The sequence below is a fragment of the Alteribacter aurantiacus DSM 18675 genome, assembly GCF_000429705.1.
In the GTDB taxonomy this organism is placed as follows: Bacteria; Bacillota; Bacilli; order Bacillales; family Salisediminibacteriaceae; genus Alteribacter; species Alteribacter aurantiacus.
This window is the reverse complement of record NZ_KE386943.1, coordinates 1-57671: the sequence shown is the minus strand read 5'-3', so window position 1 is coordinate 57671 and position 57671 is coordinate 1. Positions and strand designations below refer to the sequence as shown.

Genomic DNA, 57671 nt, shown 5'->3' with positions numbered 1-57671 from the left:
TAGGTAGTAGTATTACCAGGAACTGTGAAGCCTACTGTATCCAAGTCAATTTTAAGTTGGACAACATCTCGATGAGACATTCCTATGTATAGAGATTCACTGGCGATTACAGATTGCAATGTGCTAAACGTCTGTGGTCCCGCAACCCCATCAGCTGTAAGGTTATAAGCTGTTTGAAATTCTCTCACACGTTGTTCAGTTTGAAGGCCGAAATACTGAGTTGGACTTGAAGATACTTGAAAGCCAACTGCTTCTAGATCTACTTTTAGTTGAACGACTTCGGGATGGTTCATTCCTAATTTTAGTACGGTATTATGAGCTGTGATGGATTGAGGAATTAATGTTCCAATTAGTAGAATAAAAAACAGGCTGGCACATACCAGTCTTAATTTTTTCAAAGAATCTATCACTCCTTTTATTTAGTAACAAGAAATATTTTATTACAAAAAAACCGAAAATTCTATGATATTTTGTAACTAGTTACATATTTTATCCATAGGAAAGAATACGGAATTTAAGTAAACTGTCTATATATGTAGAATTTTCTCTTAGGATAAATGAGAAAATAATTAGGAAGGCTCATATGTTATAATTTTATATTGTGTTTTGTTTTATTTTTTGAAGATTTACTATAGTAAAAGATAAGGGAAGGCGTTTGTGATGAGGAAAATTAGAATTTTGTTCTTTATATATCAAATGGGAGCTGGAGGAGCAGCCAGAACACTTTTGAATATAATTAATAACCTTGACAGGTCAAGATATGAGCCAATTCTTGTTACACTGGACTTTGAGGGATCATATGAAAGTGAACTGGAAAGTGATGTTACTCTTATAAAGTTAGATACAAAAAGGCTTAGCCGATCTGTTTTAAAGCTTTCTAAAATTATTAGAAGAGAAAAGATAGATATTGTATTTAGTACGATACCTCGTGTAAATACAATCGCAATACTAGCTAACAAACTCTCTTTTACAAAAGCAAAAAATATTGTGAGAGAAGCAGACAATTTAAGTGGCGGTCTTAAGGTGAAACTCCAGCTACGTTTCTTTGGGTTGGTTTATAAACGAGCTCATCAAATTGTTTCTTTGTCTCAAGGAGTTAAAGATAATCTCATTAAACGGTATAACATTAAAAGAGAAGATATCAAAGTAGTCTATAATCCAATTGATGTAAAAGCCATAAATAAGAAGATCTATTCTCAAACGTTGGACAAGCAATACACTGACTTGTTTAAAACAGATGAGAAAGTCATTATAACAGCCGGCCGGCTAGTTGAGCAGAAAGACCAAGCTACTCTGTTCAAAGCGTTCAAAGAGGTAGCAAAAAAAATACCAAGCAAACTAGTGATACTTGGTGAAGGACCTTTGGAAAAGAGTCTTAAAGAACTTGCTCGAGATTTAGGAGTTGAAGGGAACGTACATTTTATCGGTTTTCAAAGTAATCCATATCTATTCTTTAGTAAGGCGGATATTTTTGTCTTGTCCTCAAAACATGAAGGTTTCAGCCATGTCATTGCCGAGGCGTTAGCATGTGGGACACCTGTCGTTTCTACAAATTGCAAGTCTGGACCTGAGGAAGTACTGGACCATGGCGCATACGGTTATTTATGTAACGTAGGTGATGCAACTACAATGGCTTCTCATATTGAAGAAGTTCTAAATAGAAGTATTGAGGAGCAACAGCGATGGAAAGAAAAAGGTTTCGCTCGTACAGTAGACTTCGATGCTACAAAAATAGTAAAACAATACGAAGAAGTAATAGAAGAAACACTTTTAAAATAATGTCGACTAAACAGTAGAGGTGCAGTTTACATGGGAAGAAAAAAACGGGTGGTTCATATGACAAGCGTTCATCATCCACTGGATCCGAGAATTTTTTATAAAGAGTGCCTTTCTTTAAAAAAAGCCGGCTTTGACGTAACGTTGATTGCTCCGTATTCAGAGGATATTAAAGTAGAGGAATCTGCTGTTCATATTGTTCCTTTTAAAAAAAACGGTAATCGTTTCCTCAGTATGCTGCTATCGCCCTTAAAGGTCTATCAAATTGCCAAACAGTTTAATGCGGATGTTTATCACTTTCATGACCCGGAACTTCTTCCGGTTGCTTGGCTCCTTAAAAAGCGGAAAAATGTAGTGATTTATGACATTCACGAAGATTATGAGACTGGCATCGTACAACGGAATTACTTAAATAAGCCTTTAAGAAAAATACTAAGCATGCTGTATAAAACGGTAGAAAAAGTATTTTCTCGATCAATGGAACTTTGTCTCGCAGAAAAGTATTATTTAGAAAAATATCCTGAAGGCCAATGCATCCTTAACTATCCGATCCTTAACGAAGAATTATTACATTTAGAACGGAAGGTTATGGAGGACAAGCTGATATACACGGGCAATGTGAGAGAAGATCGTGGAGCCTTAATTCATTCTTCTTTTCCTGATATTAATAAGCAAGTAAGTGTCTTTTTTTATGGGAAGTGTTCAAATGAATTGGCATCGAGAATGAAAAAGCAGGCCAGCGGTAATGATGATCGAATTCATATTACCGGGGTTGGACGGTATGTCCCCAAAAATGAAATAGACCATGCATATAAAGCCCATAACTGGCTTGCCGGGATCGCAGTTTTCCCTCCTTCAGACCACTTTAAGAAAAAAGAGCTCACAAAGTTCTTCGAGTATATGTCAGCAGGCATTCCTGTTATATGCTCGGATTTTCCTGTTTGGAGGGATTTTATTAGCAAGTACAACTGCGGTGTAGCAGTCAACCCAAACGATAAAGCCGAGATTAAAGCAGCTATCGATTTATTAAAAGGAAACCCTGATAAGGCTAAGGAGATGGGGGAAAATGGTAGGGAAGCTGTGAAGAAAGAGCTTAACTGGGGAATAGAGGAATTAAAGCTGGTTAATTGGTATGATTCTCTCTGGGAAAAACGGAAACATCGGGGGTAAATATACAAATGATGAATATTGACACGAAGCCGCTTGTTTCAGTGATAACCCCAGCTTACAACTCTGAACGTTTTATTGGTGAGACGATAGATTCAGTACTTGCCCAGACCTTGGAAGATTGGGAAATGATTATTGTAGATGATTGTTCTACAGACCGTACTTTTGAAATCATTAAAAGGTATGCTGCAAAAGAACCTAGGATCAAAGCAAGAAGGTTGTCTGAAAATAGTGGAGCTGCTATCGCAAGAAATGAGGCAATCAGGCAATCTCGTGGGAGGTATATCGCTTTTCTTGACAGTGATGATCAGTGGTTTCCGGAAAAATTGGAAGTCCAGCTTGACTTTATGAAGGAAAATAATGCGATATTCACCTTCACAAACTATTGTTACGTCAATGAACAAGGTGAAGGGACCGGAAAAGTATCTTCCACTCCAAGCTCCGTCAACTATACAGATCTATTAAAGCAAAATATGATCGGGTGTCTAACGGTAATGATAGATAAAAATAAAGCAGGCCCGATAGAAATGGTGAATATTAGGACAAGGCAAGATTACGTTCTATGGTTAAGCCTCTGTAAGAAGGGCATTAGAGCTCAGGGATTATCGCAAGTATTATCAAAATACAGGGTTGTCCAAAACTCTGTTTCAAGTGACAAATATAAAATGGCTAAGCAGAATTGGAGAGTATACAGGAAGATAGAAAAACTTAGCTTACTAAAAAGCGTATGGTATTTCGCGAATTACATCTTTTTCAAAGTTAAAAAGTATTCAACCCTCTAATTAAAATATTTTGACTTTTATTGATAGCTATAAGATTGGCGGTGTACGTTTAGTTTTATGAATAAATACATTGAAGAATTAATAAAAAGAAAAGATTTATTATTTTACCTTGTTAAGTCCGGGTTGAAAGCAGAGAATCGTAACAGTTATCTCGGTTACTTCTGGTGGCTTTTAGACCCACTCCTTAACGTTTTGGTTTACTTTTTCCTTATTGCTATTGTTTTAGGACGAGGAGGAGACGACAAGGCTCAGTTTGCGGTTTTTCTTGTTATTGGGCTCGTGGCATGGCGTTGGATGAACACGACAGTAAACACGTCCGCAAAATCAATCATGAAATATTCATCTATTATTAATCAAGTCTACCTGCCTAAGTCGATTTTTCCGCTCTCTATGACTTTTACTCAAGGTTTTAACTTTGTTTTCGGCTTGGTAGTTGTAGCGATTTTCCTAGCTGTATTTGGTGTAATGCCTGGTTGGCAGGTTATTTATCTACCATTGATTATTTTGATCCAGTTACTGTTCTTACTTGCTATCAGTCTGTTTGTTGCATACATCTGTGTGTTTATAAGAGATATCGATAATATCCTGTCTCATGTCTTAAGGGTGTTTTTCTATGCATCTCCAATAATCTGGGAAGGAGGAAGACTTCCTCCGGAGTATTCCTGGATTGTTGCTATTAATCCTGTTGCAATCATTATTGATTCCTACAGGGCAGTTCTTATGTATCAAACAAACCCGCAGTTTCTTGGGCTTACGGTAATTTCACTGGCATCGATTGTTGTGATTGCATTACTTGTCAATCACTATAGTAAAAACGAGCATAAAATAATTAAAGCATTATAAATGAGGAGATACTATGTCTTTAAAAAATAGTATAGAGGGGCACCTTCCTGAAGAAAAAAGAGAAGTTGTTCTTAGTGCCAAAAACCTAGGAGTGTCTTTTAACTCTGGATTTCGCAAGGATGATTATAAGTCCCATGTGATTAACTTCTTCAGTAAAGACAAGGAGAAATTGTCAAATAAGACAGTGTGGCCTTTAAGGAACATTTCTTTCGAAGGGTATAAAGGTGAGATCCTTGGAATCATTGGTTCCAATGGTGCTGGTAAAACAACGCTTTGTAAACTTCTATCTGGTATTCTTGAGGCAGACGAAGGTAATGTAAATGCAGATGGTCGTGTGTCAGCGTTATTTTCTCTTGGGATGGGTTTCAACAAGGAACTGACTGGAAGAGAAAACGTTTATCTGAACGGGATGATGATTGGTATCGAGAAGCAAAAGATCGAGGAATCGATAGAAGACATTCATGAATTCTCAGGACTTGGGGAATTTCTTGACAGACCTATGAAGACGTATTCCAGTGGAATGAAAGCAAGGCTTGGTTTTAGTGTGGCTGCTTTTCTTGAACCTGAAATTTTAATTCTCGATGAGGCGCTTAATACGGGGGACGCTGCATTTGGCAAGAAAGCAGCAGATAAAATGAAAGAGCTTGTTTCTAAAGCGAAGATGGTAATTCTTGTGACTCATAGCCTTCGTTATGCTAGAAGAAACTGCGATCGGCTTATTTGGCTTGATAAAGGGGCCATTCGGGATGTTGGGGAGCCTAAAGATATTCTGAAAAAATATAAAGCAACCATACCTCCGCGTAAAAGAAAACTTAATCAGAAACTTGAACTAAAGAAAACGGAGACTGCATTAAAAGACACTACAGTGATTGATGCGAAAAACATAAGCATCTCTTACCAACTAAAAAAAGAAACGCATTGGGCGTTAAAAGATGTATCCTTTAATATCAAACAAGGTGAGGTTATTGGTATTATCGGACATAATGGTGCAGGGAAGAGTACACTTTGTAAAGTTCTAACGAATATTCTAGAACCAGACAGAGGTGCTATTAAGGTTAATGGGGAAACGTCTGCTCTACTGGGGTATGGAACCGGATTTAATGATCAGCTCACAGGTAGGGACAACATTTACTTAAATGGCATGTTGCTAGGTATACCTAAAGCAAGGGTGGAAGGAGACACCTCGAAAATCATCGAGTTTTCAGAGCTCGAAAAATCTATAGATAAACCGGTAAAAGGTTATTCCAGTGGAATGAAAGCAAGGCTGGGGTTTAGTATCGCAGCTACCTTGCAACCGGATATCTTTATAATTGATGAGGCTCTTTCTACCGGTGATGCAGCATTTAAACAAAAAGCAAGTGAAAAGATTCAGGAAATGATGGAGAATGCGAAAGCTGTCATTATTGTGTCACACAGTATGAAGTTTGTTGAACGTGTATGTACGAGAGCGATATGGATGGAAAAAGGCCAGGTCCGTGGTGATGGGGATGCAGAAGAAATTGTAGCCCAATACAGAGAGGCTGTACAAGCTAAGAAATCGGATAATAAGAAATAACGTTTGGTGGTGTTCGTATGCTTCGTTTGGTGAAAAAAGGGATAGCAGAAACGGTAGATATTTTTCTTTATAAGGTGTTGAGTACGAAACAAAAGCAGTTTCTCACAGGACTATTAACCGACACTCAAAAAAGAAAGCTTAAAAATATCATCAGTCCAGGAAAGAAGCGGACCCAGGTAAAGAAAATTGAACGGTTAAAATTCCGTTTATATAATTTGGGCTTTACAAAAAGAGGCCTTGCAGATCTTGAAAACATTGTAAAGAATGAGCAAGATCCTTATTTAATTCGACTAGCAGCATGGGAACTGGCTACTTGGCATGCTAATAACTATACTGTCGAGAGTGCAAAAGAGTGTTTGTCTTATATTGATATTGCGATTAAGAATGATCCAGACAATGGTAACTTCCGTAGGGCAGCGATAATGAAGGCAGAATGCTATGACCTGCTAGGCCAAAACCAATTGGGAAAGAGTGAACTTGAAAAAGCCCTTAAGAAAGAGGAACACCCTGATTTATACCTTGCAATTGCAAGTCTCGTAGAAGAGCAAGAAGAGAAGAAGCTCTGGATTAATAAAGCGTTAACGAAGCAAGGATTGTTTGAAATTACCTTTGATCAATGGGAAAATAAGCCTCTTTACGATTCCCTAAAAGGTACAGGTGAAGCAAAACTGCCCAGGGAGGAACAAAAGAAAGTTTCTGTTATTGTACCAGCCTATAATGCGGGAGATAGTATAAGAACAGCTATCGATTCATTATTAAGTCAGACGTGGGGGAATTTGGAGATTTTAGTGGTGGATGATTGCAGTACAGACCATACAGCAGAGGTCATTCGGGAATATGAGTCTCGCGACAGTCGTGTATTGTTAATTCAAGGTGAAGTGAATAGTGGTGCATATGTATCAAGAAACCTTGCCTTAACAAAAGCAACGGGTGAATTTATCACCATTAATGATGCCGATGACTGGTCACACCCTCAGAAAATAGAACGTCAGGCGCATCATTTAATGGCAAATCCAAACGTTATCGGAAACTTCTCACAGCAGGCTAGAGCAACGGAACAATTGAAATTCTATCGCCGAGGAAAGCCGGGGATTTACACCTTTAAAAATATGTCCTCCCTTATGTTTAGAAGACAGAAAGTAATGGATGCCATTGGTTACTGGGACTCTGTGCGTTTTGCAGGTGACTCCGAGTTCCTAAAAAGGATGAAGATTGTTTTCGGAGAGAAGGCTGTGACAGAACTTCCTTATTCTCTACTTTCTTTTCAAAGACAGTCTGAATCCTCATTAACAGGACATTCGGCCTTTGGTTTTCCAGGATACTTCATGGGTGTCAGAAAAGAATATGATGAGGCGAACAGACACTTTCATGAAACTGCACCTCAGGAAAAGTTATATTATACCTTTCCTCAGAAAGCCCGTCCTTTCCCTGTACCGGAGCCTATGTGGCCACAGAGGGAAAAAAGGCAAAATGGTAACAGGCATTTTGATGTAATTATAGCATCGGAGTTCAGGCTTCTGGGCGGTACAAATATGTCGAATATTGAAGAAATAAAAGCCCAAAAAGAAAAAGGGCTACGGACAGGGCTCGTACAACTGTCTCGGTACGACTTGAATTCAGTAGAAGAAATGAATCCGAAAGTTCGTAATTGTATTGATGGGGACCTTGTTCAAACCGTCTCCTATGGGGAAAAAGTAAGCTGTGATGTTTTGATTGTTAGGCATCCGCCTGTCCTCCAAGAATGGCAAAAGTATGTCCCACACATAGAAGCAACCCATGTTCATGTTATTGTTAATCAGCCTCCAAAACGGGAGTACAGTAGAGAAGGAGAAACACTTTATCAACTTGAAAACTGTGTTCGACATCTAGAGGAATACTTTGGTACTGCAGGTTTATGGTGGCCTATTGGACCAAGAGTCAGACAAACCCTTGAAAAGAATCATACAGAAGAGCTCCGGAATATTAACCTGTCCTGTAAAGATTGGGTCAATATTATTGATGTAGAGGAATGGCGTCGAAGTCACCCACGAGACAGAAATGGCCCAATAAGAGTAGGTCGTCATTCACGAGATCAATATGTTAAATGGCCAAATACAAAAGAACAATTACTAGCCATTTATCCGGACGATAATAACTATGAAATACACGTCCTTGGTGGCTCTACTGCCCCCAAAAAAGTGTTAGGTTCCCTACCGGAAAATTGGAAGACAAAAGAATTTGGAGAAGTACACCCTAAAGATTTTCTTTCAGAACTTGATGTATTTGTGTATTATACACACCCTGACTGGATTGAAGCTTTTGGAAGAGTCATCTTTGAAGCAATGGCTGCAGGTGTGCCGGTTATCATTCCACCAATATATAAAGAGCTTTTTGGAGAAGCTGCTATTTATGCAGAACCAAAAGATGTACAACATAAGATAAAGGAACTTATGAGGGATAGCTCCAAGTACAATGAGCAAGTTGAAAAAGCGTATTCGTTTGTTAATAATAATTTTGGCTATAAAAAGCATGCTTCAAGATTGGAGAGCATTTTAAATGGCACGTATGACTCAGGAAGAACGTGATCTTCAAAAGGAGCAGGATGCACTTAAGATAAGGTTAATAAGTCTTGAAAAAGAAGTCGCTTTACAAGAAGAAAGAAATCTTCTTGACAACAAAAGGCTGAGGGAATTGGAAGATGAATATGGAGCGATAAAGAAAAGTGGCGTCTGGCATGGTCTCAGGGTTGCAAAAAGAGGAGTAAGAATTGCCGGACAGCTTCTGTTAAGAAAGAAAACGTTCAGACAGGTTTTCAGTCAATCTTCGAAAAGAAAGATTGCGCGGAAGAAAATCAAGAAAGTCAAATATAAGCTTTATGAGTCTGGGTTTACCAGCAAGGCAGTTGAAGAGTTGGAATCCCTTTTCTTGAAGGCGGACTATCCTGTACAAAAAAATGAATATGCGTGGGAACTTGCTTTATGGTATGCAAATCAATACACCCATGATGATGCAAAAAAAGCGTTGTTTTATCTTGATCAGTTAAAAGAAAAGAAAATGGACAAGCCTTTTCGGCTGAAGGCGGCTGTAATGAAAGCAGAGTGCTTTCATTTTACCGGTGACCAAGAGGAAGGGAACCGGGCAATAGTCCCTTTCTTTGAAGATGAGCTTTATCCAAATCCGAATATATGTTTTGCAAAAGCAAACCTTGAAAAAGTGAACGCCCGAAAGATGGATTGGATCAATCAAGCATTGTCTTATTACAAGCTTGCCAATGTAAACACCAATGATGGGCAACGCTCATTCTATGATTCTTTAACAGCTATAGGTACAATACCGGTTGATACGGATCACACTCCATTAGTAACTGTCATTATACCTGCTTTTAATGCAGAGCACACGATTTCAACTTCTATAGAGTCTCTTTTAAAACAATCATGGGATAACCTTGAATTAATAGTAGTCGATGACTGCAGTACAGACCATACAGCAAAAGTGGTTGAGAGATATGAGTTGGCTGATTCAAGGGTGAGATTGATACGGGCTGAGCATAATGGAGGTGCCTATACCGCAAGAAACATAGCATTAAATGTAGCAAATGGTGTGTTTGTTACAATCAATGATGCTGATGACTGGTCACATCCTGACAAAATTGCGACCCAGGCTCTTCACTTAATCAAAAACCCTTCAGTAATGGCAAATACTTCAGAGCAGGCAAGAGTAACAGAAGATATGAAGTTTTACCGTAGAGGTAAACCGGGCGAGTATATTTTTGCGAATATGTCATCGCTCATGTTCAGGAGAGAACCTGTTTTAAATAAGCTAGGTTATTGGGACAGCGTACGTTTTGGTGCTGATGGTGAGTTTAAACGTCGGGTAAAACTCACTTTTGGAAACGATGCTGTAACTGATCTTAAAACAGGACCATTATCTTTTCAGCGGCAATCAAAGGGTTCGTTAACGGGCAGTGGTGTGTTTGGATTTCACGGCTTTTTCATGGGAGCGAGAAAAGAATATTTCCACAGTTATTCTGACTATCACCAATCCGGTAAATCCCTCTATTATGACTTTCCGACCGTTTCAAGGCCGTTTCCAGTTCCAGAGCCAATGAAGATTAATAGAGTTAAACCTGAAACAAGAAGACACTTTGATGTCATCATTGCTTCTGAATTTCGTCTGATGGGCGGTACGAACATGTCCAATGTAGAGGAAATAAAGGCGCAGCAGCGGTATGGTCTTCGTACAGGTTTAATACAGATGAACCGCTACGATTTTTCATCAAGGAAAGAAACAAATCCAGCTGTCCGGGAACTTATTGATGGTGAACAAGTCCAGATGCTTGTATACGGTGAAAGCGTGAGCTGTGATGTGTTAATAATCAGACACCCGCCGGTACTTGAAGAACTCCAGAACTATTTGCCAGATGTTAAGGCAAACGTTATTAACGTTATTGTCAACCAACCACCAAAGAGAGATTACGGTAGTAATGGACGGACGCTCTACCATATTAATCAATGCGCATCCCATTTGAAACACTACTTTGGAAAGTCTGCAACGTGGTTTCCCATTGGGCCCTTAGTTCGGGAAACGTTATATAATTATCATAAAAAAGAGTTGAAAACCATTTCCTTATCCCAGAAAGACTGGGTTAATATTATCGATATAAATGAGTGGCAGCGACCGAAGAGGCCTAAACATAAAGATAAAATCATTATAGGTAGACACTCGAGGGATCAATATGTAAAATGGCCATCAAATAAGGGCGAACTTTTGAGTATCTACCCTGATGCAGAGCCATTTGAAGTCCGTATTTTGGGGGGAGCGGAAGCTCCCAAGAACGTTTTAGGTGAGTTACCTGTTAACTGGAACGTAGCAGAGTTTGGAAGTATTCATCCTAAAGAATTTCTTGCTAGTTTAGACGTGTTTGTTTATTACACTCACCCTGATTGGGTTGAGGCATTTGGAAGGGTTATCTTTGAGGCTATGGCTGCAGGAGTTCCTGTAATTATACCACCTCAATACAAGGAACTTTTTGGTAATGCCGCTATTTATTCAACACCTGATAAAGTGAAAGAAAATATTCAAGAGCTCATGGAAGACGAAAAAAAGTATGCGGAGCAAGTGGAGCGTGCAACGGCATTTGTTGATAGTCAGTTTGGCTATACAAAACATCTATTAAGAATCGGAAAGACCGAGTGAAGGAGGAGGCCGCGTGAAACAAGACAAAGAAGTACAAAGAATGAAAGACGAAAAGCGCAGGCTTACTGAAGCTCTATATAAGAAAGAAGCAGAACTAAACACTTTGCAGGCAGAGTCCAAGGATATTCAAAAAAGAACCAATCAGATAGAACAAAGTCGATTATGGAAAGTTCTTAGACCATTTATGAAAATAAAATGTCTTTTTCGCTCATTTTATTCAAAAGGTAAGGCTGAATTAAAAGACTTACAAAGAATAAATGATGAGTTAGGTATTCGCCTAAAAGAAAAAGAGCGATCAATTCAAGAGCTTCAAGTTACTTTAACTTCCATTCAGTCGGAACTGGACAAACTTACTTGCGCAGAAGTTGAAGAGCGATTAAAAAACGCTAAAATGTCAGGTTTTGTATTTGAGTACATCGATAGTATCGTCAGCTTGAAAGAAAGAAAAGTGGATGAACTTACGTCAGCACTTCATTTCAGCGGTCGTCTGTTCAGAAAAGACTCTTATGACCTTCAGGAAATTGCGTACGGGAAAATAATTTCGGGAATGAGAACAGGTGACGTTCCTGAATTTATCGTTCGTCACGGAGAGGGAAAAAATGGCCTTTCTCTTGAACCACTATCCTCATTTCGAGAAGAAATGACGAAAAGAGCAAGAAAAAGACAGCTCAACAAGCTGCCGGAAAGTATTCTTGATAACAAAAAGCATGCCTATTCTTTTGTTAGCGGGCTTGGGATAAAACATCCTTGGATATCAGAGGCTTATGATTTTTACTCTCTTCCCGATCGTTCGGAAGTGGTCATTAAGCCTGTTGAAGGAGCAGGTTCCAGAGGAGTTTACTTAGTGAAAAAGGATTCTGAGATTCTTGATATAAAGAGGTCACGCACGCTTGTCAGCCGAGAAGAACTTAAAGTCAGTATGGCTGAAGATCTAGGTTTAAACTGGGTTATAGAAGACAAGTGGATGATGGAAGAGCTTATATTTGAAGATAAGCAAAAAGGTATATCCGCAAGAGACCTTAAGTTTTATACTTTTTATGGAGAAATTGCTCTTATTCTAGAAGTGGTAAGGACCCCTAGCGTAAAGTACTGCTGGTGGTACCCTGACGGGAGAAAAGCTGATACGGGCAAGTACAGCTATGAGTTGTTTGAAGGAAATGGAGTTACAGAAGAGGACCTGAGGGTTGCCTCAATGCTCAGCACACATGTACCTGCTCCATTTATAAGAATTGATTTCTTAAAGACAAAAGAGGGACTTGTGTTTGGGGAATTCACCCCTAAACCTGGGAACTACGACGAATTTAACCGGAAAACCGATCAGAAACTAGGAGAAGCTATGCTACGTGCAGAAAACCGACTCCTCCAAGATCTCCTTGAGGGTAAAAAATTCGACTCTTTCCATAAAAACTTGTCATAATGGATTAGGTTATTTAAGATGAGTACGGTAAGCTTAGCTATAGAAGAAAGTTTGAAGATTAATAGATTGTAGGTGGCAATTGTAATGGATGAAAAGCAAGTCTCTTGGTTACCGCACCTAACAGAAGAAATTGTATCTGATGCTAGGGGCCCGGAACTGGATGCATATGCAATAGCATTGGAAGGCTGGAGAAGAGGACTTACATTAAGGTGGCATGCAAAAGGCTCCGAGAAATTTGGCAAGATGGACACTTGGTTTGTGGATCGCCCAGGAAAGTTATTTTCTTTAAGTTCAAACGAAAAAACACATTATTTTTTCAGAACTAGAGGAGATATTATATCAAATGAAGCTGTAAGAGCCGGTGGAAATAAAGTAGAAACAAAAAAGCTACTCACTAAGGCTGGCGTACCGACACCTGAAGGGAAGAGTTTTACAAACTCAGCAGATAAGCATGATGAGATCATTGCATATGCTTCTGAAATCGGCTATCCGGTTACTATAAAACCTGTGGATGGTAGCTTTGGTAGAGGAGTCATGACATATTTAAATAATGAAAGTCAGCTCCTTTCAGCATTAAGCTACGTGACAGAACGTTTAGGATATTCAGACCTCATTGTTGAAAAGCATGTAAATGGTGAAGATTATAGGCTATATGTGGTAGGGGAGCAAGTCGTTGGTGCAATCAAGAGAGTCCCTGCAAATATTGTTGGTGATGGTCTCAATACTATAAAGACCCTGATTGATCGTAAAAATCAAGTAAGAAAAAACAATCCACGTCTGATTAGCTGCCCCATTAAAATAGATGAAGATATGAAAAATTACTTAAATGATTGTGGGATTTCATTTACAACAATTCCTGAAAAAGGACAAATCGTTTATCTAACAAATAAAAGTAATATATCAATAGGCGGAGACCCTTTGGATGCTTTAGACGATATATCAGAGTTGGTTAAAGATACAGCGATACAGGCACTAAAAGCAGTCCCGGGATTGTTTCATGGTGCAGTAGATATAATGGTATGTACGAAAGATAAAGGTGACGTGGCAGAAGTATTGGAACTTAATCCCTCTGCTCAAATCGGGTCATTGCTTTTCCCTATGAAAGGAGAAGGTAGAGATATTCCAGGGGCTATCATTGACTATTATTTTCCTGATACAAAAGGGACAAGCACTGACTATCATAAGGTCTATTTTTCTCTTTCGGATGTTTTGGAGCCTCTTGTTTCGAAAACAGCAACTGTAACCACTGTTTCTCCGGCACCTCTTGGAAAGATATATGCTGTAAAATATCATGTTCAAGGTGATGTACAGAATATTTCCTATCACAGAGGACTTAGAAAACAGGCTTTTGAACGGAACTTAAGTGGCTTTGTGAAAAATTTAAGCAATGGTGATATTGAAGTTGTCATTATGGGAAAATCCTATGAGAGTATTGAAGATTTTAAGAATGCTTTGCTAGAAGATCCAGAACGTGCAGAGGTTACTAATATTACAGTTGAGCCATGGGATAAACCTGTAAAAGTAGGCTTCGAAGTAAAAGCAGATTTAAAAACGCAAGTTGAACAATTCAAGTTCATGAAACAGCAAATGGATTCCCTAAAAAAAGATCTAAAATTAGCTGAAAAACAAAATAAAAAGTTAGAAAAAAGCTTTTCATGGAGAATTACGTATCCACTGCGTAAATCTACTGATCTTGTTAAGTATGTGAAAAGAAAAATGAATGAATAGGGTGGGATGCTCTATAAGTAATGGAGGTTATTAAAATGGAAAATACCTATCCGATTACCCTGCCAAACCTAACAAACGAAATTGTAACAGGTGCTCGAAAAACTAAATTGTGCGCTTATGCTGTTGCATTAGAGGGTTGGAGAAGAGGGTTAAAGTTAAAATGGTATACGGTAGACTCAGGGAAGTTTGACCATATGATCACATTTGGAGTAAACCCACCGGGGAGGCTTTTCTCTTTAAGTTCTGGTGAAAGAACGCATTACTTCTTTCGCACTAGAGGTGACAAAGTAACAAACGAAGCAGTGGAGATTGGATCAGATAAAGACGCTACAAAAGTGTGGCTGTCAAAAGCGGGGGTACCTGTTCCTCGAGGGTTTATGTTTAATGAAGAACACGAAGATATAAATATTGTTGAAGAAATCAAATCAAACCTAAACTTTCCTTTAGTAGTAAAACCTGTTGATGGTAGTTTAGGGAATGGTGTTATCACAAACATTAAGAATGAAGATGAGCTAAAGAAAGCACTTCTCTATGTTCGTAGAGACTTGGAATACACTGATGTTATTGTAGAAAGATATGTACCTGGTGAAGAATACAGGGTATATGTTGTAGAAGACAAAGTGATCGCAGCCTATAACAGGCTTCCTGCTAACGTTATTGGTGATGGAGTTCATACCATAGAAGAACTTATTGAAGAAAAAAATAAACAAAGAAAAAAGAATGCACGTTTGTTTAGCTGCCTAATCGAGATTGATCAGGAAACCCTTGAATTTATACAGAAAGGTGGATTCACCCTTGATAGTATTCCAAACAAAGGTGAAAAAGTCTTGCTTAAAGAAAAAACAAATGTATCGGCAGGCGGGGACCCTATCGATGTAACAGACAATCTTCCAAAAGAATTAAAAGACATTGCAGTTAATGCAGTAAAGGCTATTCCAGGATTATTCCATGGTGGCGTAGATATTATTGTTGACATTGATGCGCCGGTTGAGAAATCAGCTGTTGTTATTGAGTTAAACCCAACAGCGCAAATTGGAGGAATTCTATTTCCTGTAGAAGGAAAAGCGCGTAACATTCCTGGTGCAATTATTGATTATTACTTCCCTGAAACTCAAGGAATGCGTACAGATAGTTCCAAAGTTTACTTTGATTTAAACACTGTATTGGAACCACTACAAAGCCGCTCTGCTGTTGAAGTAGAAGTAGTACCTGCGCCTATAGGCAAATTGTATATGAAAAGGTTCCATGTTAAAGGTACAAGTATCCAATCTATGAGTAAACATAGGAAGATTAAGATATATGCTTTGGATAACCAATTACATGGTCATATCAACAGCCTTATGGATGGAGATATTGAAATTGTAATAGCAGGAACGGATAGATCGATAGTTCAAAACTTCAAAACAATCATTTTAAATGTTTTTGGATCGGAAAAAATAAAGAAGATTATTGAAGACTCATGGAAAAAGCCGGTGAAAGTGGGCTTTGAAATAAATGAGGGTCTAAATACATCAAGCCATAAATCTGTAGAAACCGCTCTTAGAAAAATGGAAAAAGAGTTAAAAAAAGTAGAAAAAGAGAAGAATCGGCTTGAAAAAGAGAATTTAAAAATACAGTTAAGTCGCTCTTGGAATATAACCGATCCATTGAGAAAAGTAACTAGTGCTTTTCGTATCACCAAGTAACCTGATTCAGTGAAATAAACATTATTATAAGGATGATTAAATGAAGAGTTACAGAGACGAATGGTTACCTCAACTAAAAGACTCTGTCCCTGTTGAAGCATTTGGCCATGCTATCAGCTCCTACAGCGTTGCACTGGAAGGATGGAGAAGAGGGCTTAAGTTAACCTATGTTAACAAGTATTATAAAAGCAAAGGTAAGTATCTTATCAGATACATTCTAAGTTCCCCTAAAAGGGAACATCATTTTGGACTTGCAAGAGGGGACTTAGTTCCTGCTGAAGCAATCAAAACTTGCATGAATAAAGATCTGACATATGCTTGCCTTGCCGAACAAGGTGTCCCAATACCTAAAGGTAGAACCTTTGAGGAAGGAACAACCAGTGATGAGATCATTCAATTCGCCGAAACTCTTGGATATCCTCTTGTAATTAAGCCAACAGATGGAAAAGGCGGTGTTGGTGTAATCGCTAATATAAAAACAAAAGAGGATTTCATACACAATTTAAAATATGTAAAGAGTCTTGGGTTTTCAAAACTCATTGTAGAAGAGTTTTCTCATGGTGACGACTACCGTATCTATGTTATTGGGGGAAAAGTAGCAGGAGCATTCAAAAAGATTCCTGCAAATGTGACTGGTGATGGCAAGAAAAGTGTTAAACAGTTAATAATCGATAAAAATAAATTCAGAAACAACATCCCTGCTTTGTATAATCGACCAATTAAAGTTGATGGTGAAACACACACTCTCTTAGAGAGTTATGGCTATAATATGGAAGGCGTGCCTTATGATGGAGAAAGGGTGTTCTTAAAAACTAAAAATAACATTTCCTCTGGAGGAGATGCGATTGATGTTACAGATGATCTTTCTGATGATATAAAAAAAGCTGCTGTTCGCGCATCAGCTGCCATTCCGAACCTCGTTCAATGCGGGGTTGACATGATTGTCGATCCGGAATCAGGAAAAGGAGTGGTAATAGAAGTAAATTCTATGCCCGGAATCACCTCCCACCTATTTCCTATGGAAGGTAAGGCTAGAGATATTCCAAAAGAGATTATAGACTTTTATTTTCCTGAAACAATTGGTAATAAAAGAGCAAATTCAGACCTTATTTATTATGACTACTCCAGTATTTACAATGCCTTCCAAGAGGGAATTGCCAAAGAGATAGCCATCCCTAAACTATCAACTGATGACATTGAATTAAAGAGGTTTATTGTAACTGGAGAGGTAGGTAACAGAATCTATTGTAATAAACTGAGAAAAAAAGCTCTTGTGCTTAAACTAAGTGGCTATGTCAAGGTACTGAATAAGAATAAGATTGCTGTCATTCTATGCGGATCAGCTACTTCTGTTACAGCAATGAGCCAACAGATTAAGTCGGGAATTCATCATAAAAATGATATTACCAGTATTGAAGAGAAAAAGAGAACAACCCCTGTAATGAAAGGCTTTAAAATTGAAGGACTGAATTAAATAGAGGGTGCGGGGGGGAAATCCCCAGTCTAAGAGTAGCATTTCTTACCCAAATGCTACTCTTTTTTTATTAATGGTTGTATGTACGAGAAAAAGCTCATCTGTTTAAAGTCTTACATGCTCCTTTCCCATTTAATCACGTTAAAAAGGTAACGGACTGCAACTGAGATATGGTTATTCGTGATCGGGATAATAGTCGGGACTATTTAACACAAATTCTGATAAAATATTCCTTCATCCTACATATTTAGTATAATTATCAATGTTGAATACCGCATTGTAGTGCAAAACTACCTTTTTTTTTAGGATTTTCGACATCCATCAGGTATTTTGTCAGGCGTAAATAGTAGGGTTGAAGGGAGAGTTAGAATGGTTTCAAAAAACTATGTTTTAGTAGCTATTTTCACCTTAATCTTATTTATTAGCAATAACGGAACAGTAAATGCTAATGAAGATGGTGAGCAAGCAGGAGATTCAGAATCCGTTTCTGGAATAAAAGAATATGAAGATGAAGTGAATGAATTAATCGAAGGTGAAGATTCAGAAAATGATCAGGAAAAAGCCGTCGATGATCCTTCAGCTAGATTGGATGAAGAAGTATCAGAAGATACTCAGGAAGAAAGTGAAGAAATAGAAAGTGATAACACAGAGGACGAGGAAAAAAACTCAGCCATTAATGAAATTGCAAGATTAGAAGACGAATATGAGGTTCAAGAAGATGTAAAAACAGAGCTAGAAACATCAGAGAAAATGGAAGAGATGAGCAGTGAGGTTCAAGAAAACGAAGTTATAAAAGAAGAAAAAGAAGATATTGAAGAAACTAATATCGAGAATGACCTAGATGGAGTAGACGATGTTTTAGTGGATTCGAAAGAGGAACTCGAGGGTACTGCAGAAAGTGCAGAGATGAGTACTTTAACTACTTTAAAAGAAGTGGTAGAAAGTGAAGCAGATGATCAGATAAAAGAAATTCAAGATGCCTTGGTTGCATTAGGATATTTAAATCACGTAACCGGAAAAGCGGATGAGTTGACTTCAAATGCTATTGAAAGGTTCCAAGGTTACTATAACTATAGGGTTACTGGACTTGCTGATGAGGACACTCTGAACAATGTGCGAACTGTTCTTAATCAATCATTCAAAAGTGGTGATTATCACGAAGAAGTTATAAAATTAAAGACAGATTTATCTTACTTGGGATACCACATTTCTAATAACCCGACCACTTTCTATGGGCAACAGACTGCACACATGGTGCAAAACTTCCAACGAGATTTTGACTTGATGGAAAATGGAATAGCGGACAAGATAACTTTGTGGAAGCTTAAAGAGCTATTGGATATGCCGATGCAGAACGGTTTATACCGCAATGATGTTGTTGAACTTAAAGTTCAGTTAGATGAGCTTGGTTTTACAGTCTCAAGTAATCCTACTCCATTATTCGGTTCTGCCACTGAAACAAAAGTTCGTGAGTTTCAGCAGTATTATGGTTTAGATGTCACGGGAGTTGCTGATGATAATACGACTTCTAAAATAAGTGAAATATTATCCAGTCCATTTCAAGTAGGATTTAGACACCAAGATACTATTAAACTAAAAGAAGACCTTTCCTACCTAGGGTATAACATCTCAACGAATCCAACTACACTCTATGGAACAAAGACAGAAGAAGTAATCATGTTATTTCAAAGTGATAACAAATTAGTCGCAAATGGTATTGCTGATTCTGTCACATTAGCTAAACTAAATGAACTCTTAAATCTACCTATGGAGAATGGTTTATATCGAGAAGATGTTATTCAATTAAAAGTGCAACTTGATGATGTCGGCTTTAAAGTCTCAAATAATCCTACACCATTATTCGGGAGTACGACCGAATCGAAAGTAAGGGAATTTCAGCAGTATTACGGACTGAATGTAACCGGTGTTGCGGATGAACCAACACTAACAAAGTTGAATGCCATACTATCCAGTCCATTCAGGGTTGGCATACGTCATGAGGATACAATTACTTTAAAAGAAGACTTGGCTAATCTGGGATATCATATCTCAAGTAACCCGACTGCTTTGTACGGTGCTCAAACAGAAGAAACAGTAAGGGCTTTCCAGTTAGATAACAATTTAAATGTGAACGGTATTGCAGACGGTGTAACAATGGCAAAAATCTTAGAATTAAATTCGATGCCCTTGCAAAATGGTCTTTATAGACAGGATGTAATAGAGCTTAAGAGAAATCTTGAAACAGTAGGGTTCCGTGTTTCTGCCAATGCAACACCACTTTATGGCGACATAACAGAAGCAAGAGTAAGAGAGTTTCAGCAATACTATGGTCTTGAAGTTACAGGAAGTGCAGGCAGCAACACACTGGCAAAACTCAATGAAGTGTTGTCGTCACCTCTTAGAAATGGGCAATCTCACGAGAGTGTAATAAAATTAAAAGAAGATTTAGCTTGGTTGGGCTATCCTATTTCTGCCAATCCAACTGCTTTTTATGGTAATACAACAGAAGCAAGAATAAGAGAGTTTCAATCTAATAATGGTTTGAGAGTGAACGGTATTGGAGATGAAGTGACGCTAAATAAAATAGCCGAACTTTTTGAAACAAATAAATTTATTACCAATACCCTATATAACGTTACTCTGAATGAAGCAATTCAAAAACAATTAACGTTAAATCCACCACCTCAGACAGACTTATACCGTAACCACACAGCTTTTCTACACAGTAGTGTTGTGGACGTGGTAGAGACAGGAGCCACAACTGCCAGTAGTGTTCGATTAAGAACAAGTCCAGATTTAAGTAATTCCGGAAATATTCATTCTACTGTTGGACAGGGAACTACTTTTACAATTTTACGTGAAGTTACAGGTGATGCTGTTTCTAATAGCAGAACATGGTACGAGATTACATATGATAATCTTACACTTTATGTTCATAGCAGTTTAGCCAGGCATACACAGAAAGCGGTTGTAAAGGGAAACAATGTTAATGTTAGGGAATCTTCTTCTACCACGAGTCATATCTATGGGCAAGTAAATAGTGGAGCAGAGTATGTGGTACTTAAAGAAGTATCGGGGCCTTCGGTAAATGGTAGTAACGTCTGGTACGAAGTAAATTATAATGCTGTATGGCGAAATGCCAAGGTTGAAGATTTTTCAAAGTATATTGATCCGGAACAAAACGATATCTTCCAACATTTAATGTTAAATAATAGTGCTGGAGTATCTGCGGCCCAACTTAACAATGTTCTCTCAGATAAAGGAATCCTTGATGGGAAAGGGCAATCGTTTATTGATGCAGGAAAAACACATGGTGTTAATGAAGTCTATTTAATTTCTCACGCTTTGCTAGAGTCTGGTCATGGATCATCTCAATTATCTACCGGTATTGAAGTTGGCAAAAATAGAAATGGTGAACTCGTGCTAGTTACTACTAACAACCGCAGAGACCTTACTGATATAAAACGAACATACAATATGTTTGGTATCGGGGCTCACGATGTTGATCCATATCGTTTAGGAGCTATAGAAGCATATAACCGAGGGTGGTTTACGCCTGAGGCTGCTATTATTGGTGGTGCAGCTTTTATTTCAAATAGTTACTTTGAAAGAGGACAAAATACTCTATATAAAATGCGGTGGAATCATTTCAATTCTCATGCAGTTGGACCTCAGTATGCGACCGACATGGGGTGGGCAGTTAAGCAAGTTAATACTATTAAGAACATTTATGACATGCTTGATCGTCCCATCTACAGATTTGATGTTGTAACATATAAATAAAAAAAAGGAAGCCGAGGTTAGGCTTCCTTTTTTATCTGTAAAACAATCCATATAACTAAAAAGTGATTTATCAGTTTGCTTCTACTTAAATAAGGTATAATCTAATCAAGTCTAGATTTAAGGAGAATATATGAATTATAAAATTGATTTACTAATGGATGAAGACTATAACCTAATGATTAACAAACATCTCGCTCACAAATTAGGTATTCCATACCTTAAACATACAAATATCAGGTTTGGTTTTAATGTGTCGGAAGCAACTGTAATTATAGATGAACAAGTGAAGGAAAATGAAGTATTAATATCTAAAAAACTTTTGAAAAAATTAAGTCTCCCCTTGGATTGTAGCTATCACCTAAAAGTTGAAAATAATGAAATTGAAATTGGACCATTTATTGGAGTTTGCATGGGTCATAAGAGAACAAGTTTGATTAAAAAAATGAAAGAGTTGGGGAGTTATTCCGCAAACTATTCTAAAATTAACGGAGTTATCTTTGCGTTTGTTACTGATGATATAAATAAAGAGGGGCTTAAGGTAAAAGGATTTATGTATAATCCTGAAATAGAAATATGGAACGACGTAACTTTACCCCTACCAGCATCAATCTTCAAAAGAAACCCTTTAACGAAAGGGTGGAGGGAATACCTTGGTGCAATATATGGAAGTAAAGTATTCAATTACAAAGCCATTGACAAATGGGAAATGATAAGTAGGCTGCAACAATTTGCTGAGAGTTCCAAAATCATCCCTGAGACAATTAGGTATGATAATATGCCAGAACTCATCAGTTTTTTAAAGGTCAAAAAAAATGTATATATAAAGCCCTCAGACGGTAAAAAAGGGCTTGGAATATTTAATGTCCAAATAAAATGTAACAACATTATCATAAAAACCAGAAAAGATGGCTTAAATTACGAATGGAAGTTTGATGACTATTCTAAAACTGCAGATTTTTTAGATAGTCACCTTAGCCCAAAGAAATATATTATACAAAAAACAGTAGATATAAAAGTTGGTACGAAAGTAATGGACTTTAGGATAGGTATGGATAAAGACCAAAATGGTGAATGGAAAAATGTAATTTTTGTAACAAGAGTTAGTGATAATGACAGTATAGTTAGTAACCGTGCGGCGGGTGGTGGAGAAATTATGTCCCCTGACAAAGTGTTAAAAGATATTTATGGTATGAATAAAGTGGAAGTTAATGAATACAAAAGCCGATTAGTTAAAATCGCAAAAGTTATGTCTGAGAAACTAGACTTGACAGGACTAGACATAGGAAAATTAGCCTTTGATTTATCAATAGATAATGAAAAGAATATATGGCTGATAGAAGTGAATAATAAATATCCTGATGATTCGCTAGCAAAAGAAATTGGGAACATGGACGCTTATTATAATGTAAGGTTACTAAATATGCTATATTCAAAGAGAAAAGCTGGATTTTATGCAACGGAAGCGGAAAACACGTTTACTATAAGATCTTCTAAACAAGAAAAGTCATCTAGTATCATTGCTTCTATTTATGTTTCAGTCCCTGGGCTTAATGAAAATAAAGAAAAGAAAGAAAACTATTTGAGAATGTGCAGCTCATTTGATGGTGAAAGTTGTGCCGTAAAGAAAGCCATATATAATAATGAATTAAAAAAAGTTGAAATTGTAGTGCAAGGTTCTAAAACCTCAGTGGACAAATATATACATTTCTTAAAATCACATTCAGGACAGTCAAAAAGAGTCGTCATAAGTGTTTCTGAAAGGGTGTTTAGCTCTTAAATACTTTCTAATTTTATATTTACTAGAAGGCTGGTTAAAGGGTATATATCCTAGTTGACCGGTCTTTTTGTTGATTTTGTAACTTTTTCCGCCTAAGAACGACAATTTCTTATAGATGCTAGATATGAACTGGGTTTCGTACTATAATGAGATGATGGAAATAATATGAGTTTAGAAGCCTTCATGGACGAGTTAGAGGGAAGGGGAAATACAACAATGCAAGTAAAAAAAGCAATAATCCCTGCTGCAGGACTAGGGACGAGGTTCCTGCCTGCTACAAAAGCACAGCCTAAAGAAATGCTGCCGATTGTAGACAAACCTACCATACAATATATTATTGAAGAAGCGATTGCTTCTGGAATAGAAGATATTATTGTGGTCACAGGCCGCGGGAAACGAGCGATTGAGGACCATTTTGATAAATCATTTGAATTGGAAGAAACGCTGGAAAAGAAAGATAAGCAAGTTCTTTTAAAACAAATGCAGGAAATCTCAAGCATGACAAATATTCATTATATTCGACAGAAGGAGCCAATGGGACTTGGGCATGCGATCTGGTGTGCTCGTAAGTTTATCGGTAATGAACCATTTGCCGTTTTACTAGGGGATGATATCGTACAGTCTGAAACACCGTGCCTTGAACAGTTGATTGACGTTTATGACCGTTATCATTCTTCAGTTGTAGGGGTTCAGGAAGTGCCGGACAAAGATGTATCCAAATATGGAATCGTAGCGCCTAAAGGACAAGAAATTGAAGCGAATGTCATTCATGCTGAAACCTTGGTTGAGAAGCCGGCGATAGAAGATGCGCCTTCCAATTATGCCATTATGGGGCGTTATGTACTGCGTCCGGAGATCTTTGATATTCTTGAAAACCTACCAACAGGATCCGGTGGGGAAATTCAATTGACAGACGCTATAAACACATTGAATCAGAGCCAGGCAGTTATGGCTTACAACTTTGAAGGCGTTCGATATGATGTTGGAGATAAATTTGGTTTTATAAAAGCAACGATTGATTTTGCACTTCAGCGGGAAGATCTATCTACAGAGGTAGCTGATTATCTGAAAGAAGTCTACGAAACTAAGTTAAGCGTAGTGAAAGGTTAGGAGATTACTAATGAAAAAAATAGCAGTAATGGGTACTGGTTATGTAGGGCTTGTATCAGGAACATGTTTTGCTGAAACAGGAAACCAGGTTGTATGCTGTGATATTGACGAAACAAAAATTCATAATTTAAACAATGGTAAGATTCCGATTTATGAACCTGGACTTGAAGAAGTCGTGAAACGAAATGTAGCAGAAGAGCGTCTTACATTCACAACTGACATTCCTCAAGCCATTCGTGACGCTGAAATTATTTATATCGGTGTTGGGACACCGATGGCAGAGTCTGGTGAGGCTGATCTAACCTTTGTTAAAAACGTCGCGCAGACAATTGGTGAAAACCTTAACGGATATAAAGTCATTGTCAATAAAAGTACTGTACCAGTTGGGACAGGTAGGCTTGTTCATGAAATTGTTTCAAGCAGAAGCAATGGAATTACACCATTTGACGTAGTATCGAATCCTGAATTCTTAAGAGAAGGTTCTGCCTTGTATGACACTATGAACATGGAAAGAGCAGTTGTAGGAGCCACTAGTGAGGTTGCTGCAGATATCATTATAGCGTTACACAAGCCGTTTACAGATACGATTGTAAAGACGAACTTAGAAACGGCAGAAATGATTAAGTATGCTTCTAATGTATTCTTGGCTACTAAAATCTCCTATATTAACGATATTGCAAACATATGTGAGCGTGTAGGAGCGGATGTTACGAAAGTAGCTGAAGGTATGGGGTATGATAGACGCATTGGTTCTCAATTCCTTCAAGCGGGAATTGGTTACGGAGGCTCTTGTTTCCCAAAAGATTCGAAAGCTCTTGTACACATAGCACAACAAGTCGGTTATGATTTTAAGCTGGCTAAAGCAGTCATTGAAACAAATGAAAATCAGAAGCTCAAAGTAATTTCAAAGCTTAAAAGTATTTTTCCGAGTCTCAAAGGGAAGCGTATTGCTGTTCTAGGCCTTGCCTTTAAACCTAACACGGATGATATGAGAGATGCTCCTTCACTTGAGATCATTCCTGAGCTTGTTAAGCATGAAGCTGAGGTGGAAGCATTTGATCCTATTGCAAACGGTGTTGCTAAGCAGTTCTTTGGAGAGAGTATCACTTACAGCACAGACTTATACCAAACGATTAATAACGCAGATGCATGTGTGATACTGACCGACTGGAAAGAAATTGTTGAAATGGATCTACAAAAAGTCAGCAGTCTCTTAAAAGTGCCAATCTTGATTGATGGGAGAAACTGCTTTAGCCTTGAAAATGCAGAGAAGTCTGGGTTAATCTATCACTCGATTGGTCGACCAGTAGTTGAGAATAAGGAAATAGCACTGCAAAAGTAGTTTAAGAGGGTTGCAAAAAAAGTGTAAGTCTTTTATAAAGATATACACAATAGGTTTGATAGTGAGAGAGAGAGGTATTTACAATGCCTAACAGTAATGAATTAACAAATCACAAAGGGTTTATTATTATAGCCGACTTATTGCTTGTTTTAGCAGCTTATGTAGGGGCATTCTATGTGAGGTATAACGGATTCCCGCAAGAAAACTGGAACTCCTTTATTGCACTCTTGCCATGGATTCTGTTAATCGGCTTATTCTTCATCTCTGTGTATGAATTATACGCATTAGATCGTAGAAAGACTCTTTGGGATATTATGATTAAGGTTGTTGTAGCAGTGATTGCCATGGCATTCTTAACAATGGCCGCTTCTTATCTTTTTAGGGAGTTTGCTATGCCGAGGTCGATTATTTTGATCGGAAGCATATTCATGGTGATATTGTTAGCATCCTTTAAATTAGTATATTTGAAGTTTACTAGAGGAAATGTGGTAGGGAACGTCCTATTTATTGGAGATGGCGAAAACACAGATAAAATCTTGTCCAAAATCAAGCAACCGATGATGAAAGGTACAAGAATTACGCAGCTTTCTCCGTCGACTCCAATGGACAAAATTAAGCTCTATATGAAAGAATCCGATTATGTTTTACTTTGTACAAGTGTCAGTAAAGAGGATAAGTCTGAAATTATTTATTATGGAATGAAGCAAAGCAAGCTGGTTTATGTCATCCCTACGCTTTATGAACTGTTGTTACAGCGAGCCAATGTTTCTCCTTTGGATGATACGTTGGTTATGTCAGTTAAACCATTCGGCTTAACGTGGGATCAAGCCCTTGTTAAACGTGTATGTGATATTGTTGCTTCAGCACTGCTGATATTGCTGTTAAGTCCTGTTTTACTATTGGTGGCTCTGATTGTAAAGCTTGAAGATCGAAAAGGTAGCATCATTTACAGTCAAGAAAGATACGGGAAAGACAATAAGCCGTTTACCATTTATAAGTTTCGCTCCATGATTGAAGGAGCGGAGAGCAAGACGGGTCCTGTATTAGCTGTTGAAGATGATGATCGTATTACGAAAGTCGGTAGATTCATGCGTGCCACGCGTTTAGACGAATTACCACAGTTGTTCAACGTACTTAAGGGAGATATGTCTCTTGTAGGTCCGAGACCTGAGAGAGGCTTCTTTATCAAACAACTGTCAAAACAACATTACCACTACGGTTATCGTAACAAAGTAAAGCCTGGTATTACTGGGTATGCGCAGATAATGGGGAAATATAGTACAGATGTAGAAGACAAACTTCGCTTTGATCTTTATTATATTCGTAACTATAGTTTCTGGCTTGACATTGTGATTCTATTAAAAACGTTCCTTGTGTTATTAGATAAGTCCAAAGCAGAAGGTACGGAAAAGAAAGAAGAGCATGTACAAAAAAGAGTCAGCCAGCTTACAAAGTAAGCCTGGCTTTTTCTTTTGAAAAGAGGGTCGTTATGAAAAATGTGTTAGTAACAGGAGGGGCGGGCTTTATCGGTTCTCACGTTGTAGACCTGCTTCTCGAAAAAAAGGCTAAGATTATCGTTATGGATAATTTGAGTTCAGGTAGCTTAAGAAATCTCGAGCATGTGGCAAGTGAAATCGCTTTTTATGAAGGGGATATTACAAATAAGGAAGATGTTGAAGCTGTTTTTCAACAACATTCCAATATCGATAGTGTGGTCCATCTTGCAGCGCAAAGTAAAGTAGGTCCTTCCATAGAGAATCCCGAAGAGGATGCCAATATCAATATTAATGGGACAATAAACGTATTAGAGGTTAGTAGGAAGTTTGCTGTTAAGTCGTTTGTCTTTTCTTCTACTGCGGCGGTTTATGGAGATGTAGGCCATCTGCCGATCTTGGAAGATCAATCAACAGAGCCACTTTCTCCGTATGGGGTATCTAAGTTATCTGCAGAAGAATATGTGAAGGCATATGGAAGACTTTATGGTATGGAGGTTACTAACCTTCGATTTGCAAACGTTTATGGTCCGCGTCAAAGTGCTGCCACAGAATCAGGTGTGATTACCATATTCATTGAAGATTTGCTAAGTAGAAAGACCCCTGTCATCTTTGGAGATGGTGAGCAGACAAGGGACTTTATTTATGTACTAGATATTGCTGGAGCTATTTTGGCAATATTGTATGGACGTAGTAATGAACGTAACAAGCAGGCACTTTATAATGTGAGTAGTTGCTCGGAGACGACGATTCTTACCCTACTTGATGTGATTTGTAAGGATATGGGCGAGGCTTTTTCACCTTCTTATCAGGAGGAGAGAAAAGGGGATATTAAGAGAAGTTGCTTGGATAATGGGAAGTTAGTAAATGCATATGACTGGAAACCTCAAACATCCCTTCAAGAAGGGATCCGAGAAACGGTTCAGTACTATAAGAGAATTGCAGTAAGAGAAAAGTAAAAGCCGGGCTTATGCCCGGCTTTTTAGTATCCATCTGTAGTATCTGTTTCCGTTCCTTCAGTAGGTTCTTCTGCTAGTTCAGTGTCTTGCTCAACTTCCATTCCGAGATGCCTTTGAAGCCTGTTTTTTGTCTCGGAGAGGGCATCCTCACGTAGGCGATAATAGTAGACACCATTTTCTGTGTGATTATCCCCTTCAAGACTAAGAGACTCTATTTGATCCAGTTCATTTGCGTAGGAATGCATTCCAATAACATTATTGAAGCTCATATTTGTGTAAATATTACCTTCAAGAGCATCCAGTAAAGGACCGAAGCGTGTAATAGAACTAAATGTGGCTGCTTCTCTAATTACAGATTCAATAATCTCCTTTTGGCGGTCGCCCCGTCCGAGGTCACCTCTAGGATCGGATTTTCGCATTCTTGCATAAGCAAGCGCCTCTTGTCCGTTCAAGGTTTGGGGACCTTCCTCAATCGTTAGGGTTCCGTAAGTTGCATTATCGGTTTCAGTGAATGTCATTGGTACGTCTACATTTACACCACCTAGCTCATTGATGATTTTCATAAATGCATCGAAGTTGAGGGACACAAAATAATCAACCGGGATATCGAACAAATTCTCTACTGTATCAAGAGTCATGTCAACCCCACCGAAAGCATGAGCGTGGTTAATTTTATCTACACGATTTCGACCTACGATCTCTACTTGAGAGTCTCGAGGAATGTTCAACATCTTAATCGAACCTTCTTTAGGATTAAAGGTAGCCAAGACCATGGCGTCGGAAATTCCTGAAAGATCTCCGTCTCTCGTATCAAGCCCTAGTATTAGAACGGAGAAGGGGTCTTTATTGGGGTTTACAGCAGCATCTCGATATTCGGAATGTTCGCCCCTATTTAGATCTACTTGGGCACTTTGTGATACGTCATTGATTTTCCACATGGCATAGCCACCGGTGGCTATAATAAGTAGTAAAAAAGTAAGCAGGGTAACTTTTACAAACCGTTTAAACGGCGATCGTCTTTTCTTTCGTTTTTTCTCCATCCGTGATTGTGTCAAGATGAGACACTCCTCTTTGTATTCTTTATCTATCTATTAAAATAGTAGTCCTAATATAATAGCCTCATAAAATCTTACCGTATCTTGTCGAATCAGTAAAGATTATTATTTGAACTTTTGGACATATGTCACAACTGTTCTAAGTAACGTAGACGATTTTTTAGTTTTATCGTTACACTTTTACCTAAAGAAAACCAACACCTTTACCTACAGGTGTTGGTTTAAGGATTTGTTTAGTTGAAATAATCCACAATTCCATTCTTTAAGCTATTCACAACTTTATCTTGATCATTCTTAATGATATGCAAGTCACCACTGTTCGTCATAAAACCGATTTCTACTAGTGTACTTGGCATGGTGGTGTACCGAATGACTTCAAAATTCGCATTCTTCACGTTGCGATCTCTTAAACCGAGTTCACTTACGAGACGCTTGTGGATGCTGTTTGCTAAGCTTTGGCTTCCAGCTGGAGCATGCACCGTATTGTAAAAGGCTTCGGTTCCACGCACAGAAGAGTCTGGAAAAGCATTTAAGTGAACACTTACAAAGATGTCTGCGTTCGTGTTGTTGGCCATACGAACTCGTTCACTAAGTGCGACGTATCGGTCGTTTGTACGACTTGCAATGACCGTCGCTCCTGCTTTTTCAAGCTCGGCTTTTAGTTTGTTGGAAATTTGAAGAGCCAATTCGCTTTCTTTTTCACCGTGTGCGACTGCTCCTGGGTCATTTCCCCCGTGACCTGGATCAAGGAAAATTGTTTTTCCGTTTAAAGAGCCGTTTGATGGCGGTGGTGTTGTTCCTGGTTGAACGATACGCACATAATCACTATGGATAAATCCTTTTTGATTGCTATAACTAATCTCGTACCATGTGCCCGACTGTCCTTTCAAGTCGACTACAGTTCCGTTACGTAAAGAACCAATGATCGATCCTGAAGAAGAAGCTTGGGATCGGACGTTCAGATTGGAAGCGGTAATTTGTCCTTTTTTATCGAAACTGCTGTCGGAACCGGAGGACGTCTTCACATAATCACTGTGAATATAGCCCCAACGGTTGTTCAATTTAATTTTGTACCAGCTTCCTGTCTTTTCGTATAAATCAACATTTGTTCCTCGAGATAATGAACCGATGATAGAGGATGATGAAGACGCCTGGGAACGAACATTCAAGCTTGAAGCTGTCACTTCACCTTTTTGCTGAGGCTGAGTGTTGTCATCTGATCCACTACCGAGTACTCTCACGTAATCGCTGTGAACGTATCCCCAGCGATTGTTCACTTTGACTTTATGCCAGTTACCCGTTTTTCCGTAAAGGTCTACTTTCGTTCCACGTGATAAAGAACCGATAATAGAGCCGGAAGTAGAAGCGCTGGAGCGAACATTTAAGCTTGAAGCTGTAATTTCCCCTTGTTGAGTTGATTCTGCTTCTTCGGAGCTACCACTACCAAGTACTTTTACAAAATCGCTATGGATGTAACCCCAACGTGAATTGATTCGAACTTTGTACCAGCTACCAGATTTTTCATATAAATCAATTTTCGTTCCTCTTGATAATGAGCCGATAATTGAACCGGAAGTAGACGCTGTAGCTCTAACGTTTAAATTGGAAGCTGTAATTTCACCTTCGTTTTCTGGAGTAGCGTTGTTTGAGCCGCTGTTCGTTACGTTTACATATTCACTATGTATAAAACCTGAGCGGTTATTATGTTGAATTTTAAACCAGCTACCATGTCTTTCTTGAAGTTCTACCGTTGTTCCACGCGTAACGCTACCGATCACAGTAGACGACGCAGAAGCATCGGATCTGACATTTAAGCGTGAAGCGGTAATCTGACCTGTTTGGCCTGAGAGTGCTTCACCTGGTTGACTGATGACTTTAATAAAGTCCCCATGTACATACCCTCGTTGATTGTTAATTCTTACTTCATACCAATTGCCCGAGCGTTCATATAGAGATATCTTGTTTCCTCTCGATAATGATCCTATCACATTAGAGTTGGTTGATGGCTGCGATCGGACGAACAGGGAAGATGCGGTGACTTCACCGGTCATTACATCATTGTTCGCCAATGTGGGTTGTTCAATATCAATGACTAAAAAGGACATCATAATGATAAACACTAAGGCAAAGATTGTGAGATTCTTCTTCAAAAAAATCAACTCCTCATCTTTTGCCTCTCAACCGAAACTGAGAAAATATTTCCAAATTGTGTCTAGTAACATTGCTAATCCGATTAAAAAGATCCCGAGACAAGCAATGCTTATAGGTGAGCCCCATTCGACGTTTTTCAAGTGCGCTGATTCCCCCTTTCTTTCATTTATATGGTTTCCATAAAAATTACCATACCATTGGAGACATTACTATCCGACTTTTTTAGATAAATTCAGCATGTACCTGTCGAAAAGACAGATAACGTGTATAGTTGAGAGTGATATTTAAGCATGTTTGCAATATTTTGTTAAAGTTAGTAGTGTGTTTGGTAAAACATGAATCTAGTAGCACGTGTCTTTCGTCTAATAATAAGAGGGGGAGATTATCGCATGATACGAAAGTGGGTATACATAGGTTTAGGAGTAGGGATTTTGGCGTTGGCCGGGTGTTCAGGAGAGGAACCGCCTAACCCTGAAGAAACATTGGAGGATTATCTATCTTCATGGCAAGAGCACGCTTATGAAGAGATGGAGCAACAATTAAGTGAAGAGTCCAGAGCGGAAATCGATGGGGAAGCTATGTCTTTTTCACAAAAATACGAAGAATTTTATGAAGAGATTGGTGTGAACGATATAACGGTCAACTATGAATCTCGTAATTTTGAAGAGGAAGAAGTAGACCTAGATGAATTGGAAGAGATCACGTATCCTGTAAGAGTCGAATTTGAAACGGTGATCGGGGATTACGATTATGACACAGACGTTCATCTAATGAAGATAGAGACGGAAGAGGGAGAAGAATGGGTAGTGGATTGGAGTCCGGAGCATTTGTTTGTCGGTGTTCGATCCTTCTCTGATTCTATTGAAGTGACGGTGGAATCTCCAAGCTCAGACCCTTCGGAACGTGGAGAGATGTTTGCAAGAGACGGCGAAGGGTTAGCTGTGGCAGGGAATTACCGTAGCATCGGATTTGTTTATCAACATATAGAAAAATTGGAAGAAGAAGTGGAACAACTATCGGACATTGTCGGACTTGAAGAAGAGCGTATTCTTCAACTGATTGCACCCTATGAAGCAAATCCGGATTGGCATGCCCCCGTGATTAATGTTCCGAACGATCACGAGTTGATTGGGGATGTGGAGGACGCGAATATTCCTGGTGTAAGAATCAATACACCAAACGGACGTGAATACCCTTACGCTCGCATGGCCGCTCATCTGACTGGTAACATCACAGGGATGACTGCGGACTTCTTGGAAGATGAAGACAATGATTGGCCTGGTTATCAGGAATCGAGCTTTTTTGGGCAAAATGGGTTAGAGCGTGTATTTGAAGAACGTTTTCGTGGAGAGATCGGTTCGCAGGTGAACATCGTCGATGAAGATGGTAACCTTCAAGAGGTACTTACTCGCACGGACCCTGAAAAAGGGGAGGACGTGACTGTAACCATTGATGTAGGGATTCAAGAGGCTTTGTATGAAGCTTTTGGTGATGAAATGGGAGCAGCTGTAGCTATGGATCCCGTGTCAGGGGAAGTGCTGGCAATGGTGAGTAGCCCAGCATATGATCCCAATGAGCGCTATTTGAGAACGGCTTCTGTCACCACCGATGAGACGTTCATCCGGTTTAATCGTACGTTTTCTCCAGGGTCAGTGATGAAGCCCCTAACGGCGGCAATCGGGTTGGAAGAAGGAACCCTTGATCCTGATGAGGTTTTTACGATTACAGGAGCTCAGTGGCAGCCTGAAGGATCGGACTGGGGGAATCACCGCATCACCCGGGTGAACGAAGACGTAGATTCGGTTGATTTGGACGCGGCTATGAAACACTCTGATAATATTTACTTTGCTATGCAGGCGTTGGAGATTGGTTCGGAACGAATGGAAGAGTGGAGTGAAACGTTCGATTTCGGTGAAGATATCCCGTTTGAATATCCAATTCATCATTCAAGACTGTCCAATAACGGTCTGGAAAATAGTGCCCTTTTAGCAGATACAGGATATGGACAAGGGGAAGTGCAGATGTCACCTCTTCATTTGGCCACTTTGTATACGATGTTCGTTAACGAGGGTAGCATTGTTAAACCTCTTCTATTGGCAGACGAAGAAGAGGATGTTTGGAAAGAGGGTGTCGTGTCGGCGGAAACGGCGGAAACCGTCCTCGACTCTATGATAAGTGTGGTGCAAGATTCTAACGGAACCGCCTATCGTAGCAATCCTGGTCACAGCCGAAGCCTTGCAGGGAAGACAGGAACGGCTGAAATCAAAGATTCCCAAGACGATGAAGACGGGGACACAATTGGTTGGTACGTGAGTGTCGATGTAGACGATCGTGATCTGCTCGTGGTGATGATGGTCGATGGTGCGAGTAGTGGAGAAGTTGTTGATAAAGTAAACGAATTTTATTCTAGCATGGAGTAGGTCATGAAACACCGGCAGCTGATTAAAAGGCTGTCGGTGTTTTTTGGTTTGGTGGGGCGATTAGCGCTAAACGGTGAAATGGGAAAGGGAAGCCGTGAATGGCGTGAGTGTAGCCGTTAATATGAGGCAGTAAGTAGTTAATCCGAGATTCCACACCGTTAATTCGCATTCCAAACACGTAAATCGACAGGATGTCCCCGTGAATCCATGATTGACCTTAAGAAAATGATCTTTTTTTGAAACTTTAGTAGGAAGAATAATTAACTATGTAGAATATTACGTTTAACCAAAAAAAGAGGAGAGGTGTGCATGGACACTCAAGTAATTTCAAGTGCGATATCATCAGGACTTTCGGGGAGTATGAAATTTGGAGTGTTTGTTGCGGATCGCTTCGGAGTTGTGACGGTTACATTTAATCTAGAGCGATATATGAATACGGCAATTGTGTCAGGAACGAATGTGTTTGTAACGGATTTAGAACCTTTCTTTGATGTTGTTAAAGAGAAGGGGAGTGGCACATTCAGGCTGGGTCACAAAGACAATCATGAGTGTATGCTCTATCTCTCCAAACTGAACGAGCAGTCAGGAGAAGAGGGGTGGATCGCAATCGTTCATGATGCTTCCGATCCTTATGAGAATAGCCATTCTGAGAATCTTGTTCGCCTTCTTTCGATGAGGCGGGCGCACGAAATGCTCAATGTGATGACTCCTGTATATGGGACACTACAAATGCTTAAGCAAAACACGGATAGTCGAAATGACCATCGGTTAATTGAACTTGCGGAAACGGAGTTGCTTAAAGGAAAAGCTCACGTAAATGATTTCCTTAAAATCAATAATTTAGGTGAATTGACAACGAGAGGAATTACGGTAAGTAGCTTCATTCAAATCGTCCAAAAAAAGGTAAATGTACAGCTACCGGAAGCTGTACCTTACATGATGTGGCGATTTCTCGAAGTGGAAGAGGTAGAGCTTGATATTGATGCTGAATCAGTATGTATTGCCGTGTTTTTTCTAGTAAAAAAATCGATTGATTACATTAAGGATTCGGGCAGGTTGGAGCTTGCTTTTGAACAGTGGGACAAAGACGTTGTTCAGTTGAACATTCGTCATGCTTATCAGTCCCTTTCCTTTTCTACGGATGAAGAAATGAGATTCTATACGGACACGGCAAAAAAAGTGTTGCAAAAACAAGGCGGTTACTTGAGTAAAAATCATTGCGAGATTGTGTTGCACTTGCCGGTAATGCAAAAAGAGGTGTGACTCTGTTCATTTGGAGTCACACCTTTGTTATGAAAGCCGGGTATTCAACACACACGTCTTTTCTACGTCACATCCACTTCCAAATAAACCTCATCACCTTTTTCAAGGGTGCACTGACCGCTCGTGAGATTCGTCATTTTTTCTTCAAAACGTTCTTCATTTCCGCTGTCAACGTAGGTTTCAACGGTGACTTTGTCAAGGTAATGAATCTCCTTGATCGGAAAAATGGAACCGCGCAATTCATTTTCGATTTTGCCAAGAAGGGGGTACTCGATTGTTGTTTTATAGATTTGCATCAGCTTTCTTTCGACAATGCCGGTGGCGTTTAACCCTTCGGATGTAGACGAACCGTAAGCTCGGATGAGTCCGCCTGCCCCTAGCTTGATTCCACCGAAATAGCGAGTAACGACCACGACCGTGTCTTTTAGGCCGCGCTTTTTAAGTACCTCAAGCATAGGAACACCGGCGGTTCCGCTCGGTTCGCCGTCATCGTTCGCTTTTTGAATTTGATCTCGCTCGCCGATCATGTATGCCGAACAGTTATGGTTGGCATTCCAATGCTGTTTTTTAATCCGCTCAATGAATGCTTGAGCCTCTTGTTCGGTTGTTACTCTGTTCACGAATGCAATAAAGCGTGACTTTTGTATCGTGATTTCCTGTTCGCCGTATCCTTTTACTGTATAATATGAAGTAAGCATAACGTTCGCTCCTGACGTAAAGTGTGTAAAACGTACACAAAGTGACAAGGTTTTGACACATGTTAAGGGAATGTTACAGAACGTGAAAAAATCTCAAAAAGCACGATATAGCCGTCCTGAAACGATAGTTTTAGGTTAAGATGGAAATGAAAAGGTGTCAAGTTATCCAGCTCTTCTCAAGAATCGTAAGAAGCAGGCAACCTCCATCTGAAAATGCTTTTCCCTTAAACAGGAATTTCCATACCCAGAAATACATGGGTGATGTCGAAATAGTATACTGAAGGGGTTCCAAAGCATTAGGCCGATGGGTGCTAGTGTGAGGGAGGTGTAGCCGGTGCAAAAGCAGGGAAAAGAAAAACCAATGACCGAACGACTGGACGATATCTTGGATGCCATGATGGAAACAGTCGGTCGAAGTAAAGAAGAGATCTTTGACATCGGTGAACATTCAAGAAATGAATATGAGCAGCTAAAAGCAGAGCTCACGGATGTACAAAATAAAGTGATTAATTTAATTGAAAAAACGGAGCGGATGGAACTTCACTCCCGCTTTGCTAGAAACCGCCTCGCTGAAGTGAGCAAGCACTTTGCAAACTACAGCGATACCGAAGTGAAAGAAGCCTACGAATTGGCCAATGATTATCAAGTTCAGCTGGCTGTTCTCAGGCAGGAAGAAAAGCTGTTGCGTGAAAAACGAGACAGCATCGAGAGACGTCTCATGAAACTCAAAGGGACAATCGAGAAGGCAGAGACCCTCGTTGCTCAAATCAACGTGGTGATCCATTATTTGACCGGAGATCTTCAAAACATCAGTGAAATGGTTGCCGACGCGAAGGAAATGCAAAAGTTCGGTCTTAAAATCATTGAGGCACAGGAAGAAGAACGCAAACGTCTCTCAAGAGAGATTCATGACGGTCCTGCTCAAATGATGGCCAATGTGATGCTACGTTCCGAGCTTGTGGAAAGGGTTTACACTGAGCATGGCATTGACGAGGCATTGAAAGAAATTCGCGACCTCAGGAAGATGGTCAAGTCTTCCCTGGCTGAAGTAAGAAGGATTATCTACGATCTTCGTCCAATGGCCCTTGATGACCTCGGTTTAGTACCAACCATTTCGAAGTACTTAAAGAATTTCCGAGAACATAGCGGATTGAACATTTCTTTTCGTAATATTGGAAAAGAAATTAGGCTACCGTCGGAAATGGAAGTGGCCATCTTCAGGTTTATCCAGGAGTCTGTTCAAAATGCGTACAAACATGCAGATCCTAGCCAAGTCATGGTGAAGATTGAGTTGAAGCCTACGAGAGCCCTTGCGCTCATTAAAGATGATGGTAAAGGATTCGATCCAAACGAAAAGAAAGAAGGATCGTTTGGACTCTTAGGAATGAAAGAGCGAGTGAATATGCTCGACGGCCAACTTACGATTGACTCTCAAGCAGGGAATGGGACTTTAATCATGGTGCAAATCCCGATATCAAACAAACGATAAGTCACAACCACGAGTTGACGTGACTTTGGACATGTTCAAGAAATAGAAAATACAGTCGATATTACTATAAGAGACCGGTTCCCGTAACGAATTTTTCGTGTTTTTCAGGGAGAAGGACCTGAAGGAGGAGAAACATAATGAGCGAGAGAGATAACATTAAAATCATTATTATAGACGATCACCAACTATTTAGAGAAGGTGTTAAACGTATTCTTTCCATGGAAAAATCTTTTGATATCGTAGCCGAAGGAAGCGATGGGGACGCCGCTCTGGATCTTGTGCGCGAGAATCAACCGGACGTTGTGCTAATGGATATCAATATGCCAAACGTGAATGGCGTGGAAGCGACGAAAAGCCTTGTGGAATCATTCCCGGACGTTAAAGTATTGATTCTTTCCATCCATGATGATGAAACCTATGTTACCCACGTATTGAAGACGGGTGCTGACGGCTACCTCCTTAAAGAGATGGATACGGACGCTCTTATTGAAGCGGTAAAAGTAGTAGCAGAAGGTGGAGCTTATATCCACCCGAAAGTTACCCATAACCTTATTAACGAATACCGCCGCCTTGCTAATGATGACAAAGAAGAAACGGAGATCGGTTTCCGTGAGGTCGAATACCGTAGACCGCTTCACCTTCTTACTCGTCGCGAGTGCGAAGTTCTTCAGCTTATGACGGACGGGAAAAGCAACCGTGCGATTGGTGAGTCTCTCTACATTAGTGAGAAGACTGTTAAAAACCACGTAAGTAATATCTTGCAAAAGATGAACATGAACGACCGTACGCAAGCGGTTGTGGATGCGATTAAAAACGGATGGGTAAAAGTAAACTAAGTATTCTAAAACAAAACGGACGGAAAATGGCGGCGCTCTTTGCGTCGTCTTTGTTTTCGTTTTGGAGAGCGTGGTCGATTGAGCGCTCAGTCAACCACTTCTCCTGTCGGATATTGACATGCGATTTATGGTAATATAAATAGACAACTGTACACAAACATTGGTAGTATTTGAGATAGAAGATATTGTCCGAGTTATAACTTTTTAGAGTATAGAGAAAGAGAGGACACGTGATGAGCAAAATCGCCATACTAACTGACAGCACATCCTACCTGACAAAAGATATACGTGATCAACACAACATTGAAATGATCCCTCTTAACGTCGTTTTCGGCCAAGAAGAATACAAAGAAGAAGTGGAAATTACGACGGAACAATTCTATGAAGAAATGAAAGAAAAAGAGATGTTGCCAAAAACATCTCAGCCTTCAGTAGGATTGTTTGAGGAAACGTATCAACGTTTGGCTGAAACTCATGATCACATCATCGTCATTACCCTTTCGAGCGGAATAAGTGGCACGTACCAAACGGCCGTTAGTGCAGCCAACATGACAGAAAACGTTGACGTTCGCGTGTTCGATTCGGAAATAAGCTGTATGCCACAAGGTTTCTTCGCCCTAACTGCTTCTAAAATGGTTGCAGAAGGAAAAGAAGTAAGCGATATTTTGGATTATTTGCATATGATGCGCGATAACATGAGAGCGTATTTTATGGCCGATGATTTGAGCCATCTACACCGCGGTGGCCGACTGAACGGTGCCCAGCTTGTGGTTGGAAGCCTGCTTCAAATCAAACCGGTTCTTCATTTCCAAGATAAAGTGATTGTCCCATTTGAAAAAGTGCGGACGGCGAAAAAAGCATTAACGCGCATCAAAGACTTGCTTGATGAAGATGCGTCTTCTGGTGACCCGCTGGACATTACGGTGATCCACGCCAATCGCCCTGAAAAAGCGGAAGAGATTGCGGCGGAACTTCGTGAAAAATACCCGAATGCTACCGTGTACATAAGCTACTTCGGACCGGTCATCGGTACTCACCTCGGCGAAGGAAGTCTGGGTGTAGGTTGGGTAAAAACAAATCTAACAGCGTAATGAAGAGCACTCCGTTTTAATTGAGCGGGGTGTTTTGTTTTGTGAGGGATAGGTAGACAGGGTGGGAGGTGGGAGTGGTGGTTTTACGGGTTCATGAAAGAATTTAACGGGTTGGGAAGAGGGATTGACGGTTTGGAGGCAGGGATTAACGGGTTCCCACCAAGAATTAACGGCTTTCTCCTCACATTTCCCGGTTTAGAGAAAACCACAATAAAACCGAGTGAATTCGAACTCATCAGATCGACCAAACTTTACAAAATCACCCCATTCTTCCACTACCAGAACCACCTCTCAACATCTCACCCACTCTCCCAACACATTTTCCATAACGAAACTTCACCAATCATCATGTGACCTCAACCTCCCAAGTTGCTACACTCATAAAAAGTAGTGAGGTGATACCTTTTGTTATTTTACTCATCTACATCAATGCTCCAAGCCAATCTTATCCCCTCTGATCCACCGTTATCTGACTTCCCCGTTCCTGAACACCTCGCTCCAAATGTAACAACCTCCCCAAAACGACTCCTGGACTTTGGATCCATTTACACGCCTCCCTTATCCGACTCATTTACACCTAATCCTTCCCTCATGTCCCTAATAACCGGTCGCAGGCTACTTATGGACGAGCTTCTAGAACATACAGATCTTCTTACGATTCACCTTCATGTCCTTAACGGGCACCTTCGTTATGAACCTGCCCTTACCATAATCCCGAAGCTTCAATGTACCCGGTGCGGGAATAGGGACCCCGAGCTGTTTTATACGTATGATTGCTTTCGTTGCAAACAACCGTGCACCTATTGTCGAAGCTGTATCATGATGGGGCGATCCGGTTCGTGTGCGGTTTTTGTTACTGCGACTACCGCCTTTTCACCGCAACAAAACCCTCACACGTTAGCTTGGAAGGGAACATTGTCACCAGCTCAACAACAAGCGTCTACTTTCCTCGTAAACCAAATCAACAGCGAAGTTAAAGAATGTCTTCTTTGGGCTGTATGTGGGGCGGGGAAAACAGAAATGCTTTTTGACGCCATTCATCACTCTTTAAATGACAACAAGCGCGTGCTTATTGCTACCCCAAGAGCGGATGTTGTAAGAGAACTTGTCCCTCGTCTCAATGCGGCGTTTCCTGGTACAGACATTGCGATGTTGTTTGGAGGATCCGATGACCGGTTCAAGAACGCCTCCCTCACTGTGAGTACCACACATCAACTCTTGCGCTTTTATCACGCATTTGACTTAACGATCATCGATGAAGTTGACGCCTTTCCATATGATCACGACCCGAAGCTTCGTTATGCGGTCAAGCAAGCGACCAAGCCGGATGCACTCGTCGCTTATGTGACCGCTACACCGGATCAGCGCATGCAATCAAAAGCGATTGGGGGAATGCTCCCTCATGTGAAAGTTCCCCGTCGCTTTCATGGTCATCCATTACCGGAGCCGACATTCCAATGGGCAATGAGTTGGAGGAAGACAGCAAGCAAAGGACGACTCCCTAGTGCTGTGGAGTACTGGCTTAAGACCGTTCTTTTGGAAAAGAAACAAGTGTTTCTTTTTGTGCCGTCGATTCGTATTCTTCGTGCGATCTTGCCGTACGTCCAAGAGCGCTTCCCAAATACCGCCGGGGTTTATTCAGAAGACGACGAGCGACGGGAAAAAGTGAAAGCGTTTAGAGAAGGAAAGACGAGACTTCTTCTTACCACGACGATCCTGGAACGAGGTGTCACCGTAAAGGGCGTGCAGGTAGGGGTTTTAGGGGCCGATGACGGAGTGTTTACAGAATCGGCTCTTGTACAAATGGCTGGTCGTGTGGGGAGGAGCCCAGATGAACATGGTGGTCAAGTTGTCTTTTTTCATGATGGAAAGACTCGTGCCATGGTGGAGGCGAGAAATCATATTCGAATGATGAACAGAGAGAAGGTGGAGGAGTGAGAATTCGAGAATTAATTACTGAAAATGAGCGGTGTTTATGGTGTGGGGAAACGTATGTTGAACCGGTGAGTTGGGCTGCTTTTTTTGGAGAGCAGGAAACGGGAAGGTTTTGTGAGCGGTGTGACGAGCGGTTTGTACGGATTGAGCGGAGTGAGGCTTGTGTGGGATGTGGTAAACCGTGTGTCTCGGAGTGTGACGATTGTAAGAGGTGGGGGGAGGATGCGTTTTGGAAGGATTACTCGTTTTCGAATGTGGCTCTCTATGAATACAATGACTTTCTTAAAGACGTGATCGCCGTATTTAAATACCGAAGCGATGCTCGGTTGGCTGAAGGGTTTACGGGGGAGATTGCGAAGGCTCTGCCGCGTGGGGCTGTGGTGACGACGATTCCTTTGAACGAGGAGCGGCACTATGAGCGTGGGTTTAACCAAGCGGACCTTCTTGTTGGAGGGGTTGCGTCGGTCTCTCTGTTAGGGAGAAGCCAATCTTCCAACAAGCAGAGTAAGCAGTCGAGGGGGGATCGATTATCTAGTGTCGAAGAGCAGTTTCGCCTTTTGACCGATGTGGCAGGGCTTGATGTTGTGGTGGTGGATGACATTTATACGACGGGGGCGACGATTCGGAGTGCGGCGCGGGTGCTCTATGAGGGCGGGGCGGAGAGGGTGAGGGGGGTAACGCTTGCTCGGGCGTAAACTTTTACGGAGGTGTGGCCGATATAAGGGGCGAGGGGGAGATTCGATGAATGAGTTGGCCAATTGTCCGAAGTGTGATCGGTTGTTTGTGAAGAGTTTGCGTGCGGTGTGTAGAGAGTGTCATCAGGAAGTGGAAGAGATGTTTGATCGGGTTTATACGTTTGTGAAAAAGCGGGAGAATCGGATGGCGGTGATGAGTGATGTGACGGAGGCGACGGGTGTCGAGGAGTTGCAGATTATTCGGTTTGTGAAAGAGGGGCGGATTCACTTGGCCCACATGCCAAACGTGATGTTTCCGTGTGAAGGGTGTGGGAAGAGCATACGAGAAGGGCGCATTTGTGGATCTTGTCGCAGTGGAATTCGGTCTGGATTGGAGCGAGTGGAACAGGAAGAGCGATTTGCGAGCCGAAAGCGGGAAGATGAAAATAGGGCTAATACGTATCATTCGGTGACTTTGAATAAAAAACGGTAAACAACCGGTGTGTTCAAACCGATATAATGAGAAGAGACGAAGAACGTGGAGGTGTTTAGTGTGAAAATTAATCCGATGCAGTCGCTCAATATGTACCGCCAGCAGCAAAACAATGGGGCATATGAAAAGGCGGACGTCACGAAGCGTAAAGACGAGGTGCACATTTCGCCGGAGGCAAAGAAGATGCAGGAAGGTTCCTTTATTGAAAAGGAGCGAGAGGAAAAAGTGAAGGCGATTAAAGAGCGTATTGAAAACGGAACGTATGAAGTGAACGTGAAAGAGACGGCGAGGAAAATGTACGACTTTTGGTCGGAGTAAAAAGAGGTGAACGGTGTGGCAAAACATCTAATCGAAGCATTAAAAGACTTAACCAAGCTTCATGAGCGGTTTAACGGTTTGGCGAAAGAAAAAGCTGAGGCTGTTAAAAAGAGCGAGATGAAAACGTTGGATGAGGTTTTGAAGCGGGAATCGGCGTTGATTCAAGAGTTGAGTGCGTGTGAAAAGAAACGGCAAATAGCTACATCTGATTGGCTTCATCGTCAAGGGCTTGTGAAAGAGAACGTAACGGTTGAGGAGATGATCCCGTATTTGGAAGACGAAGAAGGCGATGAGCTTCGCTTTTGGCAACAGCGTCTTCTGGAGGAGATCCGGTTATGGAAAGAGCAGAACGAATTAAATGAGCAGCTCATCCACGAGTCATTGCGTTTTGTAAACATGTCTCTCGATGCCTTTCAACCGAAGCAATCAGAGAATTACGCGCGACCAAATCGTGGTCATTCATACGCAGAAGAGCGGCGGTCCGTATTCGATTCAAAAGCGTAACCATCAAGGAGGAACGTAGATGTCTACTTTTCACGGTTTAGAAACGGCTAGGCGAGCCATTAATACGCAACAATCAGCCATACATACAACGGGGCATAACATTGCCAATGCAAATACGGCGGGGTATTCCCGTCAACGAGTGAATTTCACGCAAACGGAAGCGTTCCCGAGTCCTGGGTTTAATCAACCTCACATGGCCGGGCAAGTAGGTACCGGGGTCAAGGCTGGAGAGATTGAGCGCATTCGGGAATCTTTTTTGGATCTTCAGTACCGTCAAGAAAACAATAAGCATGGCTATTGGAGTGCGAGACATACGGCCTTTGAGAAGATTGAAGACATTATGAATGAGCCGACAGAAGACGGAATTGCCCAAACGATGGACCGTTTCTGGCAGTCGCTTCAAGATTTAAGCGTGTACCCAGAGGATTCGGGAGCCAGATCGGTTGTGAGGCAAAACGGAATCGCATTGGCGGAGACGTTCAATTATACAGCGAGTGCTCTTGAATCGGTGCAGCGGGATTATCAAAACCAGCTCGGTGTGGAAAATAGCAGAGTCAACTCTCTTTTGGAGCAGATCAATAACGTGAACAAGCAAATCGCGAGTGTGGAACCTCATGGCTACTTGACGAATGATTTGTATGATGTGCGGGACAAGCTGGTGGATGAGCTAAGTGAATATGTGAATATCAGTGTGGAACAGGTGAGTAGTGGCGGATTGGCAAAAGAAAATGCCGGTGGGCGTTATACGATCAAGCTACTCGATCATAACGGCTCGGACATGGGTGTGACGCTCGTGAACGGGCGTTCTCTTGAGGCGACTAAATTTGACCTTTCCTACGATGAGGAAACAGGTCTGATTGATGGTGTATTAGTCGGGAACGAGACGTTTGATCCTGATGCGTTTCACTCCTACGGGAAATTAAAGGGATCGATCGAGACGTTTGGATATATGTCTGGTGGTGAAGAGCGAGGCCTGATCCCTGAAATGGTCCAAAGCTTGGATCAGATGGTGTACACGTTTACGGAGGCGTTTAATGACGTTCATGAAAATGGGCGTAGTTTATATGAAATGGCAAATGAAGAAGCGGCAATTTCCTTCTTTGACTTTGCAGGTGGAGCGAATGAAGTGAAGGGCGCGGCTAAAGGGATTAAGGTCGCTGACGACATTTTAAACGACTTGGATAAAATTGCGGCGGCGACGGTAACGGCCGGTGAGGCGTTTAGTGGTGATGGTAGCAATGCGTTGGCTTTGGCAAATGTGAAAGACAATACGTTGAATTTTGGTGGGACGACGACAAACGTCCAAAGCTTTTACCAAGGTGTGATCGGTGCGATGGCAGTTAGCACGAACGAGGCTGAGCGAATGAGTCGAAACACGAACGAGCTACGAGAGTCTGTAGACGATCGACGACAATCCGTGAGTGGCGTATCCCTAGATGAAGAAATGACGAACTTGATCAAATTTCAACACGCGTACAATGCGGCGGCACGTAACATGACCACGATTGATGAAATGCTCGATCGGATCATTAACGGCATGGGTGTAGTTGGACGCTAATTATAATGATGAAAAGGGTGTAGGCGATGCGGGTAACACAATCGATGCTTTCCAATAACTCTCTGCGCCACTTGAGCCAGAGCTATCAACAGCTTCATACATTGCAAAATCAGTTGTCTACGGGAAAGAAAATCACTCGGGCATCGGACGATCCGGTGGTAGCCATGAATGGCATGCGTTACCGAACGCAAGTAACGGAAATCGAGCAGTTCCAGAGAAACTTAGGTGAAGTGAACAATTGGATGGACAACTCTGATGCGACTCTTGATAAAGTGACTCATTCCCTTCACCGTGTCCGGGAATTGACCGTCCAGGCGTCAAACGATACGTATGAAGATAGCCAGCGAAGCAATATTGCAAAAGAGGTGGAGGAGCTTCGAAAACACCTTCAGTCTCTTGCAAATACGAAAACGAACGGGAAGTATATATTCAATGGAACAAACACGACGAATGAACCGGTTCGTGAAGACCTGCTTGATGTGGGCATGGATAGTGCAGGCTTTCAATCGTGGATTCAAGGGGAAGACGCGGCACACGCCTATCATATTACTAACCACGGGGTTCGCTACGATCGCGACGAAGAAGCTACGGGCATGGTGTTCACAAGTGAAGGTGGAGACCGGATCGTTTTTACGGACTTCCCTGGTGAAGACGCGGTTGTTCAACGGGAATTTACACAAGTGGATGCAGACGGTAATGAAGTTCAACAAGTAGTGGAAATGTCGGAAAGGGATTTTGTGATCTCTGCGGACGTGGCTGTGTCAACGAACAGCCGAAATGTGGAAATTGAGCTTCTAAAAGGAGTAAACATGCCGGTAAACATCGATCCCTTAAAGGTGTTTTCGTCTGATTTCTTTGGTGATCTCATTCAATTGGAGAAAGCCTTGAAAGACCCGGACGTGAAAGGGCCTGAGCTGACTTCATTCATTGATACTGTTGATCGTCAAATTGAGAAAGTCGTGAACGAACGTGCGGAGCTTGGGGCGAGGCAAAACCGAATTGAAATGATGGAAGATCGTGTGCGAGAACAAGAAGTGATTGCCAAGCGTGTCCTTTCAGATAACGAAGACGCGGATATGGAAAAGGTAATCTCGGAGCTTATGTCTCAAGAGAACGTGCATCGCGCCGCTCTCGCTTCGTCGGCCCGAATTTTACAGCCGTCATTGATGGACTTCTTGCGGTAGTAGGTGAGGCGTGGTCAGAAGTGTTTTAATCAGTTCGAAAAAACCATATGTATGCGGTGCAAATAAACCGCTCCTGAAATATACTCCGCTTTCCGCGGGAAGCGGGTGAGCCTCCTCGGGCTTTGCCCTCCGGGGTCTCACCTACGCTTTTCTTCCCGCAGGAGTCTACGTATATTTCATCCGCTATGTTAGCATATTGTTCGCATTATTACTTAAACACTTTGGCAACCTCATTTTATAAAAGGGTTCGAATTAACAAGGAGGTCTTTCCGTGAACATGCCTCAGCTTCGTATAGACGTTCAACACGCCCAAACAGGGATGCAACACACTCGTCCTCACGTGCATATCACCCAACATGACGCTGTAATGAACATTGATCAAGAATTGGCTGGTACTCTTGAGATCAGTCAAACGGCATCCCGGCTCTTTATTGATCAAACGGAAGCATTTGCTGATGCGAATCTGAAGGCTCCATTGAGGGCAGCTTCTGAATGGGCAACGTCGGGAAAGGAACAAGCACTCAGTTATGTGGCAAAAAAGACAAGAGAAGGCGAACAGCTTAAACAAATTGAAAAAGGCGGAAATGCTCTTTCTCAAGTAGCAAAAAACCACAGTCATCCCCCAACTAAAGAAGTGACGCTCGGCTATATGCCGAAAACCATGTCCCGCGTGCAATTCGATTATCAGCCCTCTCAGGTATCTGTTCATAGCGAATGGCCAGATCCCCAGATTGAATTTCATATGAGGAAGCCTGAGATTTCAGCTCCGTTATGGGAGGTGGACATGTATATGAAAAAGAAGGCCTCCGTTACATTTTCTGTAGATAAAGGGAACGTGAATCGTCAAATTTAGACGTAATTTGACATGTTTCTATTTATTTGTGTGAAAAAGCCGTAATAATTCGTAATTTACTATTGGCTTTTTAGGATATTTTTTCTAAAATATACTTATGCATACTTTATGGAGTGATGGATTTGCAACTGAAAACAAAATATTCAGGTGATGTGGAAGTAGATGATCGTCAGCTCATTGAATTCCCTCAAGGAATACCAAGTTTCGAAAATGAACGTATCTTTGCTATATTGCCATTCGGTACCGAACCGAATCCTTTTTACATTCTTCAATCTGTAATGACCCCCGAGCTTGCTTTTGTGATGGCTGACCCCTTTCCGTTTTTTCCAGACTATCAGGTGACATTATCGGACAGTACGATCGAGCAGTTAGAGGTAAAAAAAGAAACGGATGTGACCATATACACGGTGCTCACGGTTAAGGATCCTTTTAATGAATCTACAGCGAATTTACGAGGGCCTATTGTGATTCACGAAGGAAAACAAACGGGCAAACAAATCCTTCTCCAAGATGAAAAATACCATACGAGGCATAGGTTTGTTATAATTACTAGCTCGGAGGTCCGATAACGATGTTGGTGCTCACAAGGAAGAAAAATGAATCGATTAAAATCAATGATGATGTAGAAGTCAAGATCATTAGCATTGATGGTGACCAAGTGAAATTAGGTATTGAAGCACCTAGGCATATCGACATACATCGAAAAGAAATTTTCGATGCTATACAGACTGAAAACAAGGCAGCTGCGCTCACTAGTGTCGAAATGTTGAGAAAATTAACTGACTACAATAGTAGTGAAAAGTGACTATAGATATAGGAAACTCAGTTGAAAAGGACAGGTGTAGATCAATAGCACCATAAATAATGTAAAATCAATTCCAATTTCTTAGTTGGGGAAATGGTAAGGGTAAAATATGGATAAAAAAACAAGAATATACCTATAACCCCCATAAACAAAAAACGACAAACGAATCTTGTTAGATTTTTGAAATACTTGATAAGCTTATCGTATACCGTAACAGAAAGGAGATCCAAAACGATGATTACAATGACGACCGCTCCAACAGTCACAGCAACCGTTTTATTTTTGGATCAACTAGAATATTTAGCTGCTAGTGATATAGAAGAGTTATCGCATGAGTATCCAAACGTTCAATTTGATCACCTTTCCTCATTGCCCAAAGCAGACAATCACTTTGATTTTATCGTTATCCTTGCACATACACACGATCGCCAAACCGTACGTAGATTAGAAGCTCTAAGCGATTCGGACGCTCATACCCGCGTGATCGTTGCAAGCGTGGATGATAATCCAACATCTTTGTTTCCATACATACATCAGCCGATTCAAGGGTTTATGTCACTCGGCTATTTTCTCGAGAGTGTACCATTTGTACTTAAACATATGAAACATCAACCTTTGTTTTTAGAGCCCGCTTATCATTCGGTGTTAATTGGGGAGATCGAGCGAATTAAATTGAGGGAACAACCGATTAGAAAATTGATTCTTCAAAAAGAGAAGGTTAAAGACATTCTGACTGAGAACGAACAAAATGTCCTTCAGCTTCTGTTAGAAGGGAACAATAACTTGAATATTGCTCAGTCCCTATATTTGGCCCCTTCGACAATTAGTACGATTATCAGCCACTTACTCAAAAAGATGCATGCGAATGATCGAACTGACGCTCTAGTGAAGTCGATACGAAATGGATGGGTCGACGCTGCACGCTAGACTTTTTAAAAAGAAAAAACGTTCACAAAAGTGAACGTTACAAGGCGGATGCTCAGGAGGTTCATTGAACTCTCCTTTTTATTTTTGTTTTTTTTAGAGTTTTGTGAACAAATTCATGCAATGAGACGCTCGCGTCATTTGTTTGTCGAGTACATGCTTTGATGCATTGATATCCAAGTGTTGACCACTAGTGAAGTGTACACGGGCGTGGGCTTTTTTCTTCGCTTTGTTACCCTTTTCCTCAATATCCGACACCTTCTTGATGTGCTGGGTAAAAATCCAGGCACAATCATGGATGTGTGGCGAGTGTGTCGGAAACGCACAAATTTGGTGTGAGATGGAAAGGGGTACCGGTACCCGCTTTTGAAATCCCGTATGAAACAAAACGGCATCTCGTCGGCCATTAAACGATGCCCCACCATTCAAACAAGACTCCTCAATAATCTTCATGCAAGGTTGTGCTACAAACACCGTACGATCCAATTCGACTACTTTCGCTTGATAAACCATGTCTGCATGTGGTAACAGGGCTAACGACTGATACCTTACTGTGTACTCTTCTACATATACATCTTTCACTTGGACCATCTCTCCTCAAATTCAATTATAGGTAATTAATACCATAAATACATAATATGACAAAAGTCACGACCGGTCAATAAATATTTTGAATATTTTAACAAAATATTGTTACTTTATGTCTGTGTTCAATAAAGTTACATTTATTTTCTATAAACCAATAAACTTTTACAGACCTTCGACCGATATAAGGAGTGTCACGTTCACAAACGAAGACGGCTGCAGACGTTCTCTTCTGTGAACAACCAAAACGAACCTCCCACTCACAAGGACGTGACCGGGAGCAAACACTCAAGGAGGAATTTTATTATGATTATCAATAACAATATTTCAGCGTTAAACACGCACCGTCAGATGGGGATTAACCAACAGGCGAACCAAAATGCAATGGAGAAGCTTTCTTCAGGTCTACGTATTAACCGTGCTGGTGATGACGCAGCGGGGCTTGCGATTTCTGAGAAAATGCGTGCTCAGATTAATGGGTTGGATCAGGCGAGTCGTAATGCGCAAGATGGAATTTCTTTGATTCAGACTGCTGAGGGTGCATTGAATGAAACACATTCAATCCTTCAACGTATGCGTGAACTTGCGGTCCAGTCTGCGAATGATACAAACACTGATGACGATCGTGCTGAACTCCAAAAAGAACTTGATGAATTAATAACTGAAATTGATAGGATTGCAACTCAAACCGAATTTAATACTGAAACGCTTCTAAATGGTGATGGTGGAGATGAAGGTGAATTTACTTTTCATATTGGTGCAAATAATACTCAGAATATGTCTGTGACAATTAGAGACATGACAGCTACGGGTGAAGTTTTGGATCTTGATGAACTAAGCATCGGAGATCAAACAGATGCAGATGCGGCAATTGCTACTATAGATGCGGCAATCAAGGAAGTTTCTTCTGAACGTTCTATGTTAGGTGCAAATCAAAATCGTCTTGAACACACTATTAATAACCTAAAAACTTCTTCTGAAAACCTATCAGCTGCGGAATCTCGTATCCGTGACGTTGATATGGCGGCTGAAATGATGGAAATGACTCGTTCTAACATCCTTTCTCAAGCTTCTCAGTCTATGTTGGCTCAGGCTAACCAGGCGCCGCAGTCTGTTTTACAATTACTTGGATAATCATATAGTAAATAGACTCTAACTTCGGTTAGGGTCTTATTTATTGGTTCTTTGTGTAAAGGACTATTCTAGTGGTTCATTTAGTTTTTTCTTAGAATCTTTAAAGAGAATTACAATTAAACCGATAAACACTATGATAGTAGGGGGGATTCACATGGATGTGAAGTCGGTCAGTTCAATGTCGATGAACGACTTGTTTGCGAAAGTGCAGGGTGACCGAGCTGAGGCGCGCCAAGGATGGTCAACCGAATCGGAGCGAGTGGTTGAGATCAAGAAGAGTTGGACGAAAGACGATTTAACGGAGAAGCTGAATACGGTCAATAAGTTGTCTGATTTGCAACAGACAAACGTTCAGTTTCATTTGCACGAAGGATTGGATCGGATGTATGTGAAAGTGGTCGATCGCCACACGGACGAAGTTGTCAAGGAGATTCCGCCTGAGGAATTTTTGGATATGATTTCGTCCATGTTGGAGTTTGCAGGGATCATTATTGATGAAAAAATTTAGATAGAGATGCTAGGACGGACTTGTTACTCTTAAACAAAAAACTCACAAAGCAATTCGCTTTGTGAGTTTTTGCTATTCCTTAGTAATTTCTAATCTACTTATACAAACGCTTAGCTAAGTTAACGAGATATCAGCTTGGAGGGACTGTGTCACTTTCCTAATATGGTCCCCACTCAATCAACACCCCAACAGAGAGGGTTACGATGGCGATCAATACCCAAATGAGGAAGAGTGGGGAGATGAATTTGACCCACTTGGTCCAAGAGACGCCTGCGACAGCGAGGCTGGCCATAAGGATCCCGGATGTTGGGAAAATGCTGTTGGTTAGGCCGTCACCGAATTGGAATGATTGAACGGCGACTTGTCTCGTGACTCCTACCATGTCGGCGAGTGGTGTAAGCATTGGCATGGAGATCATTGCTTGTCCACTTCCGGAGTTGACGAGGAAGTTTAATAGGGCACTAGAGATAAACATCCCAATTGCTGCAAGGACAGGCGGGAAGTTCTCTAGCGGAACGGAAATGGCATAGACGATCGTATCGAGTACTTCTCCGTCTTCTAAAACGACGATGACTGCTCGGGCGAATCCGACTACGAGAGCACCGTACATTAGTTTTTTCGTTCCGTCTAAGAATGTTTTTACGAGCGTATTGTAGTGCATACCGGCAATAATTCCGGCACCAAAGGCGATAAAAATGAAGAAGGCGGCCATGTGGCTAATGGTCCATCCCAGTTGGGTGGATGCATACACAAAGAAGATGAGACAGATAGCGACGAAGCTTAAGATGATTTTGTGCCTTGTCGTAAACGGCGCGTCCATGGATTCTTCTTGATCGTCGTCTTTATAGATGCCTACCAAGCTTTTGGATGGATCGTCCATGATTTTTTTCGTATAGCGCCAAATGTAGGCTATGGTTATGGAAACGATGATCACAAAGACGATGATTCGAAGAAGTGCCCCTGAGAAGAGTGGTAGATCAGCGATGTCTTGGGCGATTCCTACGGTGTATGGATTGGTAAAGCCTACGTTAAAGCCTGCGAAGTTTGCGCCGAATGTGATGGCGACGGCGACGATCGGGTCGAGCTTCAAGGTTCTTGCGATGATGATTCCAATCACAACGAAAGCGATAACGGAGTTTGCTACTGCTCCGACGGCTCCGCCGAGGGCGAACAGTAAGGATACGGTTGCGATCATCCAAAACTCTTTTCCTCGTGTGGCGTCGACAGCGCGGTTGATCCCTCCTTTTAAGGCGCCAGATCGTTCGATAATTTCAAATGCGCCTCCTGTAAAGAGGACCATGAAAATAATGTCGGCGGAGTCGATCATGCCTATTTGGATAGCCATAAAAAAGTCCATGAGACCGAGAGTGGCACCTTCAGTCTGTGTGTAGGTGCCGGGGATGACCCGTTCTACGCCATCAACGGTTTCTCTTTCGAAGACACCGGAAGGAATAAGATAGGTAGATATAAATCCTGCGAGTAACACTAAAAAGAGAATCACGTACGTGTCGGGCATTTCCCATTTGAACTTCTTCTTGGTTTGCGGGCTCTGGTTCGTTTCTGTTTGTGGCATCGTGTCACTCCTCGTTATTTATTATCAGAAAATATAGTTTCTTATTATACCGTTTTACTATTATGAATCAACCGATTTTTCTGATTTTTATTTAAAAATAGTTGGATACTTGGGGGAGGAAGCAAAAGAACCGTCCCCACATCGAAAAAAGACTAAACACTTTGCCGGTAAATACCGATAAAAGGGATAGGGAATGAGAACGGGAGAGTGGGACGATGAGTGAGATGCTTCGGTTTGGGGGATTGGCGTCGGGTTTGGATACGCATCAGATCGTTGACGATTTGATGAAGGCGGAACGAATTCCTCTTGATAAAATGCAGCAGGACAGGCAGCTTCTTGATTGGAAGCAGGATGCGTATCGTGATGTGAATTTGCAGATGACGAAGCTTCGGGATTCGTTTCGGGCAACGGGGCTTGGGCTTCAGAGTACGTTTTTGCAAAAAGCGGTAACGAGTTCGAATGAGCGTGTGGCGACGGCAACTGCCGTAGGGAATGCGCCGAATACGAGTGTGCAGCTTCAGGTGGAGCAGCTGGCAACGGCTACGTCTTGGATTACGCCGGTCGGAGAAGGTCACCCTGGGGTGAATGAAAATGTGTTGGATAGACCAGTTAAGGAGTGGGATTCAGGTCTTGTGTTTGAAAACGGGAAAGCGACGATTTCACTTGATGTGAAGCGACCGGGTGGAGCGTTTGAAACAGTGTCTTTTGAGGTTGCCGAGAATGATTCGATTGCTCAGGTGTTAACGAAAATGAACCGTTCGGATCTTGGGGTGAATACATATTTAGATCAGAGTTCGGCGGAGGGGGCTGTTCCCCAGTTTATTATGACCATGACGGAGAGCGGGCACGGTGGTGCGATACGTCTTTCGTCAGCGGAGGGAGAGGGTGGAGATCCTTCGGCGGCTATGAATGGCCAGGGACTGTTGGCGGCGCTTGGTTTTCAAGTTGATGAAGATCAGCCGGAGCTGGACACTGGTGCTGGGTCGGAGGGACAGAATGCTCGTTTTACCCTAAACGGCCATACGACGGAGCGTACGTCGAATACGTTTACGATCAACGGGATCAATTATCAGTTGAACGGGGAGACGGTTGGGAATGAGCGGGTGACGGTGTCGGCTCAGACGGATACGGATGCGATTATGGAGAAGATCATGGGGTTTGTGGAGGAGTACAATGAGCTTGTGGATACGCTCAATGGGGCTCTTCGGGAGGAGCGGTTTCGGGATTATCATCCGCTTAGCACGGAGGAGCGGCGTGCCATGAGTGAGCATGAGGTTGAGATGTGGGAAGAGAAGGCGATGAGTGGGTTGCTTCGTCGTGATCCGGCTCTTAGTTCGGCGCTTAGTGGGATGCGGATGAGTTTGTATTCGAGCGTGCAGAAAGAGGCTGCGGGGATGTTTCGGGATTTGGCGTCGATTGGGCTTGTGAGTTCGTCGGATTATATGGACGGGGGTAAGATTGTTCTGGATACGAATCGTCGGACGATGCCGGATGGGCAGCGTCTTGATGGGGAGGATCGGTTGCGTCATGCGATTGAGTCTGATCCGGAGGGGTTGTACCAGTTGTTTATGGGTAGTGGTGCGACTGAGTCGGAGAGCGGGGTTTTGCGGCGTCTTCGTGGGAGTTTGGATACGGCGATTGATCGGATTACGCAGCGTGCGGGGCGTGAGGGGCGAACGATGCATCAGTTTACCCTCGGGCGCGAGATGATGAGTATGGATGATCGGATTTCAAATTTTGAGCGTCGGTTGCAACAGGTTGAACAACGGTATTGGAGCCAGTTCACGGCGTTGGAGCGGGCGATGGCAAAGGCGAATGCCCAGGCGGATCAGATGTTTTCCCTTTTGGGCGGGGGCATGATGTAAGACATTGAGAAGGGGATGAGAAGGATGGCAGTGAGAAATCCTTATGCAAATTATAAGCAGCAAAACATGCAAACGAAGACACCGGCGGAGTTGACGCTCATGTTGTACGAGGGGTGCGTGAAGTTTATCCGTCGCGGAGAGAAGGCCCTTGTGGAAGGGAATATGGAAGTGAAGAACGAGAATTTGATTAAGGCGCAAAACATCATTCGTGAGCTGATGGTGACGCTTAAGGTGGAGACGGATACGGCGCGGAACATGATGCAGATGTATGATTTTATTTTGTCTCGTTTGACGGATGCGAACACGAAAAATGATGTGAAGGCGTTGAAAGAGGCGGAGCGTTTTGTGGTTGATTTTTATGATACGTGGAAAGAAGTGATCAAGATTGACCGTCAGCGTCGTCATGGTCAAGGGGTTCGCGGGTAATGACTGGGGTACAAGCGTTAGTGGACATCACGAGAGACTTACACGAGCATGCGAAGGTGAGACCTGGTGCTGAGGAGCGGGAAGCGTATATTGCCGCGTTGACAGAGATGCTTGAGAAGCGGGGCGAGATTTTGGCTGATATGGGTGATGCGTTTTCTGCTGAGGAGCGGGTGTTGCTTAAGGAAGCGGTTGATATGAACGGGTTTATTGAAGGGCGGTTGCAAGAAGAACTGGGGTTTATTAAGATGGACATAAACGAATTGAAGCGAAAGAAAACGACGGGGCGTCGGTACGAGAATCCGTATGGTGATTCGGGGCCGATTGACGGGGCGTTTATTGACAAACGGAATTGATTTTCGCTTAGGTTAGGGTGAGCGTTTATGGTGAAAAAAGTGACCGATGCGCAGGGGCGATTTTTGGAGAGTTACGAGGAGCTGTTGCGTGAGCTTGATGATGTACTTGGGTATGTGAGTGAGTGTTACATAAAAGGGGATGTGGATATTGCCGATCGCCTTTTAAGTGATGTGATGAAAGGGATGCTTCCCTATCATCCTGAGAATATGACGTTGGTGTCGATTTTTGGGGATGACGGTGAAGCGATGGGCGTGTTGCGTACGTTTCATGAGTGTGTGAAAGAGGCCGTGGATGTAGAGGAGCGGTTTGGCCACGAGAAGGACGAGTTTGGTGCGGTGGATACGGGTGATCGGATGGCGTTTTTGCATGAGCGGTTGATTCGGACGTACCAGCTGTGGCGTGCGGTTGTGGTGAAGAAAAAAGGTGAGTGGGAATCCTCGGAGTAAGTGGGGGTTCTTTTTTTGTTGTAGGGGATGGGGGAGCAATTTTATCGATCGAGTTGCGCGGTTTGTTAATCGACATTGAGATTTATTAATCGAGTTTGTATTGCGTTGCTTGTCCTGATGGGTGAGTTGTTAAGGAAAAATAAAGCAGAATGGCTCACTCAGAGGGGTTCCGGGAACCCGTCTGAGAAGAGCCATTCTGCTTTTTTTAGAAGATAGGATTATCCGGCTTGTTTCATTTCGTCGACCATTTGATCGGCGTTGTCCGGTTTTTTCGTAAATAGACTCACGACCACGGTGAAGAAAGTGGCTACGAGGAAGCCGGGTACTGCTTCATAGGTGATGCCGAAGAAGTACTGTTCAAGGAACGCGTGGACATCGATGATCGCGTACGTCCATTGAGGTTGCTGGGCGACCATGATGACAGTGAAGAGGCCTGTGAGCATTCCTGTTAAAACACCAGCTTTCGTGAGGCCTTTCCAATAGAACGTGAGAATGAGTGCCGGTCCGAAACAAGCTCCGAGGCCGCCAAAAGCAAACAGCACCATCCAGAAAACGAAGTCCGTGGCTGTGGACGCAAGCCAGATGGAGAGACCCATAAGGACGACGATGACGAGACGACTGTAGGTGATGAGTTTTCGCTGGGAGATTTCTTTTCCTTTTGCAAAAATACGGTCATAAATGTCTCGTACGACGGCACTTGCCCCAACGAGAAGTTGGCTGTCGGCGCTACTCATGATCGCTGCTAGAACGGCAACGAGGAGAATGCCTGTAAAGAACGGGTTCAACACTTCAGCACCAAGAGAGGTGAAGACTTGTTCGTTGTTCGAGTTTGGTAGCATGTCTACGTTCGGGAAGTAAACGCGGCCGATAAGACCGACCATAATCGCGCCCCAACCCATGATCACGTTCCAAAAGGTGGCGATGAGCGCTGCTTGGCGCATTTCTTTTACGTTTTTCAAGCTCATGTAACGAACGATGATATGCGGGTTACCAGGACTTCCGAACCCGATCCCGATTAGACCGATAATCGCACCGAAAGCAAAGGCAAATGGGCTCGTAAATCCGCCGCCTTCTGCTTGCATCACGTCAAGAACGGGGCCGAAACCGCCGAGCTGGACGATGGCGACGATCGGTAAAATGATTAAAGAGAAGAACATGAAACCGATTTGTATGACGTCGGTCTTACTAACGGCGTGGAAGCCGCCAAGGATTGTATAAAGAAAAATAATTGCGGCTGTGAGCCAGAGACCTTGTGTGCTTGTGATCCCGAGGCTTCCTGAGAAGGCGGTTCCACCGGCTACAAGCTGACTTCCTACGTAAGCGACCATGAAAAAGAGGATGATCAAGGAGCTTACGAGGCGAATGATTTTCGTTTTGTCGCCGAGGCGGTTTTCCAAAATGTCCGGAATGGTGATGCTGTCCGTTTTTTCACTGAAGTTTCGAAAACGGCGTGCGACGAAGAAAAACATGAATACTTCGACCGTTATGTATCCGGCAACAGCCCAAACGGCGTTCAGTCCGGTCATATAAGCAGTACCGGTAACCCCAAGTACGAGCCAAGCGCTTCGTCCGGAGCTGACAGCTGATAAAGCGACGGTCCATTTGCTCAAATTACGACCGGCAAGGAAGAAGTCCGTGAGTCCGCCGGAGCTTTTTCGTGAGCTCATAACACCGATCACGATAAGTAAAAGTAAGTATAAAATTAATACGGTTACAGTAAGTGGATGTGCAGTAATGTCCATAGTAACGTCCTCCTGAGAAGTAGTGTTGAATTTGTGTTAACTTTGTTCGTCTTGCTTGGCAGTTACGGCATAGCACACACCACCAAGAGCAAGGATAGCTATGGGTACTAAGATAAGACCGAAAAAAATCCCAAACGTCACACGACCACCTCCTAACCTAGTTTCTACTATTATAATATAGTCAGAAAATAATGAAAGTTTGTGCAGTTGTGAGCAGAGGGCCAGACCCCCATAACCGTCAAGTTAAGCTATACTTGTTGTTTTTTTGTGTTTTTCTCTATTATTGAATATCTAGTTACATTTCATCTCATGACAAAGATGCTTCTTTTCGTAAGATTTTTTTGAACAAGTATAAATTCCGTTACAGGTGGACGCTTTCCGCGGGCATCGCCTCAGCCTCCTGATATGAACGAAACTTTCAAGGCCCCGCTGAAATATTGATTATGATCCTGTTTTTGGGCAACTTTAAGAAGGAAAGCTATTCTGGGCTTCTTGACTTGGTTGTCCTTTATATTCAGTCTGATTTTGTCCCCCTTTAGCTAATCATTCTTCCTCAACCCTTTGAATGGTTGTCAAGTGCTCTCCTTGACTGCCATTCAAAGGGTTGAGACTCTTATAAAGCTAAAGGGTGGAAATATTCTTAGATACCCTACCTCCTTTTGATTAGATGTTGAGAACACGGCACGAAGGCAAAAACTCTACTGCGGTTAGCATTCTGATA

47 protein-coding genes (1 of these 47 running past the window's edge) are annotated in these 57671 nt (G+C 41.6%); 39 read left to right on the top strand and 8 right to left on the bottom strand.

What is annotated here, in order from left to right; genetic code table 11:
• On the bottom strand, positions 1-398 hold the 5' portion of the coding sequence (locus G476_RS23040) for a peptidoglycan-binding protein (protein ID WP_051314938.1). Its footprint begins 1516 nt before the window's first position; the window shows 398 of its 1914 coding nt (coding positions 1-398); the start codon lies at positions 396-398; the stop codon falls past the left edge of the window.
• Positions 399-660: 262 nt separating this feature from the next.
• Here G476_RS23040 and G476_RS0118785 point away from each other — a divergent pair, with 262 nt between their 5' ends.
• The 17 genes from G476_RS0118785 to G476_RS0118705 all read left to right on the top strand — a co-directional run bounded on the left by G476_RS0118785 (position 661) and on the right by G476_RS0118705 (position 28066).
• Complete coding sequence (locus tag G476_RS0118785) at positions 661-1779, top strand: glycosyltransferase (RefSeq protein WP_026691456.1); 1119 nt, start codon at positions 661-663, stop codon at positions 1777-1779.
• A 30-nt stretch (positions 1780-1809) separates the two neighbouring features.
• Positions 1810-2946 carry a glycosyltransferase gene (locus G476_RS0118780; protein ID WP_026691455.1) on the top strand — a complete coding sequence of 379 codons (1137 nt, stop codon included), beginning with the start codon at positions 1810-1812 and terminating at the stop codon, positions 2944-2946.
• A gap of 8 nt (positions 2947-2954) precedes the next feature.
• Positions 2955-3725 carry a glycosyltransferase family 2 protein gene (locus G476_RS0118775; protein WP_035187448.1) on the top strand — a complete coding sequence of 257 codons (771 nt, stop codon included), beginning with the start codon at positions 2955-2957 and terminating at the stop codon, positions 3723-3725.
• A 57-nt stretch (positions 3726-3782) separates the two neighbouring features.
• Positions 3783-4568 (top strand): ABC transporter permease, encoded by a 786-nt coding sequence (locus G476_RS0118770; protein WP_026691453.1) that lies wholly within the window; start codon positions 3783-3785, stop codon positions 4566-4568.
• A 13-nt stretch (positions 4569-4581) separates the two neighbouring features.
• Positions 4582-6123, top strand: coding sequence for an ABC transporter ATP-binding protein (locus G476_RS0118765; protein ID WP_035187446.1), 1542 nt, complete (start codon positions 4582-4584; stop codon positions 6121-6123).
• Between the two features lie 17 nt (positions 6124-6140).
• Positions 6141-8687, top strand: a complete 2547-nt coding sequence (locus G476_RS0118760) for a glycosyltransferase (RefSeq protein WP_026691451.1) — start codon at positions 6141-6143, stop codon at positions 8685-8687.
• The gene (locus G476_RS0118755) at positions 8659-11298 is read left to right on the top strand and encodes a glycosyltransferase (RefSeq protein ID WP_245579700.1); all 2640 of its coding nucleotides are present in this window, start codon (positions 8659-8661) and stop codon (positions 11296-11298) included. Before G476_RS0118760 ends, G476_RS0118755 begins: the two co-directional genes overlap by 29 nt.
• 13 nt (positions 11299-11311) lie before the next feature.
• Positions 11312-12715 (top strand): ATP-grasp fold amidoligase family protein, encoded by a 1404-nt coding sequence (locus G476_RS0118750; protein WP_026691449.1) that lies wholly within the window; start codon positions 11312-11314, stop codon positions 12713-12715.
• 84 nt (positions 12716-12799) lie between these two features.
• Positions 12800-14443: an acylphosphatase gene (locus tag G476_RS0118745; protein ID WP_026691448.1), complete on the top strand. Its 1644-nt coding sequence runs from the start codon at positions 12800-12802 to the stop codon at positions 14441-14443.
• 35 nt (positions 14444-14478) lie between these two features.
• The gene (locus G476_RS0118740) at positions 14479-16128 is read left to right on the top strand and encodes an ATP-grasp domain-containing protein (protein ID WP_026691447.1); all 1650 of its coding nucleotides are present in this window, start codon (positions 14479-14481) and stop codon (positions 16126-16128) included.
• A 40-nt stretch (positions 16129-16168) separates the two neighbouring features.
• Entirely contained in the window at positions 16169-17602 is a 1434-nt protein-coding gene (locus G476_RS22500) for an ATP-binding protein (RefSeq protein WP_035187532.1), read from the top strand.
• 369 nt (positions 17603-17971) lie between these two features.
• A complete protein-coding gene (locus G476_RS23035; RefSeq protein ID WP_051314937.1) occupies positions 17972-21385 on the top strand; it encodes a peptidoglycan-binding protein in 3414 nt (1137 codons plus the stop codon).
• Between the two features lie 130 nt (positions 21386-21515).
• Positions 21516-23162, top strand: a complete 1647-nt coding sequence (locus G476_RS0118725) for a YheC/YheD family protein (RefSeq protein WP_026691446.1) — start codon at positions 21516-21518, stop codon at positions 23160-23162.
• Positions 23163-23378: 216 nt separating this feature from the next.
• A complete protein-coding gene (galU, locus tag G476_RS0118720) occupies positions 23379-24272 on the top strand; it encodes a UTP--glucose-1-phosphate uridylyltransferase GalU (protein WP_026691445.1) in 894 nt (297 codons plus the stop codon).
• 10 nt (positions 24273-24282) lie between these two features.
• The gene (tuaD, locus tag G476_RS0118715; RefSeq protein ID WP_026691444.1) at positions 24283-25614 is read left to right on the top strand and encodes a UDP-glucose 6-dehydrogenase TuaD; all 1332 of its coding nucleotides are present in this window, start codon (positions 24283-24285) and stop codon (positions 25612-25614) included.
• 83 nt (positions 25615-25697) lie between these two features.
• Complete coding sequence (locus G476_RS0118710; protein ID WP_026691443.1) at positions 25698-27071, top strand: sugar transferase; 1374 nt, start codon at positions 25698-25700, stop codon at positions 27069-27071.
• A 32-nt stretch (positions 27072-27103) separates the two neighbouring features.
• Positions 27104-28066, top strand: coding sequence for an SDR family NAD(P)-dependent oxidoreductase (locus G476_RS0118705; RefSeq protein WP_026691442.1), 963 nt, complete (start codon positions 27104-27106; stop codon positions 28064-28066).
• A 23-nt stretch (positions 28067-28089) separates the two neighbouring features.
• Here G476_RS0118705 and G476_RS0118700 read toward each other — a convergent pair whose 3' ends face one another.
• Complete coding sequence (locus G476_RS0118700) at positions 28090-29121, bottom strand: LCP family glycopolymer transferase (RefSeq protein ID WP_026691441.1); 1032 nt, start codon at positions 29119-29121, stop codon at positions 28090-28092.
• 233 nt (positions 29122-29354) lie between these two features.
• Positions 29355-31271, bottom strand: coding sequence for an N-acetylmuramoyl-L-alanine amidase family protein (locus G476_RS0118695; protein ID WP_026691440.1), 1917 nt, complete (start codon positions 31269-31271; stop codon positions 29355-29357).
• A gap of 390 nt (positions 31272-31661) precedes the next feature.
• Here G476_RS0118695 and G476_RS0118690 point away from each other — a divergent pair, with 390 nt between their 5' ends.
• Both G476_RS0118690 and G476_RS0118685 read left to right on the top strand, forming a co-directional pair.
• Positions 31662-33692, top strand: coding sequence for a penicillin-binding transpeptidase domain-containing protein (locus G476_RS0118690; protein WP_051314936.1), 2031 nt, complete (start codon positions 31662-31664; stop codon positions 33690-33692).
• 309 nt (positions 33693-34001) lie between these two features.
• Positions 34002-34955 carry a nitrogen regulation protein NR(II) gene (locus G476_RS0118685; protein ID WP_026691438.1) on the top strand — a complete coding sequence of 318 codons (954 nt, stop codon included), beginning with the start codon at positions 34002-34004 and terminating at the stop codon, positions 34953-34955.
• Between the two features lie 62 nt (positions 34956-35017).
• Here the strand turns inward: G476_RS0118685 and G476_RS0118680 are convergent, their stop codons facing one another.
• Positions 35018-35653 carry a YigZ family protein gene (locus G476_RS0118680; protein ID WP_026691437.1) on the bottom strand — a complete coding sequence of 212 codons (636 nt, stop codon included), beginning with the start codon at positions 35651-35653 and terminating at the stop codon, positions 35018-35020.
• Between the two features lie 361 nt (positions 35654-36014).
• Here G476_RS0118680 and G476_RS0118675 point away from each other — a divergent pair, with 361 nt between their 5' ends.
• From G476_RS0118675 to G476_RS0118665, 3 genes are all read left to right on the top strand, one after another.
• The gene (locus G476_RS0118675) at positions 36015-37142 is read left to right on the top strand and encodes a sensor histidine kinase (protein WP_026691436.1); all 1128 of its coding nucleotides are present in this window, start codon (positions 36015-36017) and stop codon (positions 37140-37142) included.
• A gap of 137 nt (positions 37143-37279) precedes the next feature.
• A complete protein-coding gene (locus G476_RS0118670) occupies positions 37280-37978 on the top strand; it encodes a response regulator (RefSeq protein WP_026691435.1) in 699 nt (232 codons plus the stop codon).
• Positions 37979-38211: 233 nt separating this feature from the next.
• Entirely contained in the window at positions 38212-39069 is an 858-nt protein-coding gene (locus tag G476_RS0118665; protein ID WP_035187443.1) for a DegV family protein, read from the top strand.
• A 413-nt stretch (positions 39070-39482) separates the two neighbouring features.
• On the opposite strand, the gene G476_RS24115 is transcribed toward G476_RS0118665, so the two are convergent.
• Complete coding sequence (locus G476_RS24115; protein ID WP_281170474.1) at positions 39483-39614, bottom strand: hypothetical protein; 132 nt, start codon at positions 39612-39614, stop codon at positions 39483-39485.
• Between the two features lie 76 nt (positions 39615-39690).
• Here G476_RS24115 and G476_RS22490 point away from each other — a divergent pair, with 76 nt between their 5' ends.
• From G476_RS22490 to G476_RS0118605, 11 genes are all read left to right on the top strand, one after another.
• Positions 39691-41007, top strand: coding sequence for an ATP-dependent helicase ComFA (locus tag G476_RS22490; RefSeq protein ID WP_169720900.1), 1317 nt, complete (start codon positions 39691-39693; stop codon positions 41005-41007).
• Complete coding sequence (locus G476_RS22485) at positions 41004-41699, top strand: ComF family protein (protein ID WP_051314935.1); 696 nt, start codon at positions 41004-41006, stop codon at positions 41697-41699. Before G476_RS22490 ends, G476_RS22485 begins: the two co-directional genes overlap by 4 nt.
• Before the next feature lie 46 nt (positions 41700-41745).
• Positions 41746-42171 carry a TIGR03826 family flagellar region protein gene (locus tag G476_RS0118645; protein ID WP_026691431.1) on the top strand — a complete coding sequence of 142 codons (426 nt, stop codon included), beginning with the start codon at positions 41746-41748 and terminating at the stop codon, positions 42169-42171.
• A gap of 60 nt (positions 42172-42231) precedes the next feature.
• Positions 42232-42489 (top strand): flagellar biosynthesis anti-sigma factor FlgM, encoded by a 258-nt coding sequence (gene flgM, locus G476_RS0118640; protein WP_026691430.1) that lies wholly within the window; start codon positions 42232-42234, stop codon positions 42487-42489.
• 15 nt (positions 42490-42504) lie between these two features.
• On the top strand, positions 42505-42993 hold the full coding sequence (locus tag G476_RS0118635; protein ID WP_035187438.1) for a flagellar protein FlgN: 489 nt from the start codon (positions 42505-42507) through the stop codon (positions 42991-42993).
• Positions 42994-43012: 19 nt separating this feature from the next.
• A complete protein-coding gene (gene flgK / locus G476_RS0118630; protein WP_026691428.1) occupies positions 43013-44551 on the top strand; it encodes a flagellar hook-associated protein FlgK in 1539 nt (512 codons plus the stop codon).
• Between the two features lie 26 nt (positions 44552-44577).
• Positions 44578-45735, top strand: a complete 1158-nt coding sequence (gene flgL, locus G476_RS0118625; protein WP_026691427.1) for a flagellar hook-associated protein FlgL — start codon at positions 44578-44580, stop codon at positions 45733-45735.
• Positions 45736-46012: 277 nt separating this feature from the next.
• The gene (locus tag G476_RS22480) at positions 46013-46588 is read left to right on the top strand and encodes a DUF6470 family protein (protein ID WP_245579710.1); all 576 of its coding nucleotides are present in this window, start codon (positions 46013-46015) and stop codon (positions 46586-46588) included.
• A gap of 122 nt (positions 46589-46710) precedes the next feature.
• Positions 46711-47157, top strand: a complete 447-nt coding sequence (fliW, locus tag G476_RS0118615; protein ID WP_026691426.1) for a flagellar assembly protein FliW — start codon at positions 46711-46713, stop codon at positions 47155-47157.
• Between the two features lie 2 nt (positions 47158-47159).
• Entirely contained in the window at positions 47160-47393 is a 234-nt protein-coding gene (gene csrA / locus G476_RS0118610; RefSeq protein WP_026691425.1) for a carbon storage regulator CsrA, read from the top strand.
• Between the two features lie 234 nt (positions 47394-47627).
• Positions 47628-48320 (top strand): LuxR C-terminal-related transcriptional regulator, encoded by a 693-nt coding sequence (locus G476_RS0118605; protein WP_026691424.1) that lies wholly within the window; start codon positions 47628-47630, stop codon positions 48318-48320.
• A 93-nt stretch (positions 48321-48413) separates the two neighbouring features.
• On the opposite strand, the gene G476_RS0118600 is transcribed toward G476_RS0118605, so the two are convergent.
• Positions 48414-48899, bottom strand: coding sequence for a competence protein ComK (locus G476_RS0118600; protein WP_026691423.1), 486 nt, complete (start codon positions 48897-48899; stop codon positions 48414-48416).
• Positions 48900-49208: 309 nt separating this feature from the next.
• Between G476_RS0118600 and G476_RS0118595 the strand changes: the two genes are divergently transcribed.
• Both G476_RS0118595 and G476_RS0118590 read left to right on the top strand, forming a co-directional pair.
• A complete protein-coding gene (locus tag G476_RS0118595) occupies positions 49209-50036 on the top strand; it encodes a flagellin N-terminal helical domain-containing protein (protein WP_026691422.1) in 828 nt (275 codons plus the stop codon).
• Between the two features lie 154 nt (positions 50037-50190).
• Positions 50191-50544, top strand: a complete 354-nt coding sequence (locus tag G476_RS0118590) for a flagellar protein FlaG (RefSeq protein WP_026691421.1) — start codon at positions 50191-50193, stop codon at positions 50542-50544.
• 157 nt (positions 50545-50701) lie between these two features.
• Here G476_RS0118590 and G476_RS0118585 read toward each other — a convergent pair whose 3' ends face one another.
• A complete protein-coding gene (locus tag G476_RS0118585) occupies positions 50702-52117 on the bottom strand; it encodes a YfcC family protein (RefSeq protein ID WP_026691420.1) in 1416 nt (471 codons plus the stop codon).
• Between the two features lie 215 nt (positions 52118-52332).
• Here G476_RS0118585 and G476_RS0118580 point away from each other — a divergent pair, with 215 nt between their 5' ends.
• From G476_RS0118580 to G476_RS0118565, 4 genes are read left to right on the top strand one after another with little or no spacing between them, the layout of a single operon-like run.
• The gene (locus G476_RS0118580) at positions 52333-53982 is read left to right on the top strand and encodes a flagellar hook-associated protein 2 (protein WP_026691419.1); all 1650 of its coding nucleotides are present in this window, start codon (positions 52333-52335) and stop codon (positions 53980-53982) included.
• A gap of 24 nt (positions 53983-54006) precedes the next feature.
• Entirely contained in the window at positions 54007-54408 is a 402-nt protein-coding gene (gene fliS, locus G476_RS0118575) for a flagellar export chaperone FliS (RefSeq protein ID WP_026691418.1), read from the top strand.
• On the top strand, positions 54408-54761 hold the full coding sequence (gene fliT / locus G476_RS0118570; protein WP_026691417.1) for a flagellar protein FliT: 354 nt from the start codon (positions 54408-54410) through the stop codon (positions 54759-54761). The genes fliS and fliT overlap by 1 nt, the downstream gene beginning before the upstream one ends.
• A gap of 27 nt (positions 54762-54788) precedes the next feature.
• A complete protein-coding gene (locus tag G476_RS0118565) occupies positions 54789-55208 on the top strand; it encodes a DUF8042 domain-containing protein (RefSeq protein ID WP_026691416.1) in 420 nt (139 codons plus the stop codon).
• Between the two features lie 218 nt (positions 55209-55426).
• Here G476_RS0118565 and G476_RS22475 read toward each other — a convergent pair whose 3' ends face one another.
• Positions 55427-56950: a sodium/proline symporter gene (locus G476_RS22475; RefSeq protein WP_051314933.1), complete on the bottom strand. Its 1524-nt coding sequence runs from the start codon at positions 56948-56950 to the stop codon at positions 55427-55429.
• Between the last annotated feature and the right edge of the window lie 721 nt (positions 56951-57671).

Excerpts from the sequence above, each read along its gene's own strand:
- G476_RS22480 (WP_245579710.1), top strand. The coding sequence starts at position 46,013 with ATGCCTCAGCTTCGTATAGACGTTCAACACGCCCAAACAGGGATGCAA.
- G476_RS0118785 (WP_026691456.1), top strand. The coding sequence starts at position 661 with ATGAGGAAAATTAGAATTTTGTTCTTTATATATCAAATGGGAGCTGGA.
- G476_RS0118595 (WP_026691422.1), top strand. The coding sequence starts at position 49,209 with ATGATTATCAATAACAATATTTCAGCGTTAAACACGCACCGTCAGATG.
- G476_RS0118590 (WP_026691421.1), top strand. The coding sequence starts at position 50,191 with ATGGATGTGAAGTCGGTCAGTTCAATGTCGATGAACGACTTGTTTGCG.
- G476_RS0118665 (WP_035187443.1), top strand. The coding sequence starts at position 38,212 with ATGAGCAAAATCGCCATACTAACTGACAGCACATCCTACCTGACAAAA.
- G476_RS0118760 (WP_026691451.1), top strand. The coding sequence starts at position 6,141 with ATGCTTCGTTTGGTGAAAAAAGGGATAGCAGAAACGGTAGATATTTTT.
- G476_RS0118770 (WP_026691453.1), top strand. The coding sequence starts at position 3,783 with ATGAATAAATACATTGAAGAATTAATAAAAAGAAAAGATTTATTATTT.
- galU (WP_026691445.1), top strand. The coding sequence starts at position 23,379 with ATGCAAGTAAAAAAAGCAATAATCCCTGCTGCAGGACTAGGGACGAGG.
- G476_RS22500 (WP_035187532.1), top strand. The coding sequence starts at position 16,169 with ATGAAGAGTTACAGAGACGAATGGTTACCTCAACTAAAAGACTCTGTC.
- G476_RS0118765 (WP_035187446.1), top strand. The coding sequence starts at position 4,582 with ATGTCTTTAAAAAATAGTATAGAGGGGCACCTTCCTGAAGAAAAAAGA.
- G476_RS22475 (WP_051314933.1), bottom strand. The coding sequence starts at position 56,950 with ATGGACATTACTGCACATCCACTTACTGTAACCGTATTAATTTTATAC.
- G476_RS0118585 (WP_026691420.1), bottom strand. The coding sequence starts at position 52,117 with ATGCCACAAACAGAAACGAACCAGAGCCCGCAAACCAAGAAGAAGTTC.
- G476_RS0118565 (WP_026691416.1), top strand. The coding sequence starts at position 54,789 with ATGGTGAAAAAAGTGACCGATGCGCAGGGGCGATTTTTGGAGAGTTAC.
- G476_RS0118680 (WP_026691437.1), bottom strand. The coding sequence starts at position 35,653 with ATGCTTACTTCATATTATACAGTAAAAGGATACGGCGAACAGGAAATC.
- flgL (WP_026691427.1), top strand. The coding sequence starts at position 44,578 with ATGCGGGTAACACAATCGATGCTTTCCAATAACTCTCTGCGCCACTTG.
- G476_RS0118675 (WP_026691436.1), top strand. The coding sequence starts at position 36,015 with ATGACCGAACGACTGGACGATATCTTGGATGCCATGATGGAAACAGTC.
- G476_RS0118580 (WP_026691419.1), top strand. The coding sequence starts at position 52,333 with ATGAGTGAGATGCTTCGGTTTGGGGGATTGGCGTCGGGTTTGGATACG.
- G476_RS0118745 (WP_026691448.1), top strand. The coding sequence starts at position 12,800 with ATGGATGAAAAGCAAGTCTCTTGGTTACCGCACCTAACAGAAGAAATT.
- G476_RS0118710 (WP_026691443.1), top strand. The coding sequence starts at position 25,698 with ATGCCTAACAGTAATGAATTAACAAATCACAAAGGGTTTATTATTATA.
- tuaD (WP_026691444.1), top strand. The coding sequence starts at position 24,283 with ATGAAAAAAATAGCAGTAATGGGTACTGGTTATGTAGGGCTTGTATCA.
- fliS (WP_026691418.1), top strand. The coding sequence starts at position 54,007 with ATGGCAGTGAGAAATCCTTATGCAAATTATAAGCAGCAAAACATGCAA.
- G476_RS0118670 (WP_026691435.1), top strand. The coding sequence starts at position 37,280 with ATGAGCGAGAGAGATAACATTAAAATCATTATTATAGACGATCACCAA.
- G476_RS0118740 (WP_026691447.1), top strand. The coding sequence starts at position 14,479 with ATGGAAAATACCTATCCGATTACCCTGCCAAACCTAACAAACGAAATT.
- G476_RS0118780 (WP_026691455.1), top strand. The coding sequence starts at position 1,810 with ATGGGAAGAAAAAAACGGGTGGTTCATATGACAAGCGTTCATCATCCA.
- G476_RS0118690 (WP_051314936.1), top strand. The coding sequence starts at position 31,662 with ATGATACGAAAGTGGGTATACATAGGTTTAGGAGTAGGGATTTTGGCG.
- fliT (WP_026691417.1), top strand. The coding sequence starts at position 54,408 with ATGACTGGGGTACAAGCGTTAGTGGACATCACGAGAGACTTACACGAG.
- G476_RS23035 (WP_051314937.1), top strand. The coding sequence starts at position 17,972 with ATGGTTTCAAAAAACTATGTTTTAGTAGCTATTTTCACCTTAATCTTA.
- G476_RS22490 (WP_169720900.1), top strand. The coding sequence starts at position 39,691 with ATGGACGAGCTTCTAGAACATACAGATCTTCTTACGATTCACCTTCAT.
- G476_RS0118775 (WP_035187448.1), top strand. The coding sequence starts at position 2,955 with ATGATGAATATTGACACGAAGCCGCTTGTTTCAGTGATAACCCCAGCT.
- G476_RS0118755 (WP_245579700.1), top strand. The coding sequence starts at position 8,659 with ATGGCACGTATGACTCAGGAAGAACGTGATCTTCAAAAGGAGCAGGAT.
- G476_RS0118685 (WP_026691438.1), top strand. The coding sequence starts at position 34,002 with ATGGACACTCAAGTAATTTCAAGTGCGATATCATCAGGACTTTCGGGG.
- flgK (WP_026691428.1), top strand. The coding sequence starts at position 43,013 with ATGTCTACTTTTCACGGTTTAGAAACGGCTAGGCGAGCCATTAATACG.
- csrA (WP_026691425.1), top strand. The coding sequence starts at position 47,160 with ATGTTGGTGCTCACAAGGAAGAAAAATGAATCGATTAAAATCAATGAT.
- G476_RS0118705 (WP_026691442.1), top strand. The coding sequence starts at position 27,104 with ATGAAAAATGTGTTAGTAACAGGAGGGGCGGGCTTTATCGGTTCTCAC.
- G476_RS0118725 (WP_026691446.1), top strand. The coding sequence starts at position 21,516 with ATGAATTATAAAATTGATTTACTAATGGATGAAGACTATAACCTAATG.
- G476_RS0118645 (WP_026691431.1), top strand. The coding sequence starts at position 41,746 with ATGAATGAGTTGGCCAATTGTCCGAAGTGTGATCGGTTGTTTGTGAAG.
- G476_RS24115 (WP_281170474.1), bottom strand. The coding sequence starts at position 39,614 with ATGGATCCAAAGTCCAGGAGTCGTTTTGGGGAGGTTGTTACATTTGGA.
- G476_RS0118605 (WP_026691424.1), top strand. The coding sequence starts at position 47,628 with ATGATTACAATGACGACCGCTCCAACAGTCACAGCAACCGTTTTATTT.